The 56,131-nt window shown below is 64.1% G+C and carries 54 protein-coding genes (1 of these 54 running past the window's edge); 23 read left to right on the top strand and 31 right to left on the bottom strand.

The genetic code is table 11. The annotated features are described in order from the left end of the window. Positions 1 to 298, top strand: the 3' end of a protein-coding gene (locus RH950_RS09595) for a mobile mystery protein B (RefSeq protein ID WP_350056096.1). The gene continues 299 nt to the left of window position 1, outside the view; 298 of the gene's 597 nt are visible here — the last part of the coding sequence; the start codon falls outside the window, past its left edge; it ends in the stop codon at positions 296 to 298. Between the two features lie 46 nt (positions 299 to 344). On the opposite strand, the gene queF is transcribed toward RH950_RS09595, so the two are convergent. Both queF and RH950_RS09585 read right to left on the bottom strand, forming a co-directional pair. Then, on the bottom strand, positions 345 to 818 hold the full coding sequence (queF, locus tag RH950_RS09590; protein ID WP_350056094.1) for a preQ(1) synthase: 474 nt from the start codon (positions 816 to 818) through the stop codon (positions 345 to 347). 193 nt (positions 819 to 1,011) lie between these two features. Beyond that, positions 1,012 to 2,139 (bottom strand): TauD/TfdA family dioxygenase, encoded by a 1,128-nt coding sequence (locus RH950_RS09585; RefSeq protein WP_350056092.1) that lies wholly within the window; start codon positions 2,137 to 2,139, stop codon positions 1,012 to 1,014. 186 nt (positions 2,140 to 2,325) lie between these two features. On the opposite strand from RH950_RS09585, the gene RH950_RS09580 reads away from it, so the two are divergent. Then, the gene (locus tag RH950_RS09580; protein ID WP_350056090.1) at positions 2,326 to 3,228 is read left to right on the top strand and encodes a LysR substrate-binding domain-containing protein; all 903 of its coding nucleotides are present in this window, start codon (positions 2,326 to 2,328) and stop codon (positions 3,226 to 3,228) included. Between the two features lie 258 nt (positions 3,229 to 3,486). Further along, a complete protein-coding gene (locus RH950_RS09575; protein WP_350056088.1) occupies positions 3,487 to 4,251 on the top strand; it encodes a class II aldolase and adducin N-terminal domain-containing protein in 765 nt (254 codons plus the stop codon). Positions 4,252 to 4,328: 77 nt separating this feature from the next. Here RH950_RS09575 and asnB read toward each other — a convergent pair whose 3' ends face one another. Then, positions 4,329 to 5,852: an asparagine synthase (glutamine-hydrolyzing) gene (gene asnB, locus RH950_RS09570; protein ID WP_350056086.1), complete on the bottom strand. Its 1,524-nt coding sequence runs from the start codon at positions 5,850 to 5,852 to the stop codon at positions 4,329 to 4,331. Between the two features lie 275 nt (positions 5,853 to 6,127). On the opposite strand from asnB, the gene RH950_RS09565 reads away from it, so the two are divergent. Together RH950_RS09565 and RH950_RS09560 are read left to right on the top strand one after the other, a co-directional pair. Next, positions 6,128 to 6,682 carry a cytochrome b gene (locus RH950_RS09565; RefSeq protein ID WP_350056084.1) on the top strand — a complete coding sequence of 185 codons (555 nt, stop codon included), beginning with the start codon at positions 6,128 to 6,130 and terminating at the stop codon, positions 6,680 to 6,682. Positions 6,683 to 6,969: 287 nt separating this feature from the next. Continuing rightward, positions 6,970 to 7,317, top strand: a complete 348-nt coding sequence (locus RH950_RS09560) for a hypothetical protein (RefSeq protein ID WP_350056082.1) — start codon at positions 6,970 to 6,972, stop codon at positions 7,315 to 7,317. Positions 7,318 to 7,427: 110 nt separating this feature from the next. Here the strand turns inward: RH950_RS09560 and RH950_RS09555 are convergent, their stop codons facing one another. Genes RH950_RS09555 through RH950_RS09540 form a run of 4 tightly spaced genes read right to left on the bottom strand, consistent with a single transcriptional unit; the run spans position 7,428 to position 14,191 of the window. Beyond that, on the bottom strand, positions 7,428 to 9,527 hold the full coding sequence (locus RH950_RS09555; RefSeq protein WP_350056080.1) for a hypothetical protein: 2,100 nt from the start codon (positions 9,525 to 9,527) through the stop codon (positions 7,428 to 7,430). Then, entirely contained in the window at positions 9,524 to 12,298 is a 2,775-nt protein-coding gene (locus RH950_RS09550) for a DUF4159 domain-containing protein (RefSeq protein WP_350056078.1), read from the bottom strand. Before RH950_RS09550 ends, RH950_RS09555 begins: the two co-directional genes overlap by 4 nt. 10 nt (positions 12,299 to 12,308) lie before the next feature. Beyond that, on the bottom strand, positions 12,309 to 13,166 hold the full coding sequence (locus tag RH950_RS09545; RefSeq protein ID WP_350056076.1) for a DUF58 domain-containing protein: 858 nt from the start codon (positions 13,164 to 13,166) through the stop codon (positions 12,309 to 12,311). A gap of 14 nt (positions 13,167 to 13,180) precedes the next feature. Further along, complete coding sequence (locus RH950_RS09540) at positions 13,181 to 14,191, bottom strand: AAA family ATPase (protein ID WP_350056074.1); 1,011 nt, start codon at positions 14,189 to 14,191, stop codon at positions 13,181 to 13,183. 84 nt (positions 14,192 to 14,275) lie between these two features. On the opposite strand from RH950_RS09540, the gene RH950_RS09535 reads away from it, so the two are divergent. From RH950_RS09535 to RH950_RS09520, 4 genes are read left to right on the top strand one after another with little or no spacing between them, the layout of a single operon-like run. Then, positions 14,276 to 14,863 (top strand): DUF1285 domain-containing protein, encoded by a 588-nt coding sequence (locus tag RH950_RS09535; protein WP_350056072.1) that lies wholly within the window; start codon positions 14,276 to 14,278, stop codon positions 14,861 to 14,863. Beyond that, the gene (locus RH950_RS09530; RefSeq protein WP_350056070.1) at positions 14,863 to 15,483 is read left to right on the top strand and encodes a CoA pyrophosphatase; all 621 of its coding nucleotides are present in this window, start codon (positions 14,863 to 14,865) and stop codon (positions 15,481 to 15,483) included. Before RH950_RS09535 ends, RH950_RS09530 begins: the two co-directional genes overlap by 1 nt. Before the next feature lie 9 nt (positions 15,484 to 15,492). Then, entirely contained in the window at positions 15,493 to 16,698 is a 1,206-nt protein-coding gene (locus RH950_RS09525) for a CCA tRNA nucleotidyltransferase (RefSeq protein ID WP_350056068.1), read from the top strand. A 2-nt stretch (positions 16,699 to 16,700) separates the two neighbouring features. After that, entirely contained in the window at positions 16,701 to 17,471 is a 771-nt protein-coding gene (locus tag RH950_RS09520) for a 2-keto-4-pentenoate hydratase (RefSeq protein ID WP_350056067.1), read from the top strand. A gap of 15 nt (positions 17,472 to 17,486) precedes the next feature. Here the strand turns inward: RH950_RS09520 and RH950_RS09515 are convergent, their stop codons facing one another. The 7 genes from RH950_RS09515 to hemC all read right to left on the bottom strand — a co-directional run bounded on the left by RH950_RS09515 (position 17,487) and on the right by hemC (position 24,731). Further along, positions 17,487 to 18,062 (bottom strand): hypothetical protein, encoded by a 576-nt coding sequence (locus RH950_RS09515; RefSeq protein ID WP_350056066.1) that lies wholly within the window; start codon positions 18,060 to 18,062, stop codon positions 17,487 to 17,489. A 106-nt stretch (positions 18,063 to 18,168) separates the two neighbouring features. After that, positions 18,169 to 19,032, bottom strand: a complete 864-nt coding sequence (gene hemF, locus RH950_RS09510) for an oxygen-dependent coproporphyrinogen oxidase (RefSeq protein ID WP_350056065.1) — start codon at positions 19,030 to 19,032, stop codon at positions 18,169 to 18,171. A gap of 94 nt (positions 19,033 to 19,126) precedes the next feature. Continuing rightward, entirely contained in the window at positions 19,127 to 19,921 is a 795-nt protein-coding gene (locus RH950_RS09505; protein ID WP_350056064.1) for a hypothetical protein, read from the bottom strand. A 112-nt stretch (positions 19,922 to 20,033) separates the two neighbouring features. Further along, positions 20,034 to 21,518: a heme biosynthesis protein HemY gene (locus RH950_RS09500; RefSeq protein ID WP_350056063.1), complete on the bottom strand. Its 1,485-nt coding sequence runs from the start codon at positions 21,516 to 21,518 to the stop codon at positions 20,034 to 20,036. A 4-nt stretch (positions 21,519 to 21,522) separates the two neighbouring features. After that, positions 21,523 to 22,947 (bottom strand): COG4223 family protein, encoded by a 1,425-nt coding sequence (locus RH950_RS09495; RefSeq protein WP_350056061.1) that lies wholly within the window; start codon positions 22,945 to 22,947, stop codon positions 21,523 to 21,525. 100 nt (positions 22,948 to 23,047) lie between these two features. Beyond that, complete coding sequence (locus tag RH950_RS09490; protein ID WP_350056059.1) at positions 23,048 to 23,770, bottom strand: uroporphyrinogen-III synthase; 723 nt, start codon at positions 23,768 to 23,770, stop codon at positions 23,048 to 23,050. A gap of 4 nt (positions 23,771 to 23,774) precedes the next feature. Continuing rightward, on the bottom strand, positions 23,775 to 24,731 hold the full coding sequence (hemC, locus tag RH950_RS09485; RefSeq protein ID WP_350056057.1) for a hydroxymethylbilane synthase: 957 nt from the start codon (positions 24,729 to 24,731) through the stop codon (positions 23,775 to 23,777). A gap of 31 nt (positions 24,732 to 24,762) precedes the next feature. Between hemC and tsaD the strand changes: the two genes are divergently transcribed. The 3 genes from tsaD to RH950_RS09470 are packed head-to-tail and all read left to right on the top strand — an operon-like array spanning position 24,763 to position 27,298. After that, positions 24,763 to 25,845, top strand: coding sequence for a tRNA (adenosine(37)-N6)-threonylcarbamoyltransferase complex transferase subunit TsaD (gene tsaD / locus RH950_RS09480; RefSeq protein WP_350056055.1), 1,083 nt, complete (start codon positions 24,763 to 24,765; stop codon positions 25,843 to 25,845). Next, a complete protein-coding gene (locus RH950_RS09475; protein WP_350056053.1) occupies positions 25,842 to 26,864 on the top strand; it encodes an NAD(P)H-dependent glycerol-3-phosphate dehydrogenase in 1,023 nt (340 codons plus the stop codon). Before tsaD ends, RH950_RS09475 begins: the two co-directional genes overlap by 4 nt. 14 nt (positions 26,865 to 26,878) lie before the next feature. Beyond that, complete coding sequence (locus tag RH950_RS09470; protein WP_350056052.1) at positions 26,879 to 27,298, top strand: EVE domain-containing protein; 420 nt, start codon at positions 26,879 to 26,881, stop codon at positions 27,296 to 27,298. A gap of 18 nt (positions 27,299 to 27,316) precedes the next feature. On the opposite strand, the gene RH950_RS09465 is transcribed toward RH950_RS09470, so the two are convergent. From RH950_RS09465 to RH950_RS09450, 4 genes are all read right to left on the bottom strand, one after another. Beyond that, positions 27,317 to 28,036, bottom strand: coding sequence for a hypothetical protein (locus RH950_RS09465; RefSeq protein WP_350056050.1), 720 nt, complete (start codon positions 28,034 to 28,036; stop codon positions 27,317 to 27,319). Between the two features lie 39 nt (positions 28,037 to 28,075). Beyond that, on the bottom strand, positions 28,076 to 29,254 hold the full coding sequence (locus RH950_RS09460; protein ID WP_350056048.1) for an alpha-D-ribose 1-methylphosphonate 5-triphosphate diphosphatase: 1,179 nt from the start codon (positions 29,252 to 29,254) through the stop codon (positions 28,076 to 28,078). A 113-nt stretch (positions 29,255 to 29,367) separates the two neighbouring features. Next, the gene (locus tag RH950_RS09455) at positions 29,368 to 29,697 is read right to left on the bottom strand and encodes a lipid-A-disaccharide synthase N-terminal domain-containing protein (RefSeq protein WP_350056046.1); all 330 of its coding nucleotides are present in this window, start codon (positions 29,695 to 29,697) and stop codon (positions 29,368 to 29,370) included. After that, positions 29,694 to 30,464, bottom strand: a complete 771-nt coding sequence (locus tag RH950_RS09450) for a glycosyltransferase family 2 protein (RefSeq protein WP_350056044.1) — start codon at positions 30,462 to 30,464, stop codon at positions 29,694 to 29,696. The genes RH950_RS09455 and RH950_RS09450 overlap by 4 nt, the downstream gene beginning before the upstream one ends. A gap of 277 nt (positions 30,465 to 30,741) precedes the next feature. Here RH950_RS09450 and RH950_RS09445 point away from each other — a divergent pair, with 277 nt between their 5' ends. Beyond that, positions 30,742 to 32,004 (top strand): TIGR04372 family glycosyltransferase, encoded by a 1,263-nt coding sequence (locus RH950_RS09445; RefSeq protein ID WP_350056042.1) that lies wholly within the window; start codon positions 30,742 to 30,744, stop codon positions 32,002 to 32,004. A 110-nt stretch (positions 32,005 to 32,114) separates the two neighbouring features. Then, positions 32,115 to 32,603: a tetratricopeptide repeat protein gene (locus RH950_RS09440; RefSeq protein WP_350056040.1), complete on the top strand. Its 489-nt coding sequence runs from the start codon at positions 32,115 to 32,117 to the stop codon at positions 32,601 to 32,603. A 4-nt stretch (positions 32,604 to 32,607) separates the two neighbouring features. Here RH950_RS09440 and RH950_RS09435 read toward each other — a convergent pair whose 3' ends face one another. Then, complete coding sequence (locus tag RH950_RS09435; protein ID WP_350056038.1) at positions 32,608 to 33,528, bottom strand: LysR family transcriptional regulator; 921 nt, start codon at positions 33,526 to 33,528, stop codon at positions 32,608 to 32,610. A gap of 125 nt (positions 33,529 to 33,653) precedes the next feature. Here RH950_RS09435 and wrbA point away from each other — a divergent pair, with 125 nt between their 5' ends. Next, positions 33,654 to 34,253 (top strand): NAD(P)H:quinone oxidoreductase, encoded by a 600-nt coding sequence (gene wrbA / locus RH950_RS09430; RefSeq protein ID WP_350056037.1) that lies wholly within the window; start codon positions 33,654 to 33,656, stop codon positions 34,251 to 34,253. Between the two features lie 28 nt (positions 34,254 to 34,281). Then, a complete protein-coding gene (locus RH950_RS09425; RefSeq protein ID WP_350056036.1) occupies positions 34,282 to 34,983 on the top strand; it encodes a pirin family protein in 702 nt (233 codons plus the stop codon). 194 nt (positions 34,984 to 35,177) lie between these two features. Here the strand turns inward: RH950_RS09425 and RH950_RS09420 are convergent, their stop codons facing one another. Beyond that, positions 35,178 to 36,170, bottom strand: coding sequence for an NAD-dependent epimerase/dehydratase family protein (locus RH950_RS09420; RefSeq protein ID WP_350056034.1), 993 nt, complete (start codon positions 36,168 to 36,170; stop codon positions 35,178 to 35,180). A gap of 312 nt (positions 36,171 to 36,482) precedes the next feature. Here RH950_RS09420 and RH950_RS09415 point away from each other — a divergent pair, with 312 nt between their 5' ends. Both RH950_RS09415 and RH950_RS09410 read left to right on the top strand, forming a co-directional pair. Next, complete coding sequence (locus RH950_RS09415; RefSeq protein WP_350056032.1) at positions 36,483 to 39,971, top strand: indolepyruvate ferredoxin oxidoreductase family protein; 3,489 nt, start codon at positions 36,483 to 36,485, stop codon at positions 39,969 to 39,971. An 81-nt stretch (positions 39,972 to 40,052) separates the two neighbouring features. After that, entirely contained in the window at positions 40,053 to 40,823 is a 771-nt protein-coding gene (locus RH950_RS09410) for a DUF3750 domain-containing protein (RefSeq protein WP_350056030.1), read from the top strand. A 231-nt stretch (positions 40,824 to 41,054) separates the two neighbouring features. Here the strand turns inward: RH950_RS09410 and RH950_RS09405 are convergent, their stop codons facing one another. The 4 genes from RH950_RS09405 to RH950_RS09390 form a co-directional block, all read right to left on the bottom strand. Further along, the gene (locus RH950_RS09405) at positions 41,055 to 42,479 is read right to left on the bottom strand and encodes an aldehyde dehydrogenase family protein (RefSeq protein WP_350056028.1); all 1,425 of its coding nucleotides are present in this window, start codon (positions 42,477 to 42,479) and stop codon (positions 41,055 to 41,057) included. Positions 42,480 to 42,506: 27 nt separating this feature from the next. Beyond that, positions 42,507 to 43,466 (bottom strand): NAD(P)-dependent oxidoreductase, encoded by a 960-nt coding sequence (locus RH950_RS09400; protein ID WP_350056026.1) that lies wholly within the window; start codon positions 43,464 to 43,466, stop codon positions 42,507 to 42,509. A gap of 134 nt (positions 43,467 to 43,600) precedes the next feature. Next, on the bottom strand, positions 43,601 to 44,281 hold the full coding sequence (locus tag RH950_RS09395) for a DNA-3-methyladenine glycosylase I (RefSeq protein ID WP_350056024.1): 681 nt from the start codon (positions 44,279 to 44,281) through the stop codon (positions 43,601 to 43,603). After that, positions 44,274 to 45,227, bottom strand: a complete 954-nt coding sequence (locus tag RH950_RS09390) for a PLP-dependent cysteine synthase family protein (protein ID WP_350056022.1) — start codon at positions 45,225 to 45,227, stop codon at positions 44,274 to 44,276. The genes RH950_RS09395 and RH950_RS09390 overlap by 8 nt, the downstream gene beginning before the upstream one ends. Before the next feature lie 90 nt (positions 45,228 to 45,317). Between RH950_RS09390 and RH950_RS09385 the strand changes: the two genes are divergently transcribed. Then, complete coding sequence (locus RH950_RS09385; RefSeq protein WP_350056020.1) at positions 45,318 to 46,196, top strand: LysR family transcriptional regulator; 879 nt, start codon at positions 45,318 to 45,320, stop codon at positions 46,194 to 46,196. On the opposite strand, the gene RH950_RS09380 is transcribed toward RH950_RS09385, so the two are convergent. Next, complete coding sequence (locus tag RH950_RS09380; RefSeq protein WP_350056018.1) at positions 46,193 to 47,338, bottom strand: DSD1 family PLP-dependent enzyme; 1,146 nt, start codon at positions 47,336 to 47,338, stop codon at positions 46,193 to 46,195. The genes RH950_RS09385 and RH950_RS09380 overlap by 4 nt on opposite strands. Before the next feature lie 5 nt (positions 47,339 to 47,343). Then, on the bottom strand, positions 47,344 to 47,940 hold the full coding sequence (locus tag RH950_RS09375; protein WP_350056016.1) for a LysE family translocator: 597 nt from the start codon (positions 47,938 to 47,940) through the stop codon (positions 47,344 to 47,346). Positions 47,941 to 48,153: 213 nt separating this feature from the next. On the opposite strand from RH950_RS09375, the gene RH950_RS09370 reads away from it, so the two are divergent. Both RH950_RS09370 and RH950_RS09365 read left to right on the top strand, forming a co-directional pair. After that, a complete protein-coding gene (locus RH950_RS09370; protein ID WP_350056014.1) occupies positions 48,154 to 48,558 on the top strand; it encodes a hypothetical protein in 405 nt (134 codons plus the stop codon). 32 nt (positions 48,559 to 48,590) lie between these two features. Next, positions 48,591 to 50,156, top strand: coding sequence for a sensor histidine kinase (locus tag RH950_RS09365; protein ID WP_350056012.1), 1,566 nt, complete (start codon positions 48,591 to 48,593; stop codon positions 50,154 to 50,156). 12 nt (positions 50,157 to 50,168) lie between these two features. On the opposite strand, the gene RH950_RS09360 is transcribed toward RH950_RS09365, so the two are convergent. After that, positions 50,169 to 50,606 carry a type II 3-dehydroquinate dehydratase gene (locus tag RH950_RS09360; RefSeq protein WP_350056010.1) on the bottom strand — a complete coding sequence of 146 codons (438 nt, stop codon included), beginning with the start codon at positions 50,604 to 50,606 and terminating at the stop codon, positions 50,169 to 50,171. 151 nt (positions 50,607 to 50,757) lie between these two features. Here RH950_RS09360 and RH950_RS09355 point away from each other — a divergent pair, with 151 nt between their 5' ends. Beyond that, a complete protein-coding gene (locus RH950_RS09355; protein ID WP_350056008.1) occupies positions 50,758 to 51,642 on the top strand; it encodes a dienelactone hydrolase family protein in 885 nt (294 codons plus the stop codon). A gap of 23 nt (positions 51,643 to 51,665) precedes the next feature. Here RH950_RS09355 and RH950_RS09350 read toward each other — a convergent pair whose 3' ends face one another. The 4 genes from RH950_RS09350 to RH950_RS09335 are packed head-to-tail and all read right to left on the bottom strand — an operon-like array spanning position 51,666 to position 55,088. Continuing rightward, on the bottom strand, positions 51,666 to 52,766 hold the full coding sequence (locus RH950_RS09350) for a CaiB/BaiF CoA transferase family protein (protein ID WP_350056006.1): 1,101 nt from the start codon (positions 52,764 to 52,766) through the stop codon (positions 51,666 to 51,668). A gap of 10 nt (positions 52,767 to 52,776) precedes the next feature. Beyond that, complete coding sequence (locus RH950_RS09345; protein WP_350056004.1) at positions 52,777 to 53,931, bottom strand: acyl-CoA dehydrogenase family protein; 1,155 nt, start codon at positions 53,929 to 53,931, stop codon at positions 52,777 to 52,779. A gap of 36 nt (positions 53,932 to 53,967) precedes the next feature. After that, positions 53,968 to 54,549, bottom strand: coding sequence for a thiamine pyrophosphate-dependent enzyme (locus RH950_RS09340; RefSeq protein ID WP_350056002.1), 582 nt, complete (start codon positions 54,547 to 54,549; stop codon positions 53,968 to 53,970). Between the two features lie 2 nt (positions 54,550 to 54,551). Next, the gene (locus tag RH950_RS09335; protein ID WP_350056000.1) at positions 54,552 to 55,088 is read right to left on the bottom strand and encodes a phosphonopyruvate decarboxylase; all 537 of its coding nucleotides are present in this window, start codon (positions 55,086 to 55,088) and stop codon (positions 54,552 to 54,554) included. A 107-nt stretch (positions 55,089 to 55,195) separates the two neighbouring features. Between RH950_RS09335 and RH950_RS09330 the strand changes: the two genes are divergently transcribed. Further along, positions 55,196 to 56,122: a LysR family transcriptional regulator gene (locus tag RH950_RS09330; RefSeq protein ID WP_350055998.1), complete on the top strand. Its 927-nt coding sequence runs from the start codon at positions 55,196 to 55,198 to the stop codon at positions 56,120 to 56,122. Positions 56,123 to 56,131: the final 9 nt, after the last annotated feature.

Below are 56,131 nucleotides of genomic sequence, written 5' to 3'. Positions count from 1 at the left end.
TAATGATGCCCGCTATTGGGCCGCGCATCATGTCTATCCGCCGCTTGAGGCCGCCGCTCGCTTTCATCACCGCATGGTGCAAATTCATCCGTTTCCGAACGGCAATGGCCGCCATGCCCGGATCGCTGCCGATATCCTGCTCGAAGAGATCTACGGGCAGCCTCCCATTTCATGGGCAAGCGGATTTGACCTTCAGGCCGACAATGAACGCCGGGATGCATACATCAAGGCCCTCCGGGCTGCCGATGGGGGTGATATCGGCCCTCTGCTGGTGTTCGTCGGGGCAGTGAGCGCATGATCAGATCGACAGCAGCTTTCCCCATTACCGCAGGAAAGCGTCCTCACTAACCCCGGCCGCGATAGGGCGGCACGCCCTGGTCCGGCAGCCAGACGCCGTCCGGCACCGGGCCGGACTGGAAGAACACGTCGATCGGGATGCCGCCGCGCGGGTACCAGTAGCCGCCGATCCTGAGCCAACGCGGCTCCAGCGCCTCGATCAGCCGGCGGGCGATGCCGATTGTGCAATCCTCGTGAAACGCGCCGTGATTGCGGAACGCGCCGAGGAAAAGCTTCAGCGACTTGCTCTCCACCAGCCACTGGTCCGGCACGTAATCGATCATCAGATGGGCGAAATCGGGCTGGCCGGTCATCGGGCAGAGCGAGGTGAATTCCGGCGCCGTGAAGCGGACAAGGTAATTCACGTCCGCCATGGAGTTCGGCACCTTTTCCAACACCGCCTTCTCCGGACTCTCCGGCAGTTCGGTGGCGCCGCCGAGCTGGCTAAGGCTGGAAAAACGCTCTTCTGAATGCGAGGTCATGGGACGGCTCCGTGTCAAATCCTACCGGTCGGGCCGTTCATAGCGTTGCAACGCACCGGAAGCCAGCGCCCTGGAGGAGAAACCGTCATCCCTGCGCACGCAGGGACCCAGAGCCACGAGATCCATCACATGATCACCTAGGTCCCGGCTCTCTGGCCGGGATGACGATGTTTTGTAGAGAACGGGACCAGCCTTACTTAAACCGTCCCGCGCCCGAGAGCACACGGTACCTGCTGCGCAATTCGCCCCGGTCCGTGTAGCAACCGCGCAGGTGACGCTCGCCGCTGGTCGCCGTGTAGGCTTCACGGCCATGCACCACCCGGTGATTGTCGAAGCAAATGCACTCGCCGGCATTGAGCCGGAATCGCATGACATATTTCGGGTCCCGGAGCGCGCGGCCAAAGCGGTAGAAGGCGGGGTAATAGCGGTCGAGAACGGCTTGCGGCAGATCAAACACGTCCGCGATATGCTGGCTCATGGTGACACCCTCGACGGCGCCCTGCCGGTCGAGTTCGATCACCCTCTGACGCGCCCGCATATCGAAATCGTCATGCTCGCAATAGAACGGCACCTCCGTTTCCGCCAGCAGGGCGAAATCCTCCGGATAGGCTCGGCGGAAATCCTCCGCCACCGCCACCGCGTCGACAAAGATGCTGTTACCGCCCTCGACCGAATTGGCCCGGCAATGCAGATACTGGACGCCGGGCGCGAAATCCTCGGACGGCAGGTCCGTGTGCAGTTCCAGTGCCGCCGCCGTATAGGCCGTGTTGGTCGGATTGATATGGGTATAGACCTCGAACATCTTGCCGAAAAAACTCGGCCTGACGTGACCCGCGAGAGACGCTGTCTCCTCCAGCGCTTCGGGTGTATCCGGCAGGCCGCTGACCAGCGCCACGCCCTCCACCAGCAAGGCTTCCAGCCAGCTCTTGTGCTTCCCAGCGTCTGCTTTCAGCTCCTCGAAGGAGAAGCGCGGCATCAACCTGTAATGGTCCGCATACCAGGCGCGGCGGGTCAGCGCCGCCGGGTCCGGGCGCGGTACTCCCTCCCGGTAGCCGGCGAGGAAATCGAGTGGATAACGGCTGCTGTGCCCGGAGCGCCAGTGCACATCCAGCACCTCGTCGTCGACGAACACCTCTGACGGCAGCGGCGCCTCAGACTCGGCAAAGATGTCGAAGCATCGCTCCCGCGTCACGGCATCGAACGAGGTCGGGCAATTATCCCTCAGCCAGAAAAAATTGAAATAGGCCGCGGTTCCGTCGGGGAACCCGACCTCAAGCCCGCTGTCCCGCAAGGTGACACCACTTTCTTTTCGCGCCTGCATAGCAATGCTCCTTTCCGGAACCGGGCCGCGTCCATAAGAATGAAAACCAGGCCAGATGTCGGAATCACGCTAGTTAATGACCCGAACACGCCACATAACTCTCTGGTTTCAATGAAAAACTTGAACCTGCAGAGAGGCTGTGAGAAGCCTGAAAAATCGGATCCTTCGATAAGGTGACCTTATTTCATGTCGCGCCACCTGCCGCCGCTTCGCCTCTTCGGTGTCTTCGAGACAGTCTGCCGGACGAACAATCTGCGGGCCGCCGCCGCCGCCCTCAATGTCTCGCAGCCGGCCGTCAGCCAGTCGCTGCGACAGCTTGAGGATCATATCGGCGCCCGCCTGATCGACCGGAACACGCGACCGGCCTCGCTGACGGCCGAGGGCGAAATCCTGCTGCGGGCGACGGAAGACGGGCTCGGCCGGATATCCGGTGCCGTCGACGAGATCCGGCGCCATCTGGCGCAACGGGGCTCCAGCGTGACCGTGACCTGCTCCGTCGGCGTCGCCACCCTCTGGTTGATGCCGCATCTGGAAAGCTTTTACTGCGATCACCCGGACGTGCAGGTGAATGTCATCACCTCGGAAAGCGGCGCGCCGACAATCGCGGGCGATGTCGATATCGCCATTCGGTTCGGTGACGGGAACTGGTCCGACGGGACCGTCACCCCGTTGCTGGAAGAGCGGATCGAGCCTGTCTGCGCGCCGGAACTGGCCGAACGCCTGGCCCTGACGCCGGAGAGCTTGCACGCGGCGCCGCTGATCCATGTCGATGTGAAGGACCCGCGCTGGCTCGGCTGGACGGACTATCTCGCCGCCCTCGGCCTCGGCCGCCCCAGCCATCCGGTACAGCTCCGCTTCTCGAACTATGTCCAGGCCACCCAGGCCGCGCTTGCCGGCCGCGGTGTGGCGCTCGGCTGGCGCACCATCACCGGCGGCCACGTCAGCGAGGGCCGTCTGGTCCCGGCGGTCGACGCCCCGCTGACGCCGCCGAGCAGGTTCTATGCCGTCACCGCCTTCGACCGCGCCGAGGATGAAGCGGCCCGCAGCCTGCTGGAGTGGCTGGCGGGCCTCGGACAGGAGTTCGGCTGATCGCGCCGCCGCCTTCACCCCCAACACCCCAGATCGTCATCCCGGACCCCGATCCGGGACCTGGATGATCATAAGATTTGCGCCCGCCTTCCCCTGGGTCGCGTTTTTCAACGGGATAACAATTACGGGAAACGGAACAACGCAGCGAAGCGCTCCATAAGCAGCGCTAATCGCAGCTTCCGGATTTTTGCAGTAGCGAAGACACCGCCGGCACGGCAGTCTGCGCCGGAACAAGACCGCACCTCCCGGAGCCGCATCATGTCCGCACCCGTCGCCCTCACCCCGAAAAGCAATCTCGGCTACTGGCCGGAGCGCGTCGATCTTGCCGCCGCCTTCCGCTGGACCGCGCGGCTCGACATGCATGAGGCGGTGGCGAACCATTTCTCGCTGGCGACCAATGACGACGGCACCCGGTTCCTGATGAACCCGAACCAGATGCATTTCTCCCGCATCAGGGCCTCGGACCTGCTGGAGCTGGACGCGAACGACCCGGACGTGCTGAACCGCCCCGGCGCGCCGGATCCGACTGCCTGGGGCCTGCACGGCTCGGTGCACCGGCACTGCAGCCACGCCCGCTGTGTCATGCATGTGCATTCCATCCACGCCACCGTGCTGGCCAGCCTGAAGGACAGCCGTCTTCCCCCGATCGACCAGAACTGCGCCACCTTCTACAACCGGATGGTGATCGACAACGAGTATGGCGGGCTGGCTTTCGAGGAAGAGGGCGAGCGCTGCGCCCAGATGCTGACCGACCCGAAGGTCAAGGTCATGGTGATGGGCAATCACGGCATCCTGGTGATCGGCGACAGCGTCGCGGACACCTTCAACCGGCTGTACTATTTCGAGCGCGCGGCGGAGACCTATATCCGCGCCCTGCAGACCGGCATGGAGCTGCGGGTCATCCCGGACGATATCGCCGAGAAGACCGCCCAGGAGCTGGACGACTATCCGGGACAGGCGCAGCAGCATCTCGACGAGCTGAAAGCGATCCTCGACGAGGAAGGCTCGACCTACGCGGCATGAGCAGAAAGTAGACGCGCCTCAATCGGCTGAGACGACCAGAAGAGACTCTTGCATCAGCCTATCGAGCGCGGACGAATTCACACGGCGACCCGGTCCGACGACCAGGTTCCGGCATTCTCGATAATCCGGTCCGGGTTCTCGAACTGGCCGCGCAGGATTTTGTCGTATAGCAGTCCTTCCTCCGCCCGGGTGACGGCGCCCTGCTTGCCGATCAGGCCGCGCAGCGCTCCATCGAGGGCAGCGACCGTGCCTGAGCCTTCGTCGAACTGGGCCTTCTTGCGCCAGACAAGATCCGCCGGCAGCAGATCGTCACAGCTCTTGCGCAGGATCCATTTCTCCGCAGTCGGCCCGGTTGATTCAAGCGCATTCGGTTCCGTCCGGCAGAGCTTCAGGGAGGCCGGAATGGATTGCGCGAAGTCGATCAGATCCCGGTCGAGGAAGGGCGTGCGGGCCTCCAGACTCTCGGCCATGGTCACCCGGTCGACCCGCTGCAGGTTGATGTTGTGCATGGTGCCCAGGGCACGGGTCAGTTCGTCAGCCAGGGCCCGGGGATCATCCACATAGGCGTGATGATAGGTATAGCCGGCGAACAGCTCGTCGGCCCCCTCGCCGGTCAGCACCGCTTTCACCTCGCGCCGGGCCAGCCGGGCGGCGAACAGGGTCGGGATGGCGCTCCGGACCAGATCCACGTCAGCGCTTTCCAGATGATAGATCACGTGCGGCAAGGCCTCGGCCACCTCTTCCGCCGTGAAGACATACTCCCGGTGGTCGGAGCCTATGTGATCCGCGACGGCTCGGGCCGCCAGCAGATCGGGCGAGCCCGCCGTGCCGACGGCGAAGGTCTTCAGCGGCTTCTTCCCAGCTGTGCTGCGGATCTTCTGACCAATCGCGGCAATGATTGAGCTGTCCAACCCGCCTGACAGGAAAGAGCCAACCTCGACATCGGCGACCATCCATTTCGCCACGGCCTCTTCCAGCACCAGCCGGAGCTCCCGCGCCGTCCGGCCGACATCGAGATCCGGCTCCGCCTCGGCCGCGCCCTGGGGTGTGCGGTACCATTGCCGCCAGCCGTCCCGGCTGTCATAGAGCGTGCCCGGCGGGATCGCCTCGATATTCTCGACATCGACGCTATCGAAGGCCTTCAGCTCGGACGCGAAGGCATAACCGTCCCCCAGTTTGGCAACATAGAGCGGCTTGATGCCGAGCGGATCGCGCGCCGCGATGATCCGGTCCCTGGTGGCCAGCACGAAGGCGAACATGCCGTCCAGCCGGCTGATCCAGCGCGCCTCGCCGGAGCGGAACAGATGCAGGATGGTCTCGCTGTCGCTCGCCGTCTGGAAGGCACTCTCGCCAAGGATCGCGCGCAGGTCCCGGTGATTGTAGATCTCACCGTTCGCCACCAGCAGATCGTCTGTCTGGTGGATCGGCTGCCGTCCGTCCTCAGGTCCGATGATCGACAGCCGGCAATGCGCCATCACGGTCTGCGTCCCGGGCAGGCGCGCCACCTCGACGGCGTCGGGGCCCCGGTGGGCGATCTTGGCGATCATTCGGTTGGCGAGGGATTCGTCTCCGGCATTCCAGAGACAGACGAAACCACACATGGGAATTGCTCCTTCTCGTCGGGCCCGTATGCGTGCGGCAGATGCGGCGCATCACGCTGCAGACAAGCTTAGAGCAGTGGGCCGAGGATGGAAGAGGCGTTCTCAAACGCGCGGCAGCAAAGGAGATGACGGCTTTTTGAATACCGTTCCGTCTTTAATTTCCTTGATTTTCAAGGGCGTCATCTATGGAATCAGGATCCGTGAAGACAGCCAGGACGACGAGCGCCACGCCCCTATTTGCGTGCGGCTCGCCTCGACCCAGCAAGGAGCGCCTCATGCAGGAAGATCGCTACTCCCTCCCCCAAAGAGTGCTCCATTGGGGGATCGCCGGGCTGGTCGCTCTGGCACTTGTGGCCGGCATGCTCTTCTTCGCCTTCGGCTTCAGCGGATTGCAGGACACGTTTGGCGGGGCGGTCACGAATGCCCTCTATAAATATCACAAGACCGCCGGCGTTCTTGTTCTCGGCCTGATGATCCTCCGAGTCGTCCTGCGTTTGCGTCTCGGTGCTCCTGCTCCCGTGACGAGCTTGACCGATTTGGAACGACGACTTTCGGCAGGCGTGCAACTGCTGCTTTACGCCATGCTTCTGGTACTTCCGGCCCTGGGCTGGCTCGCCACCGCGGCCGGCGGCTTTCCCGTCGAGTTCTTCAACTGGACTCTCCCCGGCCTGATCGGCAAGGACAAGGCCCTGTCGGAACTGCTCTTCACCCTGCACGGGCTGGCGGCCCTGACCGTCATGCTGCTGCTCGGCCTGCATATCGCCGGCGCGCTGCGGCACTGGCTGATCAAGCGGGACGGGGTGATGCGGCGGATGAGCCTGCTGGGCTGAGCTTTCCCCTGCCACCGGTACTGCCGGCACAACCGTCCGCACAATAAATGCACGGTTTGGCCCATGCGATGCATGGGTAGAATATGGCACCTCAATCAATTATCTCGGTTGCATTATGCGTACCGTCCCTCTAGACACGAAATACATCCGGCTGACATCCGCCAACTTTAAGTTCTGTATATTTTCCTGAGGTGACGTCCCACATGAAGAAATTCCTGCTTGCGACCGTTTGCGCGGTCGCCCTGTCCGCATGCGCATCCAGTTCCGATGAGATCAAGGCAGCCTAAGTGTCTCCGATTCAGTTCGAAAAGCATACCTGCAGCCAGCTGGGCGGCGAACTTGACCGGGTCGGCGCGCGCCTGATGGAGGCGTCGCGGGCACAGGACGAGGAAGCGGCCGAGGACGTCCTGGTCACGGCGGCGGGCGCCATCGTCTTTCTGCCGATCCTTTTCTTCATCGATGGTGACGGCGCCGGCGCGGCGGAAGTCTCACGGCTGAAGGGCGAATTCGACGCCATCGAACAGACCGCGATCAAGAACGATTGCGACATCCAGGACAAGATCAAGGACATCCGCGAGGCGCAGCTGGAATATCAGAAACAGCGCTCCGGCCAGAGCACCAGCGACGCGAGCTGATCAGGCGGGCCTGCACCCGCAGCAGCGGTTCTGAAAGTGGGGCGATCCATGCGGTCGCCCCTTTTCTGTTCAGGCTCCGGATAGCCGTCTCCAGTGAAGGGCGATGGCCCTCACCCCGCCTCGCGCCGCCACGCCATGATGATCCCGCCGATCACCAGCAGCAGCACGAGCACGCCCGGCAGCAACGGCACGGTCTGCACCCCCGTCACGATGTAATCCTCGTTCCGCACCAGCCCGGCCCAGTCGCGGCCCGCTGTGGCGCGGCCGGCGGTGACGCGGCGCAGGCTGGGGATGTCTTCGGTGGCGCCCCAGGTGACGGAGCCGCCGGTCTGCTCGGCCAGCGGGCCGAGCCAGTCCTCCGTGGTCCGGACGTCGGAGAATTCGACCGGGTTGAGGGCGCCGACGGCGGCGAGCTTGGTCAGAGTGCCGTCGGTGAAGGCATGCAGGCCGACCTGGTCCGTGCTGAAGCTGGCCTGACCCCGGCCCGGGCCGGTGCGGCTCAGCGGCAGGGTGAGTTCGGTGCCGTCCGGCAGGGTCATGGTGACGTCCGGCAACGCCCCGTCCAGCGAACGGCGGGTGACGTCGATCTGGTCGCCCTTCACCCGGACCCGGAGATCGTTTTCTTCCAGATCGGGCTCGCGCATCAGCCAGTGGGCGGTCCGGCGCAGCAGTTCGGCCTGCGGGCCGCCGCCGTCGAACCCGCGGGTCCAGAGCCACATCTGGTCGGTCAAAAGGTGGGCGACACGGCCCTCGCCGAACCGGTCGAGAATGAGCAGCGGGCGGCCTTCCGCCCCCTCCATCAGCACCACGCCGCGCAGCACGTCCGCCTCGATCTGCCGGAACCAGCGGCCCCATGTCGGCGCGACTGTCCCGGTGCCGTCCGCATCCAGCGCCGGCCCGCCGGGCAGGTCCGCCGTCACCGGATGGCGGTGGCCGTCCGGCGTGGTGGCGGGGCGGAACGGCATCTCGACGATATCGCCGGTCGGCATCGCCGGAAGCACTTCGCCGAGCGGCGTGTTGGCCAGCGACAGCCGGGAGGCGAAAGGCGGGCCGCTGGCTTCCAGGAAGGCGCCGCCATTACGGACGAACTCGACGATGTTGCGCAGGTAGCTGCGCGGCAGCACGCCCCGGCGCTGATACTGGTCGAAGATGATCAGGTCGAACTCGTCCAGCTTCAGCTCGAACAGCTCGCGCACCGGGAAGGCGATCAGCGACAGCTCGCGCACCGGCGTGCCGTCCTGCTTCTCCGGCGGCCGCAGGATGGTGAAATGCACCAGGTCGACGGACGGGTCCGCCTTCAAGAGGTCGCGCCAGGTGCGCTCGCCCGCATGGGGCGCGCCGGAGACCAGCAAAACGCGCAGCCGGTCCCGCACGCCGTTGATGGCCAGCACCGCCCGATTGTTCTTCTCGGTCAGCTCGTCCGGCCCCGGCCCAGCCGTCATCTCGACAATGGTCTCGCCGCCATGCTCGATCGGGATCTCGATCTCCACCATCTGGTTGGCCCGGATCACGGAGTCCGGCAGGGGCACGCCGTCGACCGACATGCTGAAGGGCACCGCCGCCGTCCGGTCCGCGTCCTGGATCCGGATCTTGGCGGTCACGGTGCGTCCGACGACGCCGAAGGAGGGCACATACTCGATCACCAGGCGCCGGTCCCGCTCGCCCCTGCGGCCGGTCAGCAGGACATGCAGCGGCGCGTCGAGGGTGCGGCCGCCGAGCTCTTCCACCCGGTCATGGCTTTGCCCGTCCGTCACCGCGATGACACCGGCAAGCCGGCCCTGGGGCACATCGTCCAGCACGTCGCGCAGGGCGGAGAACAGCCGTGTGCCGTCGCGGCCGCCCGCCGCCCGTCCCGTGCCGCCGCCGACCGTCACCGTACGCAGTTCGAGATCCTCGAACCGCTCGAGCTGGCGCGTCAGGTCTTCCGAGATTTCCGCCGCCCGGTCTGCCCTTCCGTCGATCGACTGGCTGGTGCTCTGGTCGACCAGCAGCACGGCGATATCCTTGCGCGGGTCCCGGTCCTCGGCGATCAGATAGGGATTGGCCAGCGCCGCCAGCAGTACCAGCAGCGCCAGGCTGCGCCAGACCACGCCGCGGCCGCGCAGCGCCGCCGTGTAGATCACCAGGGCCAGACCGGCAATGCCGAGCGCGCCGATCACCCACCAGGGCACCAGGGGCGAGAAATCCAGGCCGACGGCGGCACCGATCATTGTCCCAGCCTTTCCAGGATGGCCGGGACATGCACCTGATCCGCCTTGTAGTTCCCGGTCAGCATGTACATCACCAGATTGACGCCGGAGCGGAAGGCCATCTCCCGCTGCAGCTCCCCGCCCGGCACCACCGGGAAGCGGTAGAAGCCGTCTTCGGAGCGGGCCCAGGCACCGGCCCAGTCATGGCTGCCGATGATCACCGGAGAGACCTCGCTGCCCGTGTTCCCCCGTCCCTGCTCGACATAGACCCGGCCGCCCTCATAGCGCCCCGGGAAACTGTCCAGCAGATAGAATGTCCGGGTCAGCACGTGGTTTTCCGGCACCGGCGCCAGAACCGGGATGTCGAGATTGCGGGTCAGCGAGCGGAGCCTCTGCAGACCGGGCCCGGCGCCGCCGGGGCTGGCATCGATCCGGTCCCGCGTGTCGAAGAAGATCGTGCCGCCATTGCGCATGTAGAGGTTGAGCCGGGCTTCGCCATTCGGCGTCAGGGCCGTCTGCGCGGCGGTGATCGGCCAGTACAGCAGCGGGAACAGGGACAGCTCGTCGACCTCGATATCCACCGCCATCGGCTCCAGCGGCTCCACCGCCGTGCGCCGGTTCAGAATTTCGCTCAGGCTGCTGAGCCCGGAGCGGCTGATCTCGTCCACCTCCCGGTCGCCGGTGATGACATAGGCCAACCTTGTGTCCAGCGCGGCCCGCATGACCCAGCGCTCCTGCTCGCTCATCGTGCTGTCGGTCTGGGCCGAGGCCTTGCCGGTCAGCCCGGGGGACAGCAGGACCGCCAGCATGACGGCCGCCGCCGTGGCCCCCCTCCGCGCATTGCCCACCCCCGGCACCAGGCCGCGCATGACCAGCGTGATGATGAAATCGACCAGCAGCAGCAGGGCCGCGGCAGTCAATCCCCAGGGCGCCAGGTCAAGCTCGTCCCCGCCGCCGTAGGATGCCGTCAGGCTGCCGTCAGGCAGCTGCGCCAGCGGCACCATGTCCGCCGCACCCGGGCCGAGATTGACCGCCGTCCGGGACAGCTCGCTGCCATAATAGCCCGGCGGATGATCCGGGCCGATCGCCGGCACTGCACCGGCACCGAGGGCCATCGGCCGGGCGCTGGCCGGCGGCGCGCCGATCTGGCCGAAGCCGTTCAGGGTTTCCAGCGCCGGCACCGTCCCGCCATGCGCCGCCTCGCCGACCCCGGCACTGACCGCGACGATGCGGCGGAGCATCTCGACAAAGGCGCCGGACAGGGAGAGATCGCTCCAGTCCGTATTGGCCGTGGTGTGGAACAGCACGATTCGCCCGTCGCCGCGCGCCATAGCGGTGACGATCGGCGTGCCATCCGCCAGACGGGCCCAGGTCCGGTCCGCGAGCGCGATCGAGGGCTCTGCCAGCACCTGCTTGTAGATCAGCACATTGTCGTAATCCGGCAGGTCCGCGAACGGGGTCTCGCCCTCGAAAGGGGCGAGCGCCGCCGGGGAGTTCCAGGACAGCACACCGCCGAGGGAGCGGTCGCCGCCGCGCAACAGCACCGGCAGGAGTTCGGATTCGCCAAGCCCGCGATTTTCCAGACTTGCTGCAGCCAGCCGCGGGCCGGCAAAGCGAATCAGCGTGCCGCCGGCAGCGACCCAGTCATTCAGCAGGCCCTTCTCGCTCGCGGGCATCAGACCGGTGTCGGGCAGGGCGATGACCGAGATATCCCGTTTCAGAAGATCCTCCAGCGGCCCCCGGCTGACCTCGCTGAACGGCGCCAGCGCCCGGTCCAGATAGAACATCTCCTCCAGCAACGGCTGGGAATCCTGGAATCCCGATCCGGCGACAAGCCCGACCGGACGGCGCCGGAAGCTCTCGTCAAGCAGGGCGACGGCGGCGGCACCGGGCCGGTCCTGAAGTTCCAGGCGGGCCAGCTCATTACGCAGTTCAAGCGGCAGCTCGACGACCGTTTCCGCAACCGGTTCGCCCTCGGCGAAGGTGGCGACCGCCCGGGTCAGGACCCGGCCGTCCGTCGCCACGGCGCGGACATTGACGATCTCTTCCGCGCCGGCATTGAGCCGGGTCAGGCGGGCCGTCAGCGCGTTGCGCTCGCCGATCCGCGCGGACAGGCTGAGCGGGCTCTCGCCGCCCTCATAGACAACAAGGCTTCCGAAACCGGCCAGCCGGGCTGACAGCACCGGATCGTCCGCATCCTGGACGCCATCCGCCAACCAGAATATCGAGGCGGCGTCCGGCGCGCCGAGCGGTGCCGCGGCGATCCGCTCCGCCGCGATGGCCGGTGCCGTCGGCCAGGGTTGCGGCGCCAATCCGTTGATGAAGGTCCGCGCATCATCGGGCGCCATCAGGCCGCCTCGCTCGATGGCGGCGGTGTCCGAGACGGCCGTCGGGAAGAGCGCCACCGGGCGCCCCGCACGTTCCGCCCGTTCGACCAGATCCAGTGCCGCCGCCTTGCGGTCCGACCAGCCAGGCGCTGCGGCCCAGCCATTGTCGACCACGATCACCACCGGGCCGGACCCGCCCAGCTCCTGCCGGGCACCGATCAGGGGTTTCGCCAGCGCCAGGATAACCAAAGCCGCGAACAGCAGACGCAGCAGCAGCAGCCACCAGGGCGTCCGGTCCGGGGTTTCCTCAGGCGACTGCAATCCGTAGAGCAGCCGGATAGCCGGGAATGTCACACTGCGCGGCGCCGGCGGCGTGATCCGGATCAGCAGCCAGATGACCGGCAGGGCGAGCAGCCCGGCCAGAAGCCAGGGGGCGGCAAAGGACAGAGCTCCGAATGTCAGCATCGGCGCGCCCTCACCCGTCCTGCCGCGTCATCGCGGTATAGAGCTTGAGCAACGCCGCTTCCGGCGGCTCCGACGTCACATGCCGGGCGAAGAACCAGCCGGCGGTGCGGCAGACATCCTGCAGCTGCGCCCGGTGCAGGGCCAGCTTCTCGATATAGGCGTCGCGCACCCGGTCCGCCCGCCGGAGCAGGTGCGAGGCCTCGGCTTCGGTGCCGTCGAAGCGGATCCGGCCCTGGAACGGAAAGGCCTCTTCCGCCGGGTCGGTCACCTGCAGCAGGAAGCCGGACACGCCCGCGGCGGCATAATGGCCGACGATCTCGGCATAATCCGCCGCCGGCTCCATGAAGTCGGAGACCAGAACCACGACGGCGTGGCGCGGCAGGCTTTCCAGCGCCGGAAGGCTGGCGGCACTGTCCCGGGCATTCTCCAGCGTGTTGGCGAACAGGTTCAGGCCGTTTCGCCCGCCGCGCGGCGGCACGCCCTCGCCGAGCAGGGCAATCCGTTCCCCGGCCTCGACCAGAAGCGCGCCGAGAGCGAGGACGAGAAGATCGGTGCGCACCGCCTTTTCCGGCAGGGCGCGCTCCGATGAGAACCGCATCGAGGGCGAGGAATCACGCCAGAGCCAGACACTCTGCGAAGCTTCCCATTCGGTTTCCCGGACATAGACCTCGTCGCTGCGGGCCGTGCGGCGCCAGTCGATGCGGCGCACCGAATCGGTCACCTGGTATGGTCGGAACTGCCAGAAAGCCTCTCCCATGCCGACGCGCCTGCGGCCGTGCAATCCCTGGGAAACGGTCGCGGCAACCCGCTCCGCCGCGACCAGCAGTGGCGGGAATTTCCCGGCGAGCTCCTCCGCATGATGACGCATCGGGGCGTCCCGGCTCAGCGATACGGGGCCAGCAGGCGCTGGATGATATCGTCGAGCGAGACACCTTCCGCACGTGCGGCGAAGTTCAACGCCATGCGGTGCCGGAGCACCGGCGGCGCCAGGTCGAGCACATCCTCGACCGAGGGAGACAGGCGGCCGTCCAGGATGGCCCGCGCCCGGACCGCCAGCATCAGCGCCTGGCTGGCGCGCGGGCCGGGGCCCCAGGCCACATGGCGCTTCACCTCGTCCACACCGGTGGTCTCCAGCCGGCCGGACCGGACGATTTCCAGAATGGCCTCGAGCACGGTTTCCCCGACCGGGATTTGCCGCAGCAATTTCTGCGCCTCGATCAGTTCCGCCGCGCTCAGTACCGGCACAACCTTGGCTTCCTCGTTACCGGTCGTGGCCAGCAGCATGCGGCGTTCCGCATCCCGGTCTGGATAGCCGACATCGATCTGCATCAGGAACCGGTCGAGCTGGGCCTCCGGCAGCGGATAGGTACCTTCCTGCTCCAGCGGGTTCTGGGTCGCCAGCACCATGAAAGGCGCCGGCAGATCGTAGGTATGGCCACCGACAGAGACCGTGCGCTCCTGCATGGACTGGAGCAGTGCCGACTGGGTCCGGGGGCTGGCCCGGTTGATTTCGTCCGCCATCAGGATCTGTGCGAAGACAGGCCCCTTCACGAAGCGGAAATGCCGCTTTCCGTCCTCGGCTTCCTCAAGAATTTCCGCGCCGACGATATCCGCCGGCATCAGGTCCGGGGTACACTGGATGCGCTTGTCGTCGAGGCCGAGAACGGTACCGAGGGTTTCAACGAGACGGGTCTTGGCCAGCCCAGGAACCCCGATCAGCAGGGCATGGCCGCCGGCAAGAACGGTGGTCAGGGTCTCGTCGATAACCGCACGCTGGCCGAAGATCACCGACTCGATTTGCGCCCGGGCTTTCGCCATGCGCGCGCCGAGCGCATCGATTTTTTCCACGGTGTCGGTTTCAAGCCGATGATCGAGAGTGGAGGAATTGGTCATGGACTCTATACTTCCTTCTAATCATGAGCCCCGCCGGCCAGCGGCGGTGCATAGCGAAGAACTCATAGAAGCAGCCAGCAACCGATGACCGCATCGAACGCACCTTCCAGTACCCCCCCCGCACCAGATCAGTTAGAGCGTATCGCAGCGGCAGCAACAGGCAAGCCCGAACAACGCAAACAGATCGATATGGGCCATTACGGCATCCGCATCGCCGCCGACGGCACATGGTATCATCAGGACGCACCCTTCACCCGCCAATCCCTGGTGAAGCTCTTCGCCACAGTCCTGCACCGCGACGAAGATGGCGGCTACTCCCTCAGAACGCCGGTGGAGCGCGGCAAGATCACGGTCGATGATGCTCCCTTCACAATAGTCGAGGCATGGTACGACGATACAGGGTCACCTGAAATGACATCTCGGAGACTCATGCTCCGGACTAATATTGACCGCATTGTGACCGCCGATGCAGAACACCGCATTCGTGTCGCGACCGATCCTGAAACCGGCGAGCCGCGCCCCTATATCGATACCGGGGACGGTTTGGATGCCCTTATCCTGCGTTCGGTGTTCTACGATCTGGTGGATAAGGCGGAAAGTCTTGAGCGGGATGGAAAAACCGTCCTCGGGCTTTGGAGCGGCGGGATGTTTCATGAACTCGGTACTCTGTAATGCATAATTTCGACAGCGCCCGGTTGCGGGCTGCTTTCAAGGGGCTTGCTCCACAGGACGCGGAAAGGGGCCGCGGCGATCACGATCTCAATCCCGGCATGGTTCCGCCGGTGCAGAACCGCCCGGCCGCCGTACTCATCCCGATTGTGGAAAGGGACGAAGGCCTGACAATGCTGCTGACCAAGCGCTCGGAGGACCTGCCGGTGCATCCGGGGCAGGTCAGCTTTCCCGGCGGCCGCGCCGAATCCCATGATGACGGACCGGTCGACACCGCCCTGCGCGAGACGGAAGAAGAGGTTGGCATCCACCGGCGCCATATCGATGTGGTCGGCCAGCTCGATCTGTATCGCACGCGCACCGGTTTCGAGATCACCCCGGTGGTCGGGCTCCTGACCCCGCCCTTCGACATGCGGGCCGAGCCGATGGAAGTGCAGGAAATTTTCGAAGTCCCGCTCGGCTTCTTCCTGGATCGCGGGAATCATGAGCGGCACAGCCGGGAATGGAACAACCAGATCCGCAGCTTTTATGCCATGCCCTATGGCGACTATTACATCTGGGGAGCAACGGCCGGCATGCTGGTCAACTTCGTCGATGTGCTGCTGCCCCGAGTCGATGCCTGAGATTTCCTGATGCATATTGCCCCGCTGCCCTGGATGACATGCCCCGAGACCCGGGCTGTCATGGATGTCCTGAACGAAGACGGTGACATGGCCCGCTTCGTCGGCGGCTGTGTGCGCAATACTGTGTTGAGCCTGCCGATCTCGGATATCGATATCGCCACCCGCCACACACCTGGGAAAGTGACGGAACGCCTGAAAGCGGCCGGAATACGGGTGGTACCGACCGGGCTGCAGCATGGCACCGTCACTGCCGTGGTCAATCACGAGCATTTCGAGATCACCACGCTTCGGCTCGATGTCGAAACCGACGGGCGGCGCGCCGTTGTCGCCTATACCGAGGACTGGCGGGAAGATGCGGCACGGCGGGATTTCACCATGAACGCCATGTTCCTGCGTCCGGACGGCACCCTCGACGATCCGTTCGGCGGGCATGCCGACGCGCTGAGCGGGCGAGTCCGGTTCGTCGGCGATCCTGCAACCCGGATCCGGGAAGACGTGCTGCGCATCCTGCGCTTCTTCCGCTTTCACACCCATTTCGGCAAGGACGGCATCGACCCTGTCGGCCTGAAGGCCTGTGCGGAGCATGCAGGTCTGATCGACACTCTCTCCGGCGAACGCATCCGGACCGAATTCCTGAAGCTTCTGGCAGCCCCCGCGCCGGCCGCCGTACTTGAGATCATGGAAACAGTCGACGTTTTGCAACGATTCCTGCCGGGCCCCTACGATCCAGCCGCCCTGACCCGGCTCATCGGGTTCCAGACAGGTGCTCCGGATCCGGTATTGCGGCTCGCGGCACTCGCGCCGGAGCGGCCGGAGCAGGCTTTTCGCGCCGCGGAGCGGATGCGGTTCTCGAACGCGGAAGCGGCCCGCTTCGCCAGCCTCTCGCGTACGGACATAACCAAGACAGACGATCCGGCCCTGCGCCGGCAGATCTATCGCCACGGCAACGCATTGTATGAAGATCTGGTCCGGCTGGCCATGGCAGGCGGCGAGATCGACAGCGAGGAAGCCGGGAGACTGATTGCCCGGTCCAGAGACTGGCCACGGCCGGACCTGCCGGTCCGCGGCGCCGATATCGTGGAAATGGGGATTGCCGCCGGGCCCGCAATCGGAGACCTTCTGCGGAAAGTTGAAACATGGTGGATCGAGCAGGATTTCGCGCCTGCCCGTGCACAATGCCTCGCGGAGATGCGACAAATGGCAGGCAAGGAGTGACAATGCCAGTGAAAGTGAACGCCGCAGCGCAGCGGCTGGTCAATGCCTTCGAGACCGGCACGCCGATCGCCGATTTGCCGGCGCCCGAGGCGCCGCGGACACGCGAGGATGCTTTTGCCATCCAGGACGCCGCATTCGATCTTCTCGGTCGCAGGGTCGGCGCCTGGAAAGTTGGCGGCAGCCCCGGCGCCGAGCCGACAGCATCGCCGATCGCCGAGTCCAAGATCTATACCTCGGGACAGGTGCTGGCGTCGGCCATGCACCGGACCTTCGGCGTGGAAGCAGAGATTGCCTTCCGGCTTGGCAATGACCTGCCGGAGCGCGATACGCCCTACCAGCCCGACGATATCCGGGCCGCGCTCTCGACCATGATCGTTGCCATCGAAATCGTCGAATCCCGGCTGCAGGACTGGCCGAAGACCGATCCGCTCTGGGCGCTGATGGATTTCCAGGCAAATGACTCACTCGTGCTCGGCACGGAAATGCCTGTGCCAGATACACTCGACTTTTCATCCCAGCCTGTCCGGCTGCTGTTCGATGATACCGTCGCCTTCGAGGATACCGGCACGTTTGGCGGCGGTGATCCGTTCGTGCTGATGGCCTGGCTCGCCAATCATGCCCCGGGACGGACCGGCTCCCTCAAGGGCCGCGGCCTGAAAGCCGGCGACGTGATCACAACCGGATCCTGGAACGGTGTCGATTTCGCAAAAGCCGGTGTCACGGCGCGGGTCGAGTTTCCCGGCCTCGGGAAGGCGGATATGCAGTTCGGGTAAAGTCAGGATTGTTTGCTAGACGACAATGCTCACGCCGGCTCCGGAAGAGCGCGGGGCCGGGCGGCTGTTCAAGAACTCCAGAACCTGAGTCGCCCGGCTGATGCGGTCGTTGAACACCTGAATGTCCCGCTCAATAGGATCAATATTGTAGTCGGGCACCGCGAGCGGTTCGCCCGTCAGCCGCTGGGATTCACTGACCAGTTCCCCCGCCTTCACCGCCTCGGGGCGGCCGTCCAGGGCGACAGTCTCCGTTGAATCCTCATCCGCTATCGGGATCAGGCGGGCAGAGATGTTCTCCGGACTTTCATCCTCGCTCGCAGCCACCGGTTCTTCAGCGGTTTCCTGCGCCAGCGAGAGATTCGCCGGATCGACCAGCGACTGTGGCGGTATGCCAGCGGAATTCCGTCCGCTCTCCGGAGAGTTTTCCGGCTCTGCGGGAAGCGCGTTCTGTCCGGCCGGCTCTCCACCGGTCGATGAATCCCGCACGGCGACAACCGGACTTGCCGGATCGGTCCGGCGAGTCCGGTTGTCGCCGCTTGAACTCTCAAACGGCACCGTCTGTGTCAGATTCAGAGCACCAGAAATAGACATTGTTTCAGTCACGCCCAACAACCCCGGCGCCCCCGCGCCGGTCCTTAACGAAAGGTTAATTCATCGGCGCGTCGAGTCCAACTGAAATAGGAGTATCATCTGGTGTCTAGTCGTCGCCGGGTGCAGGCCAGATAACCTTCGGCGGCATGCTCATCAGGATAGCGTCAACGTTTCCGCCGGTTTTCAGGCCGAAAAGCGTGCCCCTGTCGTGAATCAGGTTGAACTCGACATAGCGGCCGCGCCGAACCAGCTGGTGGTGGCGTTCCTCTTCGCTCCAGTCCTCGTTCATACGACGGCGGGCGATAGCGGGGTAGGTCTCGAGAAACGCCGTCCCGATGTCACGGGTGAAGGCAAAGTCCTTCTCGAAATCGCCGTCCACATAATCGTAGAAGATCCCGCCGACGCCGCGCGGCTCGTTCCGGTGTTTCAGGAAGAAATACTCGTCGCACCACTCCTTGAACTTCGGATAATAGGCCGGATCGTGCCTGTCGCAGGCGGCCTTGAGGCCGGCATGGAAGGCGTCGGTATCCACCTGCTCCGGCACCATCGGCGTCAGGTCGGCGCCGCCGCCGAACCAGGACTTCGTCGTGGTGATGTGCCGGGTGTTCATGTGCACGGCCGGAACCTTCGGCGATTGCATGTGCGCCACCAGCGAAATGCCCGCCGCCCAGAAGCGCGGATCCTCGTCGGCGCCGGGGATCGACTTGCGGAATTCCTCGGAGAAGGCGCCGTGCACGGTCGAGATATTGACACCGACCTTCTCGAAGACCCGGCCTTCCATGACCGACATGACACCGCCGCCTCCGCCGTCTCGCTCCCAGCTCTTGCGTCTGAAACGCCCGGCAGGCCGATCCCTCAACGGACCCTCATACTCGTCCTCCATGCGCTCGAAAGCCGCACAGATCTGGTTCCGCAGATTTTCGAACCAGGCGCGCGCCGCGCCTTTTTGCTCTTCGGTGGAAATATACATGGGCCTATCCGATGCTGAACCGACGGTGCCGCCCGTCGCGGGCCGCGCCCCGGTTTAGCCGGAAGCCGGAAGTCCTGTCGAGAGGCAGAGAGAATCAGACGTCGAGAATACCGCTGCCGGGGAAGACCGCACTCTGCGTCACGTCCTTGGCGCTGGACAATGCCCGGACACTTTCCGCATTCAGCGTACCGCCACGGAACAGGTTCTCGATGTTCTGCAGCGGGCCGAGATCGCCGCGCCGGAAGGCGGCGAGTGCATCGCTCACAAGTTTCAGCCGTTCCAGCGCCTGGTCGGCAGCCGCCGCCTGTGCCTTGTTCGACACCGCCGCCGGATCGTCGAGCACGAACCGTCCGGTAACAATACCGGTCTGTTTCTGCTCATCGGTCAGGGAAAGTTTCTTGCCTTCGAAGGACAGCAATTCGACATCCTCGGCGGCAACCTTGCCGTCACGGACCAGCCCGACCTCGATGGAGAGCTGGGAAATGCTGGAAAAGACATTGCCCGCGCCCTCATCGGTACGCAGTTGCTGGCTGACACTGGAGATCCGGATCTGAAAACCGGAGACAGACGGATCCTCGGCAGCTTTGGCAAGCAAATCCTTCAGGTTGTCGAGGGCTCGGGAAACGGAATCGTCCGGGTCATTCTTCCTGTCGATGGCGCCGAACAGTTTCTCGAGCTCGCCTCCGAGAAGATCCTGCAGGCCCGTCGTGGTGCGGTCGCTCTCGGAGATGGAGGCGGCGAAAAGATTGGCTCCTGACTCGGCCGTCCGGTATCCCGGCGAGGAAGACGTGCCTGTGCCCGTGCTCCTGGCACTCGCATCCTGACCGACGACACGCGGCTGGGCGACCTGCACATTGGTAAAGCTCGACAGACTGGAAATGCTTGTCATCGTACAGGCTCCATTCTGGGCCTCGGCGTCCAGGGCTTGCTGCCCCTCACGAGGTAAGTCGGATCAACCTACCCTGAAATCAACCACAAGATAACTCATTGTGCAGTAAGAGTCACGCGAGACGACGGACCACGTCTTCCGGGTTTGGCTGATCCTCCGCCGGCTTGTCGGGCGTCTCCGACGCCGCCGGTTTGCCTGTGACCGCCTCGGCCGGAGCGGGCGGTTCCACCGGCGCCGGTGTCGCGATCAGCGCAGGCGCCGGGGTTAGCGCCGCGTCCGCTTCCGGCAGGCTGACAAGCGCCGAGACCCGCGGCGGTTGCTTCCAGGTCAGGGTCGCGAAGTGACCGCAATTGCCGCATGACACCGTCCAGCTTCCGGAGGTCGCGCCGCAATCGGAACAGGTCCAGGCCGGATCGACCGGTGCATTGCCGGCCTGCTCCAGGAAACCGCGTGCCTGCGCGGCATCGCCGTTCTCCGCCTGCGCCATGTAGGCGAGCAGCCGGAAGGCTCCGGCACTGCGCTCCGTCTCCGGAATCCCTTCCAGTGCTGTACGCGCCACGCCCCAGAGCTCGGCCGCGACAGCCGCCTCGGCAACAGCCAGGCGTCCGGTCAGGCCGCCTGGCTTTTCGTCCGTCAGCTTCTGGATACGCTTCAGCCGCTGGGCCGGATCGTCGTCCGGCCAAAGACCGGCATAGAGTTTCGCAAGGGCCGGGTGCGGCGCGGCCGACCAGGCATCTTCCAACAGGCGCTGGGCCTTCTTGTCCCGTCCCTTGATCCGCTCCGCATCGACCACGATCTGCACGGCCGGCGGGAAAGCGGGCTCCACCGTCAGGGCGCGCGCCGCGAAATCCGCCGCACCGGCGAGATCGCCTGCTTCCTGCTTCAGCCGGGCGCGTTCCATATCGATGGCCATGCGGTAGCGCTTCGCCTCGTCTTCCGGGATCAGCTTCCGGCGAACCGCATCGAACAGGGTTTTCTGTGCGCCATCCCAGTCTTCCGCTTCGGTTTCGAGCGTGAACAGGGTGCGGGCGACAAAGCCGGAATCCGGACGCAGGTCCCGGGCCTGCAATGCGAGCGGCAAGGCGGCATCCCGATCACCCGCTTCGAGCGCCTGACGGAGCTTGCCGACCAAACCGACGAACCGGGTTTCCGGGCTTTCGGTCAGCGCATCGAAATATCGTCCGGCGGCCTCTCTGTCGCCGCCGAGGGCGGCGGCCTGAGCGGATAGCAGCTGGGTCTTCGACGGATCGTCGAGCAACCTTTCAGCACGCTTGGCCTGCTTGCGCGCTTCCTCGGAATCCCCGGCGGCGATCGCCGCCATGCCGAGACTGAGCGCGTTCACGCCATCCTCGCGGCGGCGGGCGGCACGCCAGCCGAAGAACCCGCCGGGCAGCCCGACGATCCCCCGGAACAGGCGAAACACGAAAAGCAGGGCCCAGAGGCCGGCCAGCAGCACCAGAAGGGCGACACCGAAATAGGTATCGATATGGTAGCCAAGCCAGTCGACCGAGATCCGGCCGGGATTTTCAGCGAGTTGAATGGCCGCGAATGTGACAACGCCAACCAGGATGAACAGGCCGAAGCAAAACCTCAACATAGCCCTACCCCGCTTCCGCAACAGAAGCGAGCGCGGCGCCCCGCAGGAATCGAACCGCCTGGTCGACCGAGAGACGCGCCTTGGCTGATTCAATCCAGGAGGCCGCGCGCTCTGCCGGCGCGCCTGACAGATCCTCAAGCGCCGTCACGGCCCCACTGATATCCCCGGATTCCACGGCAGTCTCTGCCCGGACCAGGATCGCGTCGACCCCCGGCCCCTCGGCCACGTCGGTCCGGCGAATGGTCACCAGAGAGGCCACCGTATTGAGCGTTTTTCCGATCAGGCCCTGATCGGTTCCAGCCAGCTTTGCCTGGCTCACCGCCTTGGCAAGATCATCGAACCGTTCCGCCAGAGACGCCCGTGTCTCGACCCCGCCTGCATGGGTTTCGAGCACCGACAGCGCGTCGGCAACCGCCGGATCGTCCCCTGCTGCCAGATCCTTCACCGATGCGAGCTGGGCCGCAAAACTGCCGGAGGTCACGGTGACCGCCTCGAGCTGGCCGACCGACAGCAGCAGCAGCCCCGCGCGTTCGCGCTGGGGGGCCCGCTTTTCGGCGAGCAGACGAACCTTCTCCAGCTCTGCCTGCAGAGCGGCGAGGCGCTCCTGCCCGGTATTTTCCGAGGTCTCTACCCGGCTCGTCACCGTTGCAAGATCAGACGGCCCAACCACCTCGCGCGATTCCAGGGAGACAATCCGTTCTCGAAGGGAGCCGATCAGATTGAGCAAGGCCTCGTTGACAGCCGCAGCCTGTGAGCCGCTTTCGGCAGCCGTGGCCACCGGTCTGGCCTCAAGCGCATCCAGCCGGTTTTCCAGACGCTGCAACTGAGCGGAAAGAGCCGCCACCGCCTCGGCGTCCGGCGCCGAAGCAGCTGCAATTCCGGCTTCGAGTGCGGATGCTTTCTCGGTGGCATTGTCGGCGGCGGACTGCGCGTCCCTGGCTGCTTGCGCGAGCCTGCCGATTTCCGTTTCCAGTCCGTCGAGACGCTCCGCCAACAGTGTCAGAGGATCGGCAACAGGCTCGGGCGCAGACACGACATCCGTCGGCGCTTCAACTTTATCCACCGGCGCCGGAGTCGGTTCCGGCGCGGCGCCCTTGAGGAAGGAAACGACATCGTCGACCGTCCCGTAGAACGCATTTTCGGGGACTTCCGGCATGCTCAGAGGAAGGCCGCTGGTCGCCACCAGAGCCTCCGCCCGATCCCGCCAAAGCGGATAGAGCGCGGCCGACACGCCGCCAGCGACCAGCACGACCAGGATCAGGCCCCCGATCAGCTTGGTGCGCAGGGACAGGCCCCGGCTCGCGGCGGCATGCTCGCCGGCATCTTCCGCGGTCCGCGTCGGCTCAACCTCAATGACAGTTACGTCCTCGGCACCATCAGATGCCTTTTTATCAACGGTCTCGCCGGTCTGGCTTTTCGGATCGGTCATACGTCAGATCTTCCAAACTCAGCGGCGCGCAACGCACCGCTTCACAATTCAGCCCCGCCGCCATCGAAGCACCAAGGCGCTGGATATTCAGCCTCTTTTTTCAGGCTTCTTCGTCACATGGGGCCGCGAACAGGGCGAGTAAATGCCCCTTGGTCGGCTTTGTCGCAACGCGGACGGCCTGCCACGGTATCTCACCCACCGCGTCCGCGACCGGATCACTGATGCAGTATGCCGTCAATTCCGTACAGAATGACGTCAAGCCCGCCTGTTCCACAAGGGAGACGAAAATACGCCCGGCGCGCGGCGAGAAAAACAGCACGCCCTGGATGTCCCCGGCTCTCATCTGCGCCTCGACGTCACGGTCCAGACTCCGTTCCGGAACGCCACGGTAGGCGATGACACGCTGGAGATCGAACCCCGCCGCGGACAGGGCGCCTTCGATATCGCCGGCCACGATTTCGGCACTGAGGAAGATCAGGGGCCCGTCGGCCGGATCAAGTCGGCGCTGGGCGAGTGCCGTGAGATCGGCGGCATCTCCATCGGCGCTTTCAACCGCCTCGAACCCGAGATCCGTCAGTCGCTCCGCCGTTGCAGCTCCCACAGCCAGAACCGGAATCGTGCGGCTTTCCGTATAACGCGCCAGTGCCTCCGCCCCGTTCCGGCTGGTCACCAGATAGGCCTGCACCGGATCATCAGGTTCCTCGACCGGATTGAAGAATTCGATGGAGAACATCGGGGCGAGCACAGAGCTGACATCGTGGCCCAGAAGCTCGGCCTGCAGTGCCAATCCGTCCTCAATCGCCCGTGTCACGAGGACGCGCATCGTCCTAGACCTTGTAGTCCGGCCCGGCCTGGGCGATCAGCGCCTCGCCGACCGCAAGCCCGAGCGCCGAAGGATCGTCCGCACTGCCGGTTTTATCGGCCGAGAACAGCGCGCTGCCGTCAAGCGCCGCAAGCTGGCCCCGCAGCCGCAATTTTCCACCGGGCAACAATTCGGCAAGGCCGGCAATCGGTGTCCGGCAGGAGCCGTCGAGCCGGGCCAGCATGGCCCGCTCCGCCGTCACCCGGATATCACTGTCCTTGTCATTGATGCCGCGCACCCAGTCCAGGATACGTTTGTCGCCGTTTTTCTTGCCTGAGCGGCACTGCACACCGATGGCGCCCTGCGCCACGGCCGGGAGCTGCTCTTCCGGCTCGAGCACGCGGGTCGCCTTGTCCGCCAGTCCGAGACGGCTGAGCCCGGCAATGGCCAGCATGGTGGCATCGCAAACGCCTTCGTCCAGCTTGCGCAGGCGGGTCTGAAGATTGCCGCGATAGAGGATGATGTTGAAATCCGGCCGCTTGTGCAGAAGCTGGGCCGCCCTCCGAACAGAGGCCGTGCCGATGACCGCGCCCTTGGGCAGATCCTCGATACTGCTGGCCACGCGGGAGATCAATGCATCGCGCGGATCCTCGCGAGGGAGAATCGCGGCCAGCTCCGTGCCTTCCGTCAGGAATGTCTCCACGTCCTTCATGGAATGCACGGCAATGTCGATCCGGCGCTCGATCAGGGCCGCCTCGATCTCTTTCATGAACAGGCCCTTGCCGCCGATTTCGGCCAGTGCGCGATCCTGTACCTTGTCCCCGGTGGTCTTGATGACCACGATCTCGACGGCATCCTCGGACGCCAGCTCCGCATGGGCCTCGCCGAGACGGCGCTTCGTCTCGTAGGCCTGTGCCAGAGCCAGCTTGGAGCCGCGGGTACCGAGACGGATCAGGGGGACTGCTTTCGACTGGTGTTCCATGGGCCGACTGTGTAGACCGGTGCGCATGGCTTTGGAAGAGCAAACAACCCCATCGGCAACCCCTTTCGTTCTCGGGATCGAGACCAGTTGCGACGAGACTGCCGCTGCCATCGTCGACGGCAGCGGGACCATTCACGCCAATGTCGTGTTCAGCCAGATCGAGGACCACGCGCCCTATGGCGGCGTCGTGCCGGAAATCGCCGCGCGGGCCCATCTCGACCATCTGCAACCGGTCATCGCCCGCACGCTGGAGGAAGCCGGCCTCTCTTTCGCGGATCTCGATGCGGTTGCCGCCACCGGTGGGCCGGGCCTGATCGGCGGGGTCATGGTCGGCACCATGACCGCCAAGGCCATCGCCATGGCCCGCGGCATTCCCTATCTCGCCATCAATCACCTGGAAGCCCACGCCTTGACCGCACGGCTGACCGACCGGGTCGCCTTTCCCTATCTGCTGCTGCTGGTCTCCGGCGGCCATTGCCAGCTCATCGCCGTCGAGGGCCTTGGCCGCTACCGGCGGCTCGGCACCACCATCGACGACGCGGTGGGCGAAGCCTTTGACAAGACCGCGAAACTGCTCGGCATGGGCTATCCGGGCGGGCCAGCGCTGGAGAGCGCGGCGGCAAACGGCGACCCGCAACGATTTGATCTGCCCCGCCCGATGGTCGGCAAGCCCGGCTGTGATTTCTCCTTCTCCGGGCTGAAGACGGCGGTGCGGCAAAAAATCGAAGCGCTCGGAAAGGCGACAGATCAGGATATCGCGGACATTGCCGCCTGCTTTCAGGAAGCGGTCGCAGGCAGTCTCGTCAACCGTTGCCGCAACGCGATCGCCCTCTTCAATGCGGATCACGGCACCGGCCACGCCCTCGTGGTCGCCGGCGGTGTCGCGGCGAACCAGCGGCTGTGCGGCGCTCTTTCGGACCTCGCGGACGCGTCGGGAATGAGCTTCACCGCGCCACCCATCGCGCTCTGCACGGACAATGCCGCAATGGTGGCCTGGGCCGGGGTCGAACGGCTGCAGGCGGGAGAGAGCGATCCGCTCAGCTTCGCGCCCCGGCCGCGCTGGCCCCTCGATCCCGATGCGCCCAAGGCCGCCGGCGCGGGAGTGAAGGCATGAGCATCGACAGGATCGGCGTGCTCGGCGCCGGCGCCTGGGGCACGGCCCTGGCCCTCGCCGCCCAGCGCGCGGGGCGGCAGACCGTCCTCTGGTCCCGTCGTCCGGATCAGGCCGAGGCCATGGCCCGGACACGCGAGAATGCGGACTATCTTCCCGGCGTCGCCCTGCCGCCCGACCTCACGATAACCAGCGATCCGATCGAGGCCATTGCCGGTGCCGACGCCCTGCTGCTGGTGATTCCGGCGCAGCATATGCGCGGCGCCCTCGCCGCCTTCGACATTCCGGCCGGTATCCCGCTGATCTCCGCCGCCAAGGGCATCGAGCTTTCCACCGACAAGACCATGAGCGAGGTTCTGCGGGACCTCTTCCCGGACAACCCTGCCGCGGTCCTTTCCGGCCCCAGCTTCGCCAACGAGACGGCCGCCGGGAAGCCGACCGCCGTCACTCTGGCGGCAGCGGACCGCGACCTCGCCCTGACACTCGTGGCAGCCCTCAACGCCGGGACCTTCCGGCCCTATGCCTCAACAGATGTCGCCGGCACGGAAGTCGGTGGTGCGGTGAAGAACGTGCTGGCCATCGCCGCCGGAATCATCAGCGGTATGGGAATGGGAGAGAATGCCCGCGCCGCCCTGATCACCCGCGGTCTGGCGGAAGCCACCCGGTTCGCCGTCGCCCTCGGCGGCAGGGCCGACACGCTGATGGGCCTGTCCGGCATCGGCGATCTGATGCTGTCCTGTTCCAGCACCAGCTCCCGCAATTTCTCGCTCGGCAAGCGGCTCGGCGCAGGGGAACAGTTGCAGGATATCCTCGGCTCCAGCCATTCCGTTGTGGAGGGCGTCTATACCGCTGCCGCGCTGATCCGGAGGGCGCGTGCCCTTTCCGTCGAGATGCCGATAGCCGAAGGCGTCGATGCGGTCTTGAACCACGGCACCGATCTCGGCACGGTAGTACAGGAACTTCTGTCCCGGCCGATCGGCTGGGAAGTGCCGGGCGTACCGGCACCCAAACCCTTTGCGTGAAGGAGACACCACCCATGGCCTACTGGTTGTTCAAATCCGAGCCGAATACCTGGTCCTGGGACGATCAGGTGAAAAAAGGCGCGGAAGGCGAAGGCTGGGACGGGGTGCGGAACTACCAGGCCTCGAACAACATGAAGGCCATGAAGATCGGCGATCTCGGCTTCTTCTACCACTCGGTCAACGAGAAGCAGATCGTCGGCATCGTGAAGGTGATCGAGGAATATCACCCTGACCCGACCGACGCGAAGGGCCGGTTCGGCATGGTCACGCTCGAAGCCGTGAAACCGGTGGTGAAGCCGGTCACTCTGGCGGACGTCAAGGCCGAGCCCCGGCTGGAAGATCTGGCTCTGGTGCGCCAGTCCCGCCTCTCCGTCGTGCCGGTCAGCGAAGAGCAGTGGAAGATCATCATGGAGATGGCGGAAACGCCGCTCTGAGGGCAGCTAGAGCACGTCTTACCCGTCTTCGTCAGGCAGCTCCCGCAGCCTGACCTCAGCGACTGTTTCCGGCGCAGCTCCGCCTGCGAATTTCCGTTTGTAATATGCCACCCAGATGGTGATCGCGGCGGTGCCGATGATCGTCGGCGCCAGCCAGCGGGCCAGCGGCGCCAACATGTCCGCGTTGGTGACGAGAAACGCCGTCACCGAGGCGATGGTGCCGCCGAGCATCCGGATCATGTGGGTGAAGAACCAGGCGCGCGGATCCGCCGGCGGCGTCCGGAAGCGTTTCAGATCGAAGAAAGCCATCAGGCTGCCTATGACCCCGAGCACGACCAGAACCGGCGCCAGAGGTTCGGTGAACCAGTACACCCCGCCATAGGTCGCCATCGCTGAACAGGCGATCAGCGTGAACTGCGCCGCCCCCTTGTCCAGCGCCCCGACCCGGTAGCGCAGGCCCACCGATGCGGCGGGTTGCTTCAGGTAAAGCGCACGGTAGCCGCTCAGCACCATGTAGAAGCTGAAGATCGCGACCGTCATCAGGAACAGATCGTTGGATGCGAGGCTGAGCGACATGGCCGTCGCGAATACGCCGGCCATCGCCAGAACATACACCCGTCCGGCAAGCCTGTGCAGGCGCCGCCCCTTGGGTGCGGCAATGGCGACTGCGGCAGCCGCGAGGGACAATGCCCCGGCGGCGATATGCAGCATCAGCAGGAACGAGGGTGCGGGATCCATCCTCTCAGTCTGGCACCGCAACCGCGCTTCGGGAAAGCATCAAACCGGGAACAGTTCCGGCAGTGCGGCAACCCGGTAAGGCTCGGATGCATAGGACAGGGCACCGTTCACCACCGCGAAATCCACCTTCGGCAGAGCCTTGTCGCTGTCATCCACCACGATCATGTCCGCGCGTTTGCCGACCGCGATCACACCGCGATCGTCCAGGCCGCCGACCTTGGCCGGACCGGCCGAGACCAGGGCCCAGGCGCTGCCCAGGGGCAGCACGCCATCGGCGGCGAGCTTGAAGGCGGCGTGAAACTGGGCCGGATAGTAATAGTCGGAGATCAGGTAATCGCAGAGCCCCTCCTCGATCACCGAAAGGGCAGAGACATTGCCCGAGGCGCTGCCGCCGCGCAGGGCATTGGGCGCGCCCATGCCGACCGGGTTGCCCATCGCCCGGGCCGCCCGCGCCGTTTCCAGATTGACCGGGAATTCCGCGATCCGGGCGCCCATCGCGTTGTAATGCTGACGCAGCTCTGGTGTGTCGTCATCGTGCGAGCCAGTCGGCACGCCAAGCTGGCGGGCGAGTTCGGCAATCCGGCGCACCGTCTCCTCCGCCTCGTCCTGTCGGGCGCGGCGGGCGCGCACCTCGGCCCGGAAATCATCGAAGGTCATGCCGAGCTGATGGGCCCAGCGCTGCATCCTGTCCGGTGTTTCCCGCAGGGACTGCTCGAACTGCGGCAGATGATCGTTGAACACCAGCATCGAGACCCGGCCATCCTCAAGCCAGCGCATCGCGGTTTCCCGCTCTTCGATGGCGAAGGTCTCAAACCGGAGATGAAACTGCAGGTCGGCGCCGAACCGCTTCCGGCCCCGTTCGATCGCGGACAGGATCTTTTCCGCCGTCGCCGAACCGCGGAGGCCGCCTTCCCAGCTCACCCCCTGCGCCAGAAATGCCGTGGTGATGCCGGAGGAGAGGATCGCGCGATCCGCATCGACCAAAGCGATGTCGATGGGGAAATGCGTGCCGGTGCGCGGCATCAGGCTTCGCTCGAACCCGTCACCATGCAGATCGATGATGCCCGGCAGCACCAGCCTGTCATCCAGATCGAAGGCCCGTCCAGTAACCGCGCCGGTGCCGATCGCCTGGATCACGCCGTCTTCGATCAGGATCTCGGTTTTCTCGACGGAGCCGTCCTCAAGCAGGACACGGGCATTTACCAGGGAAACGGACATGGGACCTCGAACAGGCTGGACTTCGGAAAAGAGGGAAGATGTCCCCCAATTTCATTGCAAAAGAATGACAGGCGGGAAGAAAGATCCCCGCCGCGATCCAAAGCCGGCCCGGTTCAGTCGTCGCCGCCTGCATCTTTCGCAGCCGTCATCTCCATCCGTTTTTCGCGGTGGATCAGGAAAAGGTTGCGGATGTAGACGACAAGACCGGTCGACTGACCAAGGATGAATACCGGGTCCTTACGCCAGATCGCATAGATCAGCATCATGATACCGCCGGCACAGCTGAAGTACCAGAAGGCGACGGGGATCACGCTCTTGCGGCCGATCTCGCTGGAAACCCATTGCACCAGAAAGCGCGCCGCGAACAGCGCCTGGGCAAAAAATCCGAATGTGAGCATGACCATCTCTTCAAGAGAAAGGTCGAAGAAGGCATCCAGGTTCACAGATCGATTTCTTTCGCTTTGAGGCCGCCCGGACTCCGGCGCAGCAGCCATGCCACGCCCAGCAGATCAGGGATGCCAACCAATGCACGGCCGAAATTCGAATATTTGGACTGACCGTGCTGACGGTGGCGATGGTTTACCGGAACCACATGCACCGCGCAATTCTCTCGTTTCGCCAGGGCCGGCAGGAAGCGGTGCATGTGATCGAAATAAGGGAAGCGCAGGAAGGTCTCGCGGGCATAGAGCTTGAGGGAGCAACCGGTATCCGGATTGTCGTCCTTCAGCAGCGCGCGGCGGAGCTTGTTGGCATATTTCGACGCCACCCGCTTGGACGCTGTGTCCTGCCTGTTGACCCGGTGACCGGTGATCATGACCGGCTTTTCCGCCGTCGCGGTCTCGCGGTATTTCTCCAGCAGCTTCGGGATATCGGCGGGATCGTTCTGCCCGTCTCCGTCCAGCGTCGCAATGATCTCGCCCCGCGCCGCGGCCACGCCGTTTCTGAGGCCCGCGCTCTGGCCGCAGGTCCGGTCATGCTGGATCACCCGGAGATGCGGACGCTCCGCCTTCAGGCGCCGCAGGATGTCCGGCGTCTCGTCGCTGCTGCAATCGTCGATATAGATGATCTCGAAGATGCAGACATCGGTCAGCGCCGCCTCGATCTCGCCGACCAGCGGCGCGATATTCTCGGCTTCGTTCAGGACCGGGACGATCACGGACAGCAAGGGCGATGCATTTGCCCCGGGACTGGAAACATTTGAATGCGGCACGTCGGCCCTTTCGAAAATGCCTGCCTCTGCGGTTCTTTAAGGTGTGGGAGCGCCCCGATCAACCACCAAGGGCGGGATGCTGCTTTGTCGCAGGCACCTGACGGCGCGCCGCACGGTAAAGCGTAACGGCAGACCAGCTTACAATTCTACTGTGCTGTGTAGGGCCATTTCATGGCGTTCCGGATGGCATTCCCAAAGCATCGGCATCTGCCCCTGTCATCGCCCGGTTTGCCGGGCTAGACTCCGCTCATGGGTATCTTGAATGAACGCCGGGCCGATGACTGACAGCAAACCCGAACTCGCATCGGTGGATCTCGCGGCAACGCAGGAGATCTTCTCGCAGGCCAATCTGCAAAGCCTGGTGGAGCTGGTCGGCCCGCTGATGCAAGGCGGCGACCGGACTCTCGCCTACATGCTGCCCGCGGCCTCGCGGATCGGGCACATGTGCCTGGAGCCATTCCTTCTGGCCAACCTGTATGGACAGAGCCACCAGACCATCGCCGCGATCATCCACGATCACCGGTTTCAGGGTCACAGCCGGGGCGTCAGGCGCCTGCACGAGCCGAGGATCGACTTTCTTGAAACCATGAACCGCAAGCTGGTCATGATGGGCCATTTCAATGCCCGCGTCCTGGATATCGGCCCTCTCACCTGGGCCGTGCTCTCTCCCAGTGCCCTGTTCCGCGATTTCGTCCTGCATCTGGAGGCGGGCAACCTGATCCGGCATCTGACGCCGCCAGAAGACCTGCTCGCGGAGGGCAAGCAGCTGCTTGCCAGGATGGGCTTCGACGATGACCGGCCGTCGGTCGTCCTGCATGTCCGGGACACGGGCTACCTGCCGGAGATGGCCTATCATCACTTCCGTACAAACAGGATCGAGAATTACCTGCCGGCGATCGAGCATCTTGTCGCGAAAGGCTACCGGGTGTTCCGGATCGGCGACCCGACGTCGGTTCGCCTGAACCACGAAAACCCGCTGGTGGTCGATCTGCCGCACCATCCGGACTACACGGATATTCTGGATGTCTGCTGCATGGCGCATGCGCGCTTTGCCATTACCTCTGCCTCCGGCCCGGAAGCGATTGCCCGCATCCTCAATACCCCAATGGTCTTGGTGAACGGATACATCCAGCCGGACCACTGGCTAAACGCGCGGGACTTGCTGCTCTTCAAGACATACAGGGACAAGGCGACCGGCGCGCCGGTCGGCTATGAGGAGATGCTTGCGCGCGATCTTTTCCTGCAGAACACGGTCGAGGGATTCGAACGGGTCGGTGTGGCGCTTGAGGAGAACAGCCCGGAGCAGATCCTGGCTGCGGTCATGGAAATGGAGCAAAGGCTGGACGGGTCCTTCAAGGCCGACGGAACACTCGATGCCCGATTTCACGACCTGTCCCGGACCCATCTGGAACGCTACCGCGCGGCCCTGCCGGCACGCGGCCCCGAGGAGCAGGACCGTTTCGAGACCTATGCCTATGCCCTGCCATGGACGCGTTACTGCCAGTCCTTCATGATGGATAATCCTTGGTTCCTCCGGTAGGAGATACCCTCAAGCGCCGCGCCACATTCTTGCCGGTTTGCGGAACGAGTATTAGGTCCAGGAGCTTCTCCCGCGCGTATCGCTGGAGAACATGTTGGGAGATGATGAGAATGGCCCGAGCCGGTCTGCCAATCCTGATTGCTTTGCTTGTTGCGCTCGGCGGGAACGCGGCCACTGCCGTGTTCCCTGAAAGCAGCAACAGCGAGATCGAACGCCCTCCGATCTTTCATGCCGGGGTCAAGGCCATCGAGAATGGCGATTACGCCAAGGGCCTCGAGATCATGCGGTCTTTCGTCGACGAGGATCCGCAAGACGCCGATGCCTGGACGCTGATCGGCTTCAGCCTGCGCAAGACCAAGCGCTATGTGGATTCCGAACTCGCCTATCAGAAGGCGCTGGAGATCGATCCGCAGAACCTCGCGGCGAATGCCTATGTGGCGAAGCTTTATCTGGAAACCGGCCGGGTACAGGAAGCGGAACAGAAGCTCGCGGTCCTTAGTGATCTCTGCATCGGCGGGAAAGGCTGTGACGAACGCCAGAAGCTGGCCGACATGATCGAGTCCTACAAGAAAACCGGAAAAGTCGGGTCGGACTGGTAGGATATCAGTCCAGCCCCAGGCCCTCGTCCCAGCCCGGACTTTCCCGGAAGCGCCTGCGCAGGAAATCGATGAAGACGCGCACCTTCAGCGGCAAATTCCGGGCATTTGGGTAGAGCGCATAGACACCCAGGGGCAGCCCGGCGAATTCCGTCAGGATCGGCTGCAGGCGGCCGGCGCGGATACTGTCACCGGCAATGAAGGTCGGCAGCTGTGCGATGCCGCCGCCCTGCTCCACCATGGTCAGGATAGCATCCCCGTTATTCGTCACCAGGCGTGGCGCAATCCGGTATTGCTGCGCCCGGCCGTCGATCCGGAAATCCCAGGCCGTTCCCTCATTCAGGTAACTGTAGGCAAGATGGTCATGCCCGGCGAGGTCGCCAGGGTGCCGGGGCTCACCGCGCTTGAACAGATAATCCGGTGATGCCACCGTGATCTGGTGCGCCTTGCAGAGCTTGCGGGCAATCAGCGTCGAATCCGCCAGCCGGCCGATCCGCAGCGCGACATCGTAGCCTTCCTCGACCAGATCCACCCGCCGGTCGTTCAGGACCAGTTCGATGGAGAGTTCGGGATACTCGAACAGGAAGTCTGGCAGCACCTTTGACAGATGCAGGCGACCGAAGGAGACCCCGGCGCTGATCCGCAGGCGCCCGCTCGGGTTCGATTGCAGGGAGCCCGCCTCGCGCTCTGCCGCATCGACCTCCGCCACGATACGCTGGCAGCGCTCATACAGCAGGGTTCCGGTCTCGGTCAGGCTGAAGCGGCGCGTCGTCCGGTTCAGCAGCCTCGTGCCGAGATGATCCTCCAACGCGCTCACTTGCTTCGAGACCGAGGATTTCGAGATACCGAGGCTGGCCGCAGCCTTCGAGAACCCGCCTTCCTCGACGACTTTCGCAAACACCACCAGCCCGGTCAGGTTATCCAGCATTTCAACCCACTCATCGTTTCCATGAAGAAACAAATTTGTTCAATTTACCCATATTGTTCGAAATTGCCAATATCCCCAACTTCCGTCTCGAAGCGACCATGCAACCCCGTCGCAGGAGACACATCATGACCAGGCTTCTCGTCCTTTACTATTCATCCTATGGCCATATTGAAACCATGGCCGGTGCAGTCGCCAAAGGCGCCGCCAGTGTCGACGGCGTCGAGGTGACGGTGAAACGCGTTCCGGAACTGATGCCGGACGATATCGCCAAGAATGCCGGCATCAAGCTGGATCAGGACGCCCCGGTGGCGACACCGTCGGAGCTTGCCGACTATGACGCGATCATCTTCGGCACCCCGACCCGGTTCGGCAACATGGCTTCGCAGATGCGCAACTTCCTCGACCAGACCGGCGGCCTCTGGGCCAAGGGGGCACTGGTCGGCAAGGTCGGCAGCGTCTTCACCTCCACCGGCACCGGCGGCGGCAACGAGTCGACCATTCTCACCACCATCCCGACGCTGATGCATCACGGCATGATCGTTGTCGGCGTGCCCTATGGTGCGGAAGGACTGACGAACATTACCGAAGTCCGCGGCGGCTCTCCGTACGGAGCCGGCACGATCGCGGGCCCGGACGGAAGCCGTCAGCCGAGCGACCTGGAGCTCTCGATCGCAGAATATCAGGGCAAACATGTCGCCGGCATCGCGAAGAAGCTCGCCGGCTGACAATCACACCCGACAAGGAGTGCGTAGCATGATTGACGTCAGACACTTCGACTCGCTTGGCGCGGTCCAATTCGGCTGGCTGAATGCCCATCACCATTTCAGTTTCGGCCAGTATCACGACCCGAAGCGCATGGGCCTCGGCCCGCTCCGGGTCTGGAACGACGATACGATCAAACCGAAAACCGGATTCGATCCGCATCCGCACAAGGACATGGAAATTATCACCTATGTCCGAAAAGGGGCGATCACCCACACGGACCGGCTCGGCAACGAGGGCCGGACCGTCGCGGGCGACGTGCAGGTGATGCATGCCGGGACCGGCATCGTGCATGCGGAATACAATCAGGAGGACGAGGACACCCAGATCTTCCAGATCTGGATCCATCCCGACCGGACGGGCCATGAGCCGGGCTGGGGTTCCATGAGCTTTCCGGATAAGTCGTCTGGCAGTTTCACCCCCCTGGCATCGGGCCGTCCGGAAGATGCGGCCGGCACTGCCCTCCCCATTCACCAGGATGCCGCCGTCCTCGGCGCCAAACTGAAGACCGGCGAGGAAGTGACCTATAGCTTCGGCGCCGGACGGCAGGGCTATCTCGTCTCGACCGACGCCCCGGTCGAGGTCAATGGTGCGTTCGCCGAAGCGCGGGACGGCATTGTCGTCACCGGCGAGGACAAGATCACCGTGCTCGCCCTCGGCGATACGGACATCGTCATGGTCGACGTCGCCTGAACTGAACCTTTTCTGCTCATCCCCGCGCTGGCAGGGATGAGTTTTTTTTGAAGTGTGAAAGCTTCCCCCATCACCGTCATTCCCGCGTACGCGGGAACCCAGGGATCCTAGAGTTTGTCCCGTCATCCCTGGGTCCCCATTTGCATGGGGATGACGATTTGGGTTTGGGGAACAAGAGGAGCGAAATCCGCCCCTCAGATCCCGTGATATGTACGGTACCAGTCGACGAAGGCGGGGATGCCTTCCTCGATTGGCGTGCTCGGCGCGTATCCGAAATCCTCTGATGCCGGGTCGATATTGGCGTAGGTGGCGTAGACGTCGCCCGGCTGCATCGGCTGCATGTCCATGATCGCCTCAGTGCCGCAGGCCTTCTCGATCACCCGGATATAATCCAGCAGCTTCACCGGCGTGTTGTTGCCGATGTTGTAGACCTTGTGCGGACATTCCTCGCCCTCACCCGACGGCGGGGTGTCGAGCGCACCGACCACACCCGCCGCGATATCCGCGATGTAGGTGAAGTCGCGCATCATGTCGCCATTGTTGAAGACCTTGATCGGCCGGCCTTCGAGGATGGCGCTGGTGAACAGCCAGGGCGACATGTCCGGCCGGCCCCACGGCCCGTACACCGTGAAGAAGCGCAGGCCGATGGACGGCACCCGGTAGAGATGGGCATAGGAATAGCTCAGCAGCTCGTTCGCCTTCTTGGTCGCGCCGTAGAAGGAAACCGGGCTGTCCGTCTTCTGCTCGGTGCTGAAGGGCATTTCCTTGTTCGCGCCATAGACCGACGAGGAGGAGGCATAGACGAAGCTCCTGCAGCCGCCCGGCCGCCCCATCAGGCCGCGCACGAATTCCAGCATGTTGGCATGGCCGACAAGGTTGCTGCGGACGTAGTCGCCCGGGTTTTCGATGGAATAGCGCACCCCGGCCTGCGCCGCGAGATGCACCACCCGGTCGATATCGGGATAGCGCGCCGTCAGTCCCATGACCGCGTCCCCGTCCGCAATGTCCAGCGCCTCGAAGGTGAAGCCGTTGCGGCCTTCGAGGTTTTTCAGACGGGCCTGCTTCAGGGCCGGATCGTAATAGCTGTTGAGATTGTCGATCCCGACGACGCGCTCGCCGCGTGCCAGCAGCAGCTCCGCCACATGCATGCCGATGAACCCTGCAGCGCCAGTCAGCAGTATCGTCATGAGCCTCTTCCGGATCGGTGGAGCAGTGGAATTTCCCGGGTCCCTTATGCCGGAAGGAATTCGGGGCGCCAAGCTCCCGAAACAGGAATTTCACATTCAACGGTGCGGGATCGGCGCAGGCTTTTCATTTCGCGCGGGACAGGATTAACGAAAAACTGCGTCGTTCTGTCGCGCCGGTTTGTCGATTTCTTGCGTTTTTGCGGGCCAGCCTCCGCACGGATTGCCGCCTCCCCTGTAGCGGCATACCTTAATGACAAATGAATCAAGTGGAGTGCCGGGACAATCGGCACCCAGAATTGCCGGGGAGATATCATGACGGCACTCAAGTCCGTCTCGCTCGACGACAAATACGCCCTCGACCGGGGGCGGGTTTACATGACCGGCATTCAGGCGCTCGTGCGCGTGCCCATGGCACAGCGACAGCGCGATGCAGCGAGAGATCTCAACACCGCCTGCTTCATCTCCGGCTATCGCGGCTCCCCGCTCGGCACCTACGACATGCAGCTCTGGCGTGCCCGGGAGTTCGTGAAGAAGAACCATATCCATTTCGAGCCCGGCCTGAACGAGGACCTCGCGGCCACCGCCGTCTGGGGCAGCCAGCAGACTGGACTCTATCCCGGCGCCAAATATGACGGCGTCTTCTCCATATGGTACGGCAAGGGCCCCGGCGTCGACCGCTCCGGCGATGCCTTCAAGCACGCGAACTTCGCCGGCTCGGCGGAACATGGCGGCGTGCTGGCGATCGCCGGCGACGACCATGTGGCCAAATCCTCCACCATCCCGCACCAGAGCGAATATGCCTTCATGGATGCCTGCATTCCGATGCTGCATCCGGCCGGCGTGCAGGATGTGCTGGATTACGGACTCTACGGGTTCGCCATGTCCCGGTTCAGTGGCTGCTGGGTCGGACTGAAGGCAACGGCGGAGAATATGGACAGCTCCGCCTCCATCGATATCGATCCGCTTCAGCTCGAGATCGTGACCCCCGATGATTTCGTGCTGCCGGAAGGCGGACTGAATATCCGCTGGCCGGACCCCTGGCTGGAGCAGGAGGAGCGGCTGCACAGCCACAAGCTGCCCGCCGTGCTCGCCTTCGCCCGGGCCAACCGCCTCGACAAGGTGATGCTGGACAGCCCAAAGCCCCGGATCGGCATCATCACCGTCGGCAAGTCCTATCTCGATGTCCGTCAGGCGCTCGACGATCTCGGCATATCCGACCAGGAAGCCGCCGATCTCGGCCTGAGGATCTACAAGGTCGCCATGCCCTGGCCGCTGGAGCCGGAGGGGCTGAAGGAATTCGCCGCCGGGCTCGAGGAAGTGCTGGTGATCGAGGAGAAGCGCCCGCTGATCGAGGAGCAGGTGAAGCAGATCCTGTTTGACCTCGCCGACCGGCCGCATGTCGTCGGCAAGAAGGACGAGACCGGCGCCACCGTCATGCCGACCAACGGTGAGCTGTCCGCCAGCAGCATCGCCCGGCTGCTTGCCCGGCGCATCCTGAAGCTGCGCGACCATACCCGTCTGCGCGACCGGCTGAGCTTCCTGGAAGACCATGCCAAGACCGCGCTGAAGCCGGTGACGGATTTCCAGCGCATCCCCTATTTCTGCTCCGGCTGCCCGCACAACACCTCGACGAAGGTGCCGGACGGCAGCATCTCCTTCGCCGGCATCGGCTGCCACTTCCTGGCCAGCTGGATGCCGCACAGGGAGACAAAGACCTTCACCCAGATGGGCGCCGAGGGCTCGCCATGGATTGGCATGGCGCCGTTCACCGAGCACAAGCACATGTTCGTCAATCTGGGCGACGGCACCTACACCCATTCCGGCGTCCTGGCGATTCGCGCCGCCGTCGCCGCGAATGTGAACATCACCTACAAGATCCTCTATAACGACGCCGTCGCCATGACCGGCGGCCAGCCGGCCGAAGGCGCCTTTTCGGTGCTGGAGATCGCCAACCAGGTCGCCGCCGAACGGGTCGCCGCCCTGCGCATCATCACCGACGAGCCGGATAAATACCCGCTCGGCACCCACTGGCCGGATTTCGCCACCCTGCATCACCGGGACGAGCTGGATACGGTGCAGAAGGAGCTGCGCGACACCGAAGGCGTGACCATCATCCTGTACGATCAGACCTGCGCCACCGAGAAGCGCCGGCGCCGCAAGCGCGGCCTGCTGCCGGAGCCGGAAAAGCGGCTCTTCATCAACCAGCAGGTCTGCGAAGGCTGCGGCGATTGCGGCGTGCAGTCCAACTGCGTCTCGCTCACCCCGGTCGAAACCGAGTTCGGCCGCAAGCGGGCCATCGACCAGAATTCCTGCAACAAGGATTATTCCTGCGCCAAGGGCTTCTGCCCGAGCTTCGTCAATGTGGTCGGCGGCGGACTTCGCAAGAAGACCGGCGCAAAGCCCGAAGCCTCGGCACGGGCGGATATCTTCCCGGTCCTGCCGGAGCCCGCGCTCCCGGCACTGGATCATCCGTACAACATCGTCGTCACCGGTATCGGCGGCACCGGCGTCGTTACCATCGGCGCCCTGCTCGGCATGGCCGCGCATCTGGAAGACAAGGGCGTCACCGTCCTCGACCAGATCGGCCTCGCCCAGAAAAACGGCTCCGTCGTCACCCATGTCCGGCTGGCGAAAAAGCCCGAAGACCTGCATGCGGTGCGGATCGCCGCCGGATCGGCCAACCTGCTACTGGCCTGCGACATGATCACGGCGGTCGGCGTCGACAGCCTGTCCAAGCTCAGCCTTGGCGACACCACCGCCATCGTGAACATCCAGCAGACCATGAACGGCGCCTTCACCCAGAACCCGGACCTGCAATTCCCGGCCGAAGCGGTGAAAGCGGCACTGAAGAGTTCCTGCGGCGAAAACTCCACCCACTTCCTGGATGCCAATCGGATCGCCACCGGCCTGCTCGGTGACAGCATCGCCTCCAACCTCTTCATGCTCGGCTATGCCTACCAGCTCGGCCAGGTGCCGCTGACGGGCGAGGCCATCCTCAAGGCGGTTGAGCTGAACGGGGTCGCGGTCGAGTTCAACAAGAAGGCGTTCCTCTGGGGCCGCCGGGCCGCGCATGACCTCGCCGCGGTCGAGAAAGCCGCCGCCCCGGTGGTGGAACAGCCGAAGCATCTCGGTCTGTCCGCCACTCTCGACGAGACCATCCAACGGCGCATCGCGGAGCTCACCGCCTATCAGAATGCCGGCTATGCCGCGCGCTATGCCGGGCTGGTCGAGACCGTTCGGGCAGCAGAGGAACGGGTCCTGCCCGGCTCGGAGAAACTGTCAGAAGCCGTGGCCCGCTATGCCTACAAGCTGATGGCCTACAAGGACGAGTACGAGGTCGCCCGGCTCTATACCGACCCGGCCTTCCGGCAGCAGCTTGACGAGCAGTTCGACGGAAAATTCAAGCTTGAAGTAAACCTTGCGCCGCCGCTGCTGGCCCAGCGCGACCCGGAGACCGGCGAGCTGAAAAAGCGTGCCTACGGGCCGTGGATCTTCACCGCGTTCGGCGTTCTGGCGAAGCTGAAGGGCTTGCGCGGGACCGCCTTCGATCCGTTCGGCCGGACAGAGGAACGGCGCACCGAACGCCGGCTGATCGAAGACTATTTCACCGACATGGAAGAGGTCGTGCGCGGTCTTTCCAGCGAGAACCATGCCGCCGCCGTGACCCTCGCAACCGTGCCGGAACATATCCGTGGCTATGGCCATGTGAAGGAACGGCATCTGACGAAGGCGGCCACCCGCCGGGAAGAGGCGCTCAACGCCTTCCGCAATCCCGAAGCGACCCGCGACGCCGCCGAATAAAATGGCCTGGCAAATGGCAAGACCGGTCCCTGTCTCCGGGGCCGGTCTTGCATACGCCCGCGCCCACCCCATTTCATCCTGATGGCACGCACCAGGACTCTCTTCAAACGCATCACCTTGTTCGGTCTGGTACTGGTCGGTCTGCTTGGCCTGCCACTCGCAGCCAGTGCCGTCGGAAAATGGGCGGAAGGCCCAACGCACTGGAGCCAGGCACGGCGGGATTCCGCCGAGATCGCGCCATCACCCGAAACGACCCCGGAAGCCGTGATTCATGTCTATGCCGCCCGCGCCTGGAGCTGGCGCGGCATCTTCGGTGTGCATACCTGGGTCGCCGTCAAGCAGCCCGATGCCGCGCACTACACCCGTTTCGAAGTGATGGGCTGGCAATTGCGGCATTCCAATACCGCCGTGCGGGCCACCAACGGTAACCCGGACGGCTACTGGTTCGGCTCAAAGCCCGATCTGCTGCGGGAGATTCGTGGCCCGGAAGCCGAAACCCTGATCCCCCGCATCGTCGCTGCCGCAAAGTCCTATCCGCATCCCGGCAGCTACCGGGTCTGGCCCGGCCCGAACAGCAATACCTTCACCGCCCATATCGCCCGCCAGGTGCCCGAGCTCCGGCTCGACCTGCCGCCGACCGCCGTCGGCAAGGACTTCCTGCCGGAAGGCGGTATCTTCGCGGAGGCGCCGAGCGGCACCGGCTACCAGCTCTCCCTCTTTGGTCTCGCCGGAGTCATGCTGGCACTGGAGGAAGGTGTGGAAGTCAATGTGCTCGGACTGACGCTGGGCATCGACCTGAAGAACCCAGCGCTGAAACTGCCCGGTGTCGGACGGATCGGCTTTCAGGACTGAGGAAAACCGTCCCACATGTTCATCATCCGGGGCTGACCCGGGATTCTCCGGCCGCGTCCCTGCTCTGCGATCATAGAGATCCCCGCTCTTCGGCGGGGAAGCCGCTATCCCACCAAATTCCGTCATCCCTGCGGACGCAGGGGCCCAGTGATGACGGGCACAGCCCTACGATCCCCGGGTCCTCACTCTCGCGGGGGTCACGACTGGGGGTAAGGGTCGGGATACGCTCCCCTACCCCGTGATCGCCTTGGTCTCCAGGAAGTCCTCCAGTCCCATCGGGCCGTTCTCGCGGCCGATGCCGGATTGCTTGAACCCGCCGAAGGGCACGTCGGTATCGGCGAAATTGCCGTTGATATAGACATTGCCCGCCCGCAGCCGCCGGGCGACGCGTTGGGCCTTTTCCGGGTCGCCGGTCTGGATATAGGCGGCGAGGCCGTAGGGCGTGTCGTTGCCGATCCGGACCGCCTCGTCCTCGCCATCGAACGGGATCATCACCAACACCGGGCCGAAGATCTCGTTTTGGGCGATATGCATGTCGTTGCTGACATCGGCGAACAGGGTCGGCTTGACGAAGAAGCCGGTCTGGAAGCCTTCCGGCTTGCCGAGCCCGCCGGTGACGACGCGGGCGCCCTCCTCGATCCCCTTGCGGATATGGCCCTGCACCCGCTCGAACTGGATGCGGTTCACCAGCGGGCCAATATGGTTGCCCGGCTGTTGCGGGTCGCCGACCTTGATGTCCGCCGCAAAGCGGCCGGCCATCGTGACGGCTTCGTCATAGACGCTCTTCTCCACCAGCAGGCGGGTCGGCGCGTCGCAGGACTGGCCGCTGTTGGAGAAACAGTTCTCGACGCTGAACTTTACGGCCGCCGGCAGGTCCGCGTCGGCGAACAGGATGTTCGGCGACTTGCCGCCAAGCTCCAGTGCCACCCGGCGGATGCCGTCGGCGGCGGCGGTCATCACCAGCTGCCCCGCCCGGGTGGAGCCGGTGAAGGACAGCAGGTCGATTTCCGGATGGGCGGAGAGCGCGGCGCCGGTGACGGGGCCATCCCCATGCACCATGTTGAACACGCCGGGCGGGCAGCCGGCCTCGGCAAGCACCTCGGCGACGATCCCGGCGGAGAGTGGGGCGTACTCGCTCGGTTTCAGAACCATGGTGCACCCGGCGGCAAGGGCCGAAGCGACCTTGGCCATGACCTGATTGACCGGCCAGTTCCATGGCGTGATCAGCCCGGCGACGCCCGCCGCCTCGTCCCTCAATGTGCTGCCGCCACGCAGGCTCGGCCGCTCGAAGTGATGCGCCTCGAGCGCTTCGATCGCCGCCGCCAGAAGAGCATCGCCGCAGGGCGCCTGGCTGTCCCGGGAGAAGTCGCGCGGCGCACCCATTTCAAGCGTGATCGTCTCGGCGATCTCGTCCTGGCGGCGGAGATAAATCTCCAGCGCCCGGCGCAACAACGCCGCGCGTTCGGAAACCGCCGTCTCGCTCCACATCTCGAACGCTTCCCGTGCGGCCTGCACCGCCCGGTCCACATCCGCATCGCAAGCCAGGGAGATTACCGCCACCGGCTCTTCCGTCGCCGGGTTTAGCACCTCGAAATCGCGGGCTTCGGATGGGGCAGCCCAGGTGCCGTCGATATAGAATGCGCGCCTGTCCAGCATGGCTTTCTCCCGGTTATGAAGGCCTGATTATGCACGGCCTTGAGGGACAATTTCATAACCCGGCTCTTCCGGCTCGTCATCTTCCATCTCCGTCGGGAAACCGGGGGCGGTGATGTCGAGACCGGTTGCCTCTTCCAGGCGCTTGATGATGTTCGGCGACAGCTCACGCGGGCCAAACCGCTCGATCCCGTCAGCAAAGATCCTGTTGATCAGCGGCGAGACCTCGAGCGGCACGCCGTGGGTTTCGGCAATTTCCTGGAACAGCCCGATATCCTTCAGCACCAGATCCATGGTGAAGCTGATATCGCGCGAGCCGTTCAGGATGACCTGGCTTTCCGTCTCGTGCACGAAGGAATTTCCCGACGAGATCTTGATCGCCTCGAAGGTGGTGTTGAGATCCATGCCGGCCGCCTTGGAGGTGACCAAGGCTTCGCAAACGGAGATGAGATTGACGGTCGCAAGGTAGTTGGTCATCACCTTCAGCACCGAGGCGGTGCCGAGGTCGCCCGTGTGCAGGATGCGCCTGCCCATCATGGTGAGGACCGGCAGGATCTTCTCGAAGGTCGGACGGGGGCAGCCGGCAAGAATGGCGATATTGCCCGTCGCCGCCCGGTGACAGCCGCCTGAGACGGGGCAATCGACGGCTTCCCCGCCCTTTGCCGTCACGAGAGCACCGAGCCGCTTCACCTCCTCGGCATGGGTGGTCGACATCTCAGCCCAGATGGTGCCCGGCGTCAGGCCCGCGAGAATGCCGTCCTCGCCTTCCATCACGGCGGCGGAAATCGCCGGGCTGGGCAGGCAGGTGATGATCACGTCGCAGGCCGCGGCCATGGCTTTCGGGCTCTCGCCGAACGCCGCGCCCTTGTCGAGGAAGGGCTGCACATGCGCCGGGTCGAGATCCCGGACGGTCAGATCCGCGCCATTCCGGATCAGGCACCCGGCCAGTTTCGCCCCGACATTGCCGAGCCCGATAAACCCAATTTTCATTGCCATTCCCCGCTGTCTGGCGCTTCGAAACCGGGAGATTGGCGAGATGGGACGCAAAAGGAAATCAATAAATAATTATCGGCAAATCAAGCTGAGCTTATGAAAGCCGCAACGGCGCCAGTAACCGGGCCTCTTCACATCTTCGGTCCGACCGACAGCGCCAGAGTCCGGCTGATCGCGGTCTGTGACTGGCCGCTTTCCTCGCCCCACCGGTTGAAGGCGGCCTGGATCTTGGTCAGCGCGGATCGGGACGTGGCAGGCCCGTCAATCACGCCTGCCGTCTTCAGTGCCGCGGTGACATCCTTCGACAGAACAAACCCGTCACGCCCGACAAAGCGCAGGAAATACTGTCCGGTCAGACCGCCAAGCCTGTTGCCGTGCTTCTTCAGATAATCGAGCAGACCGATCTGGTCGCCGGCATCCCAGTTGGCGATGAAACGGCCGGCGCTGCCGTCGATTGCGGCCATCTGCTCAACCAGCCGGGCATTGTCGCGCACAGCCAGGATCTTGGGCTTGTTGCGGATGATTCCGGTATCGGCGAGGAGCACCGACAATCGCTCCTCGCTCATCTCGCTGTTCACCGCGACATCAAAGCCGTCGAAGGCTTCTTCGAAGCCCGGCCATTTGCTTTCGATGATTTTCCAGACAAACCCGGCCTGGAAGACCCGTTTGGCCATCTCGGCGAGGACCCGGTCGTCAGGCAGAGCAGCCGGGTCCCGTGCTTCGGCAAGATCGGCGAGGCGCGCGTCGACCTCCTGTGCGCCGCCGTGATGCGCCTCGGCGCGGGCGCGGATTTCCCGATAAGACTCACTCATCAGCCTGGTCCGTGCGGTTGTAGAGTTCCGTGCTGAGATATTTGACCCCGCTGTCACACATTATGGTGACGACGCAATGGTTCGGGCCCAGATCCCCAGCAACCCGCAGCGCCACGATCAGGTTTGCGCCAGTTGAGGTGCCGGCGAAGATGCCCTCTTCCCGGGCGAGCCGCCGCGCCATGGCCATGGCATCGCCGGTCGAGACGGTTGCAACTTCGTCAATCGGCGACGGGTCCCAGAGCGGCACGACGAAACCCGCGCCCACACCCTCGATCCGGTGCGCCCCGGTCTCGCCACCGGAATGAACCGCCGACTCGGTCGGCTCGATCGCGACCGTCCGGATGGAGCGGCGCCTCGCTTTCAGGAATTCCGACACACCGCGCGCCGACGCCGCCGTTCCGGTCGCCTGCACGAACGCATCCACCGCGCCGTCCGTCTGCTCCCAGATCTCCGCGCCCATCGCGTGATAGGCGGCAAGCTGGTCCGCATTCTTCAGCTGATCGGTCCAGAAGGCGCCGGTCTCACGCCTGATTCTGTCCGCCTCGGCAATCATGGCCCGGGTCAGGGCCGCATCCATCCGGCCTCTGTCACTTGCCACAACGGTCAGATCCGCGCCCAGCGCCTGCATGTGACGCCGTTTCTCGATGCTGAACGCATCAGACGAAACGATGTGCAGCGAATAGCCCTTCACGGCGCAGACCATGGCCAGGGAAACGCCCGTGCTGCCGCCGGTATATTCCACCACCGGCGCGCCGGGCCGCAGACGACCATCTCTTTCAGCCGCCTCGATCATGGCCAGCGCCATGCGGTCCTTCATGCTGCCGGTCGGGTTCTCGCTTTCGATCTTCAGGAACACCCGTGCGGAGCCTTCGGGCGCCAGCGTCTTCAACGCGATCAGCGGCGTGTTGCCGATCCGGTTCAGTATGGAATTTTCGGCATCAGTCACAACCACCTCCGGGAAACTTGGTGAAGCGGACCGTAGGCGTATATTTTAAAAACGCTAAGACCGAGTTATTCGAACAAACCGGATATTATTTTGAACACAGACTGGGATGATCTCCGCTTCTTCCTCGCCCTCCACAGGCAAGGTTCCCTGCGCAAGGCCGCAGATATGCTCGGGGTCAATCACGGCACCGTCCTGCAACGGCTTAAGCGGCTGGAGGCGACGCTGGGCGCCCGTCTGTTCGACCGCTCCCGCAATGGTCTGGTGGTGACGGAGGCTGGACTTGAGCTGACACTCCATGCGGAACAGATGGAGGAGTCCTTCCGCAATGTCCGGGCCGCAGTTGGCGGCAGGGACGAGGCACTGGCCGGGACGATCCGGATCAGCCTGCCCTTTGCCCTGTTCGAGGCCGGTCTTTCAGGAATGCTTCCGGATTTCGCGGATCGCTATCCGGGGATCGATCTTGATCTCGATGTCGGGGACCGTTTTTCCCGCCTTGCCGATCTTGAAGCGGAAATCTCTGTGCGCATGGCCTTCGCCGTCGAGGATGAGGCCGTCGGCCAGCGTATCCTGCAATACAACAAGACCGCCTTCGCCACCCCGGCGACCTGCGCCCGGCTTGCGGCAGGCGATCCGTCCGTCGCCTGGTTGGGCTGGAAAGAGCCCCACGACGAACGGCCATGGACCGATAATACCGGCTATCCGGATCTGCCGCTCCGGCACAATGCGCAGGAGCACCGCACGCAGATCGGCGTCGCCCGGAGCGGCCCCTATCTGACCCTGCTGCCCTGTTTTCTCGGTGACAGCGTCGAGGATCTGCAGAGAGTCCCCGGCGCCGTTTTGCTGCCCGACCGCAGCATCTGGTTGCTGTACCGGTCAGACCTGCGCCGGACCGCCCGGGTCCGGCTGTTCCGGGATGCGCTGGTGGCGCATTTCGAGGAGTGGAAGGCGTTCTATGTCGGGGCGGGCTAGTAAGCTTTGCCGCGTGCCGTCACCGGCCAGAGACATTCGACCGCACCGCCGCGCACGCCGACATACCAGTCATGGATATTGCAGGTCGGATCGCAATGGCCCGGCACCAGCTTCAGCTTTTCGTTGATCCGCAGCACGTCGCCCGGATCGCGGATGGTGCCGTGCTCGTCGGAGCAGGCGACATATTCGACATCGTCCCGCCCGAAGATCACCGGCAGGCCGGAATCGACGCTCTGCACCTTGAGACCCGCATCGCAGACCGCCTGCCCCGGCTTGGCAGTGCTCATCACGCTCGTGAGCAGGAAAAACGCGTTCCTGAATTCGGAGATCGGCGCGCCCCCCTCGTCCCGGACCTGCTGGTAATCGGCGTCCATGAAGGCGTAGGAACCGCACTGTATTTCCGTGTAAACGCCGGAATTGCCCTCGAACGGATAGGAGCCGGTGCCCGCCCCGGTCACGCTCGGGCAGCCGATGCCCGCGTCCACCAGCCGGTCACGCGTATCGCGTGCGTGACCGATCGCCGCCTCGATCTGGGCCCTGCGCTCGGCAAAGTCCCGCACATGCTGCGCGCCGCCGTGATAGGCCTGAATACCGCGAAAGGACAGTCCCGGCGCGGCAATGATGGCTTTCGCCAGATCCACGGCAGCAGCGCCCGGTGCGACACCGCAGCGCCCGGCGCCGCAATCGATCTCCACCAGAACCTCGATCTCGCTGCCCGCGCGGACCGCGGCCTCGGACAGTTCGGCCACATTATCGATATCGTCGATACAGACGCCGACACGGATCTTCTTCGCCAGTTGCGCCAGCCGCTCGACCATCAGCGGGCTGCGCACCTGGTTGGTGATCAGGATGTCGGCAATGCCACCGCGCGCGAAGGCCTCGGCCTCCGACACCTTCTGGCAGCAAACCCCGACGGCGCCGCCCTTTTCGATCTGGTAGCGGGCAATGTCGGCCGATTTGTGCATCTTGCCGTGCACGCGCAGATCGACCCCCATATCCGCCGCAAAACCGCGCATGGCGGCGACATTGTGCTCAAAGGCGTCAAGGTCGATGACAAGGCACGGCGTCTGAATATCCGCTTCCTTCATGCCCTCCACCGCGGGCGCATCAAACCCGACTTCCGGCATTCCCGTTCCGTCCATGATCTTTATCCTCCCTCGCGAGGCCACGCGGCCAGAACGACCACGATCAGCATCGACAACGCCATGCCCTTGTTGATCAGAGATTGTGTGCGGTCGGAGAGGTCCAGCCTTTTCAGCGAAACCCCTGCCCACAGCCAGGTCAGATGCACCGGTATCCAGATCGCGTTGATGATCAGGAATTTCAGTGCAATCTCCATGCTCAGGTTCTCTGGCATGAAATGGAACCCGGAAAACAGGGTCGTATTCACCGCATAGGCCTTCGGGTTGATCAGCTGCAGCCCGAACCCGCCGAGCGCCCCTGGCGCGCTCTGCCTTTCGACGAAAGCGATCTTCGAGCCAGCCCAGCCGATCCGGAAGGCCAGATAGAGCAGATAGGCCGCCGAGCCGTAGAGCAGGATCGGGCCCAGCACCGGATTTGCCAGGACCACTGCGGCGATGCCGCTGATCACAAAGATTGCGACCGCGTTGGTCCCGATAAACAGACCGACCAAGAAACGCGCCCCGGCGGCAGCGCCGAACCCGGCACCGATACCCGCGGTTGTCAGCACGCCAATTCCCGGCGTGATGATCAAAAAGAAAATGGCCGTGGCGAATGTCAGCATGAGGTCTCTGAAGACTGGAGAAAAATCCAACGTGACGGGGAGACTATCCGCATCACTCCCGCTGTCAAATGCTTCGGATTCCTGTTGCTGAACAGACGCTATTCTCGACCGAACGAGTCGGGGAAAATCCAAACTTATGCGGTTAACGGCTTATTTAACTTCCGATGATAAAAATGACTGATCATTCCAGACTGAAAGATGCTGAGAGATATCATGACCCGGTTGCACATTTTCATCTTCAGCCTTGTCGCGCTGGCAACGGTCCTTGCGTCCCCCCTGCCGGCCTCGGCCCTTAGCCTGGCTGAAAAGGCATCGATTCAGGCATCCATGCAGCGGCATGTGGACGGAACTCTCGTCAATGGCATGATGCTTTATCTCGATCCGAAAGACGGAGACGTGCATCGTCTGCACCCGGTGACGGCACACCCCATGATCCTGACCATGGGCACGCATTATGTGCTCTGCTTCGACTTCCGCGATGACGACGGGAAGAACGTGCCTGTCGACTACTACATGGCGGACGGAGAATCCGGCTATGTGGTGTTCCACACGGCCGTAGCCGACCGGAAACTGCTGAAACAGCTGATGTCCGATGGAAAGGTCGCAAGGTTGCGCTGAAACGCACGACCGCGCACATCCGAGCAATGAACATGAACAGCACGCCGGCTTTTACAAAACGCCTCAAGGTGAAGCTTCTGGCAATTGTCGGCATGGCTTTCCTTGCCCTTACTGCACCCGGCGTCTGGCTGCTTCTGCAAACAACCTCACTCGCCGACGAAGAACTGCTGGCGACACGCATCGGCAACCTGGCGGCCCGTACCGCCCTCGCACTTGATCGCCACCATGCGAATGAAGATCCTTCCCTGGCCCGCGACCTGCTCTCACCACTGGCAGCGGATCGGGCATTCCTGTGCGCGGAACTGACCAAGATTGGCGACCGGTCCGTTGCCGCGCTGCCCTCCGCACAGGGCTGTCCGCCAGGGATGGAGGGCCTCGAGATCAGGGTCCCGGTATCCGTCAACCGGAAATGGGAGCTGCGTGTCCTGTTCACGGATGCCGAACTGCAAGCAACCCGGAAATTCGAATACGCGCTGGGCCTTTCCGTCATCGCCGTCGCCTTCATGGCAACCTTGATTGCCGTTGCCATGGGGTTTGCGTTCCTGGTGGAGCGACCTCTGTCACGGCTGCTCGACGCCATCCGGAACTCGTCCGAAAGCGGCGAACTGCAGACTGCGGACTGGAAGGGCCGGGACGAGATTGGAATGGTGGTCAGATCCTACAATGCCATGGTCGAGCGCGAACGACAGCGCGAGCAGGCCCTGGTCAGCGCGAATGAGGAATTGCGCCGCTCCGAAGCCGATCTGAGCGACCTGAACCGCCAGTTGGAAGACCGCGTCTCAGACCGCACGCGTGCTCTGGAACTCGCAAAGAAATCAGCTGAATTCGCCAATTTCTCCAAAACCCGATTCCTGCGCGCCATGAGCCACGAGTTGCGGACGCCCCTCAACGCGATCATCGGTTTCTCCGACATCATGGTACAGGGCACGCTTGGCAAACTGGAGAATGACCGGTACCGGGAGTTCTCCGAGGATATCCGGGATAGTGGCCGCCACCTGCTGAAGATCATCAACGAATTGCTCGATATCGCCCGGATCGAGGCCGGTCAGGACACTCTTGAAGAGGGAATCGTCAGCGTCGAGGTTCTGCTGGCGGAATGCACGCGCCTGGTCATGCCGCTGGCTCAGGAACGCAGCATCAGCCTGCACCGCTCCGCGATCGATCCAGAGCTGGTGCTTGATGTGGATGCAACGAAGATCAAGCAGGTCTTCCTCAACCTGCTCGGCAATGCCGTGAAATACACGCCAAACGGCGGCAGTGTTCATATCACCGCGACGCTGCACCCGCGCCACGGGGATCCCCGCAAAGGCGGAATCGAGTTCTATATCCGGGATACCGGGAAAGGCATGTCCGCGGACCAGATCCCCCGGGCGCTCGCAACGTTCGAGCGTCTGGACAACGAGATTACCGCATCGCAGAGCGGTACCGGCCTCGGCCTGCCACTCGCCCAGATGATGGTCGAACTCCATGGCGGCTCGCTCACCCTGGAGAGCGAGGTCGGCGTCGGCACGACGGTCTCCGTCTGGCTACCGGGCGCGCGGGTAGGGTATATGCGCTCCGCAATCAACGATCTTCCGCCGGTCCAGAAGGCCGGCTGACCTTCCAAGCCCTCAACCCCGCGCATCCAGCATCTCGTACATCGCCCCCATCGCGGTCAGATAACCGCGCGGGCCAAGGCCGCAGATCACCGCGGTCACTGCCGCCGACAGCAGGGAATGCTGGTGCAGCGCGTCGCGGGCATGAATGTTCGAGATGTGCAGCTCGATCACCGGCCCCTCGACAATCTTCAGGGCATCGAACACTCCGACCGAGGTGAAGCTGTAGCCAGCCGGATTGATGATCAGCCCGTCGGCCTCGTCCTCCGCCTGGTGGATCATCTCGATCAGCGCGCCTTCATGGTTGGTCTGCTTGAATTCAAGCGGGCCCCGCGCCGCCTTGCTGCACCACTGCTCGATTTCGCCAAGAGTCGTGTAGCCATAGATCTCAGGTTCGCGCTTGCCGAGCTTGTTCAGATTCGGCCCGTTCAGGATATGGATCTTGTGCGTCACGGCATTTCGCCTCCCTCTTGATTTAGTGCCTCAAGTAACGCGCCTTTGATCTTGTTCAGCAAGGGGAGCTGCCTCACGGTCTCTCGGTTTACCGCATTTTGGATTAATCTCATCTAACGAAATGATGAGAAAACGCTCATGGAGGGGTGAGATGGACACGCCGAAAATCGATCCGAAGATCTACGCGCTCTACGATGAATATTGCCACAGCAGCATGAAGCGCCGCGAGTTCCTGAAGCGGGCCTCGACCATCGCTGTGATCGGCGGCTCCGGCCTCGCCATGGCCGAAGCCCTGCTGCCGAATTACGCGGCCGCACAGACCGTTTCCTTCACCGATCCCCGGATCAAGGCGACCTACGAGACCTATGATTCACCGGGCGGCAACAGCGGCGAGATGCGGGGCTATCTGGTGCAGCCGACAGGCGACGGGCCGTTTCCCGCCGTCCTGGTGATCCACGAAAACCGCGGTCTCAACCCCTATATCGAGGATGTCGCCCGGCGGGCCGCAATTGCCGGGTTTCTAGCCTTTGCGCCCGACGGGCTCTGGCCGGCCGGCGGGTATCCCGGCAATGACGATGACGGCAAGGTCCTGCAGGCCGGTCTCGACCGGAGCAAGATCCATGTCGACATGCTGAACGGCGCGAAATTCCTGAAATCCCATCCGCTGTCGAACGGCAAGCTCGGCGCCACGGGCTTCTGCTTCGGCGGCGGTGTTGTGGGCTATCTCGCCGTGGAAATGGGGGCCGAACTCGATGCCGGTGTTCCGTTCTACGGGCGCCAGCCGGCGGACGCGGATGTGGCCCGGATCAAGGCACCGCTCTTGGCCCATTACGCGGAACAGGATCCCCGGGTAAATGCCGGGATCGAGAATTTCAAGGCCGCGCTCACGGCGAACGGTGTCGATCATGAGATCCACATCTATCCCGGCACCAATCACGGCTTCCACAACAACTCGACCCCCCGCTATGACGAGGCCGCTGCAAAACTCGCCTGGGACCGGACCACGGCCTTCTTTGCCTCCACGCTGAAGGGGTAGGCGGCGGCGCGGGGCCTGCGGGATTACCGGTCCGGCCGCTCGCCCAGTCCCGGAACAGGGCGGTAATCCCGAGGCGCGCCCACAAAGATCGCCGCCGGGGCCGGATAGGAGACCGGCCCCTCGGGTGTCGCGACGGTGATCCGCCGCAGATGCGGATGCGACGACAGGGCCGCCGTATCATTCACCCTGGCAAAGGCAATGGCCGCACCGTCCAGCACCGCCTCAAGCGCCGCAGCCTCCCTTGCCAGGAAGGCCCGCCCGACCAGGGCATCGGTCTCCGCCCGGTGGCGCACCCGGACGACATTGGTGGCGAACCGCTCATCCGTGATAACGCTCTCATCGTCAAGGACATGGCGGCACAGGCTGGCCCATTCCCGGTCGCTCTGGATCGAGATCAACAGGGGTACGCCATCCATGGTCTCGAACACGCCATAGGGCGCGATGGAGGGATGCCGGAGTCCCATCCGCGCAGGCGTCTTGCCGCCCTCGTGGTTGAGCAGCGGCACGGTCATCCAGTCGGCCATGACATCGAACATCGAGATCCGGATATCCACGCCCTCGCCGCTGATCGAGCGGGCGATCAGTGCTTCCAGCACGGCCGCATGGGCCGTCTGGCCCGTGGCGATATCGACGATGGAGACACCGACACGCGCCGGCTCTTCCGGCCCGCCGGTGATGGAGCACAATCCGGATTCAGCCTGGATCAGCAGATCATAGGCCTTGCGGGCGGCAAGCGGTCCTTCGTCGCCATAGCCGCTGATGGACAACGTAATCAGACGCGGATAACTCTGGCGCAGTTCCTCGATCGGGAAGCCGAGACGCTCCACGGCACCGGGCTTCAGGTTCTGGACCAGAATGTCCGCGCTCTCGATAAGTTCCCTCAACTCCGCCTTGCCCTCGGAAGACGCGAGATCGAGAATTACGGATTCCTTGCCGCGGTTGAGCCAGACGAAATAGCTGCTCTGGCCTTTGGCAACGTCGTCATAGCCCCGGGCGAAATCGCCCTCGGGCCGCTCGATCTTGATCACCCGGGCACCGGCATCGGCGAGACGCGCGGTACAGAAAGGCGCCGCCACGGCCTGCTCCAGGGCGAGGACCGTCAGGCCTTCGAGGGGAAGTCGCATGTGATGAACCTCAGAAAGAACGGGGCATGCCGAGCACATGCTCGGCGACATAGCTCAGGATCAGGTTGGTCGAGATCGGCGCCACCTGGTACAGCCGGGTCTCGCGGAACTTGCGCTCGACGTCATATTCGCAGGCGAAGCCGAAGCCGCCATGGAACTGGATGCAGGCATTGGCCGCTTCCCAGGAGGCTTTCGCCGCGAGGTATTTCGCCATGTTGGCCTGCGCACCGCAGGGTTCATGCGCGTCGAACAGGCGGCAGGCCTCGTAGCGCATCAGGTTGGCGGCCTCGATCTCGATATGGGCCTCGGCAATCGGGAACTGCACACCCTGGTTCTGGCCGATGGGGCGGCCGAAGACGATCCGCTCCTTCACGTACTCGGTTACCTTGTCGATGAACCAGTAGCCGTCGCCGATACATTCCGCCGCGATCAGCGTGCGCTCGGCATTGAGGCCGTCAAGAATGTATTTGAACCCCTTTCCCTCTTCGCCGATCAGGTTCTCGACCGGGATTTCCAGATTGTCGAAGAACAGCTCGTTGGTCTCGTGGTTCACCATGTTCAGGATCGGCTGCACCGTCATGCCGTTGCCGATGGCATCGCGCAGATCGACGATGAAGATCGACATGCCTTCGGACTTCTTCTTCACATCCTCCAGCGGCGTGGTCCGGGCCAAGAGGATCATCAGGTCCGAATGCTGGATGCGGGAGATCCAGACTTTCTGGCCGTTGATGACATAGCGGTCGCCCTTGCGCTCCGCCTTGGTCTTGATCTTGGTTGTGTCGGTGCCGGTCGTCGGCTCGGTCACGCCCATGGACTGCAGACGCAGCTCGCCGCTGGCGATCTTCGGCAGATAGAGCTGCTTCTGGGCGTCGGAGCCGTGCCGCAGCAGGGTGCCCATATTATACATCTGGCCGTGGCAGGCGCCGGAATTGCCGCCGGACCGGTTGATCTCCTCCATGATGACGGAGGCTTCGGTCAGGCCAAGGCCGGAGCCGCCGAATTCTTCGGGGATCAGCGCGGCCATCCAGCCGGCCTTGGTCAGGGCATCGACAAACTCTTCGGGATAGCCGCGCTTCTCATCGATCCCGCGATGATATTCCGGCGGGAAGTCGGCACAGAGCGCCTGCACTGCTTCACGGATATCGTTGTAGTCGTTGGCAGACATAATTCTCTCCAGTGGGGCGTTCTGTTGCCCGGCAGATCAGATGGTCGAGAGGCCGAGGGCAGCCCGGAAGCGGTTCTTCACATGCACGCCATCGCGCGGCGGCAGGGCGCGCGGAAGGTTCTCGGCGGCGATCTTGATCGCGGCGAAGGACGTGCCGCTCTGCGACTGCATGCGGGCACGCAAATCGGCCACGCCGTCCATGTCCGTCACCACCCGGGTCCAGGGGAAGTTGGCCGCCTCGGCGAAGCGGGCAAGTTCGATATCCCGTCCGGTGTGGCTGGTCTGCATGCCGGTCTCGCCGTAATGCCCGTTATCGAGCACGGCGATGGTCAGGTTCGGCGGCAGCTTCTGGCCGATGGAGGCAAGCGCCCCAAGTCCCATCAGCATCTCGCCATCACCGGTCAGCACCAGAACCGGCTTCTCACGCTGGGTCATGGCCAGGCCAAAACCGACCGTCGCGGCACTGCCCATGGCGGCCCAGAGGTAATAGTTAAGATCGTGGTCGCCAGCGGCCATGACATCGTAGCTGGGTGAGCCGAGCCCGGTGACAACCAGAAGATCGCCACGGTCTTCGAGAAGTTTCGCCGTGACGGCGCGGCGGTCGAGAGATCCGGTCATGGTCATTTCACCCACTTCTTTTCACCGATCAGGCTTTGTCCAAGCAGCACCGCGCAGGCTTCGTCACCGTTGAACGCCATTGTGGCCGCGCCATGCACCAGATGCGCGACCTCTTCCGGCTGGTCGGCCCGCCAGGTCCGGACCCCCATCAGCTTCAGGGCAGCCTCGGTCGCCTGCCCCATCGGGTTCTGCCACGGATTGAACTCTGCCCAGTCGCCGCGCATGGTCACCAGCATCAGCAAGGGAAAGCGGCTCATGGTCTGCAACGCCAGGGTATTGAGGCAATTGCCGACGCCGCTGGACTGCATCAGCAAAGCCCCGCGCTCACCGCCGAGCCAGGCACCGGAGAGATAGCCGATGCCCTCTTCCTCCGTGGTCAGCGCGAGGGACGTGATGCCGTTATCCTTCTCCGCCTCCCGAATCGCCGAGGCGTGTCCCGCATCGGGCACATAGACCAGATGACGGACATCGAAACTTTTCAGGATCGGCAGAATCTCATCCTGCCAGGATGGGGCCTCTTCGGCGGGCACTGCGGTCATTGCGACTCCAGACCTTGATGAACGGCGGAAAATACTGGCGTAGCGTTCACGGAAGCAAAATACGAGAAGCATATTTCTCATTCAGCTATGCCGTGATTTAATAGCTTATGGATCTGAGACAGCTACGAACCTTCCTGCATGTCGCCGAGCTTGGCAGCCTGAGCCACGCGGCGGAGCGGCTGCATATCGCCCAGCCCGCGCTCGGCCGGCAGATCAGGCTGCTGGAAGAAGACCTCGGCGTCGCCCTGTTCACCCGGCACGGGCGCGGCATGGCCCTGACCTCCGCCGGCCGGATCCTGACGGACCGCGCCACCGCCATCCTGCGGCTGGTCGAGGACACACGGGCGCAGGTCTCGGCCGAGTTGGACACGGTCAGGGGAACGGTCTGCCTCGGGGTGCCGCCGACCGTCGGCGAAGTGATCGCCGGTCGGCTGGCCGAACGTTTCCTGCGGGATTATCCGGAAGTGGCCCTGCGCATCGTTCCGTCCTTCAGCGGCTACCTTCTGGACATGATCCAGAGCGGCGAGGCCGACCTTGCCGTGATGTACGAAACCGGCGCGACCGTGCATGTCCGGACGGAGCCGCTGATCGAAGAGACACTGTATCTGGTCGGGCCGCCGGCCGCGGCGCTGAATATCGGCGCGCCACTGGCGTTTCGCTCCCTGGCCGACCTGCCGATGATCTTGCCGGGGCCGCGGCACGGTCTGCGCAAGCTGCTTGAGGCCGAGGCCCGGAGCCGGGATATCGCGCTCCGGGTCCTGGTCGAGGCGGATGCCCTGCAGACCCTGAAGGAGCTGGTTGCGCGCGGGCTGGGATACACCGTGCTGCCGCTCGCGGTCGTGCATGCGGACGTGCAGGCGGGCACGCTGTGCGCCGGTCCGATCATGGGGCCGGCCCTGACCCGGAAAATGGTCCTGACCAGATCGCTTGCCCGGCCCGAGACCAATGCCGCCCGGATCTTTGCCAGCACGCTTAAGGCCGAGACAGCGGACATGGTCCGCGAAGGCATCTGGCAGGGCCAACTGCTGTTTTGATCCGGCCAG

Origin of the sequence: Nisaea sp. (assembly GCF_040217065.1) — a bacterium.
Taxonomy (GTDB): domain Bacteria; phylum Pseudomonadota; class Alphaproteobacteria; order Thalassobaculales; family Thalassobaculaceae; genus Nisaea.
This window is presented reverse-complemented; position numbering and strand designations above follow the sequence as displayed.

Excerpts from the sequence above, each read along its gene's own strand:
- hemC (WP_350056057.1), bottom strand. The coding sequence starts at position 24,731 with ATGGAACACCAGTCGAAAGCAGTCCCCCTGATCCGTCTCGGTACCCGC.
- RH950_RS09470 (WP_350056052.1), top strand. The coding sequence starts at position 26,879 with ATGGCCTACTGGTTGTTCAAATCCGAGCCGAATACCTGGTCCTGGGAC.
- RH950_RS09500 (WP_350056063.1), bottom strand. The coding sequence starts at position 21,518 with ATGTTGAGGTTTTGCTTCGGCCTGTTCATCCTGGTTGGCGTTGTCACA.
- RH950_RS09405 (WP_350056028.1), bottom strand. The coding sequence starts at position 42,479 with ATGCTGGACAGGCGCGCATTCTATATCGACGGCACCTGGGCTGCCCCA.
- hemF (WP_350056065.1), bottom strand. The coding sequence starts at position 19,032 with ATGTATATTTCCACCGAAGAGCAAAAAGGCGCGGCGCGCGCCTGGTTC.
- RH950_RS09460 (WP_350056048.1), bottom strand. The coding sequence starts at position 29,254 with ATGTCCGTTTCCCTGGTAAATGCCCGTGTCCTGCTTGAGGACGGCTCC.
- RH950_RS09580 (WP_350056090.1), top strand. The coding sequence starts at position 2,326 with ATGTCGCGCCACCTGCCGCCGCTTCGCCTCTTCGGTGTCTTCGAGACA.
- RH950_RS09445 (WP_350056042.1), top strand. The coding sequence starts at position 30,742 with ATGACTGACAGCAAACCCGAACTCGCATCGGTGGATCTCGCGGCAACG.
- RH950_RS09420 (WP_350056034.1), bottom strand. The coding sequence starts at position 36,170 with ATGACGATACTGCTGACTGGCGCTGCAGGGTTCATCGGCATGCATGTG.
- RH950_RS09540 (WP_350056074.1), bottom strand. The coding sequence starts at position 14,191 with ATGACCAATTCCTCCACTCTCGATCATCGGCTTGAAACCGACACCGTG.
- RH950_RS09345 (WP_350056004.1), bottom strand. The coding sequence starts at position 53,931 with ATGTCTGCCAACGACTACAACGATATCCGTGAAGCAGTGCAGGCGCTC.
- RH950_RS09530 (WP_350056070.1), top strand. The coding sequence starts at position 14,863 with ATGCATAATTTCGACAGCGCCCGGTTGCGGGCTGCTTTCAAGGGGCTT.
- RH950_RS09365 (WP_350056012.1), top strand. The coding sequence starts at position 48,591 with ATGAACAGCACGCCGGCTTTTACAAAACGCCTCAAGGTGAAGCTTCTG.
- RH950_RS09400 (WP_350056026.1), bottom strand. The coding sequence starts at position 43,466 with ATGAAAATTGGGTTTATCGGGCTCGGCAATGTCGGGGCGAAACTGGCC.
- asnB (WP_350056086.1), bottom strand. The coding sequence starts at position 5,852 with ATGTGTGGTTTCGTCTGTCTCTGGAATGCCGGAGACGAATCCCTCGCC.
- RH950_RS09520 (WP_350056067.1), top strand. The coding sequence starts at position 16,701 with ATGCCAGTGAAAGTGAACGCCGCAGCGCAGCGGCTGGTCAATGCCTTC.
- queF (WP_350056094.1), bottom strand. The coding sequence starts at position 818 with ATGACCTCGCATTCAGAAGAGCGTTTTTCCAGCCTTAGCCAGCTCGGC.
- RH950_RS09495 (WP_350056061.1), bottom strand. The coding sequence starts at position 22,947 with ATGACCGATCCGAAAAGCCAGACCGGCGAGACCGTTGATAAAAAGGCA.
- RH950_RS09350 (WP_350056006.1), bottom strand. The coding sequence starts at position 52,766 with ATGCGACTTCCCCTCGAAGGCCTGACGGTCCTCGCCCTGGAGCAGGCC.
- RH950_RS09545 (WP_350056076.1), bottom strand. The coding sequence starts at position 13,166 with ATGCGTCATCATGCGGAGGAGCTCGCCGGGAAATTCCCGCCACTGCTG.
- RH950_RS09410 (WP_350056030.1), top strand. The coding sequence starts at position 40,053 with ATGGCACGCACCAGGACTCTCTTCAAACGCATCACCTTGTTCGGTCTG.
- RH950_RS09340 (WP_350056002.1), bottom strand. The coding sequence starts at position 54,549 with ATGACCGGATCTCTCGACCGCCGCGCCGTCACGGCGAAACTTCTCGAA.
- RH950_RS09465 (WP_350056050.1), bottom strand. The coding sequence starts at position 28,036 with ATGGATCCCGCACCCTCGTTCCTGCTGATGCTGCATATCGCCGCCGGG.
- RH950_RS09375 (WP_350056016.1), bottom strand. The coding sequence starts at position 47,940 with ATGCTGACATTCGCCACGGCCATTTTCTTTTTGATCATCACGCCGGGA.
- RH950_RS09535 (WP_350056072.1), top strand. The coding sequence starts at position 14,276 with ATGACCGCATCGAACGCACCTTCCAGTACCCCCCCCGCACCAGATCAG.
- RH950_RS09505 (WP_350056064.1), bottom strand. The coding sequence starts at position 19,921 with ATGACAAGCATTTCCAGTCTGTCGAGCTTTACCAATGTGCAGGTCGCC.
- RH950_RS09355 (WP_350056008.1), top strand. The coding sequence starts at position 50,758 with ATGGACACGCCGAAAATCGATCCGAAGATCTACGCGCTCTACGATGAA.
- RH950_RS09515 (WP_350056066.1), bottom strand. The coding sequence starts at position 18,062 with ATGTCTATTTCTGGTGCTCTGAATCTGACACAGACGGTGCCGTTTGAG.
- RH950_RS09550 (WP_350056078.1), bottom strand. The coding sequence starts at position 12,298 with ATGCTGACATTCGGAGCTCTGTCCTTTGCCGCCCCCTGGCTTCTGGCC.
- RH950_RS09425 (WP_350056036.1), top strand. The coding sequence starts at position 34,282 with ATGATTGACGTCAGACACTTCGACTCGCTTGGCGCGGTCCAATTCGGC.
- RH950_RS09490 (WP_350056059.1), bottom strand. The coding sequence starts at position 23,770 with ATGCGCGTCCTCGTGACACGGGCGATTGAGGACGGATTGGCACTGCAG.
- RH950_RS09565 (WP_350056084.1), top strand. The coding sequence starts at position 6,128 with ATGCAGGAAGATCGCTACTCCCTCCCCCAAAGAGTGCTCCATTGGGGG.
- RH950_RS09435 (WP_350056038.1), bottom strand. The coding sequence starts at position 33,528 with ATGCTGGATAACCTGACCGGGCTGGTGGTGTTTGCGAAAGTCGTCGAG.
- RH950_RS09525 (WP_350056068.1), top strand. The coding sequence starts at position 15,493 with ATGCATATTGCCCCGCTGCCCTGGATGACATGCCCCGAGACCCGGGCT.
- RH950_RS09575 (WP_350056088.1), top strand. The coding sequence starts at position 3,487 with ATGTCCGCACCCGTCGCCCTCACCCCGAAAAGCAATCTCGGCTACTGG.
- RH950_RS09380 (WP_350056018.1), bottom strand. The coding sequence starts at position 47,338 with ATGGACGGAACGGGAATGCCGGAAGTCGGGTTTGATGCGCCCGCGGTG.
- RH950_RS09330 (WP_350055998.1), top strand. The coding sequence starts at position 55,196 with ATGGATCTGAGACAGCTACGAACCTTCCTGCATGTCGCCGAGCTTGGC.
- wrbA (WP_350056037.1), top strand. The coding sequence starts at position 33,654 with ATGACCAGGCTTCTCGTCCTTTACTATTCATCCTATGGCCATATTGAA.
- RH950_RS09585 (WP_350056092.1), bottom strand. The coding sequence starts at position 2,139 with ATGCAGGCGCGAAAAGAAAGTGGTGTCACCTTGCGGGACAGCGGGCTT.
- RH950_RS09440 (WP_350056040.1), top strand. The coding sequence starts at position 32,115 with ATGGCCCGAGCCGGTCTGCCAATCCTGATTGCTTTGCTTGTTGCGCTC.
- RH950_RS09395 (WP_350056024.1), bottom strand. The coding sequence starts at position 44,281 with ATGAGTGAGTCTTATCGGGAAATCCGCGCCCGCGCCGAGGCGCATCAC.
- RH950_RS09335 (WP_350056000.1), bottom strand. The coding sequence starts at position 55,088 with ATGACCGCAGTGCCCGCCGAAGAGGCCCCATCCTGGCAGGATGAGATT.
- RH950_RS09415 (WP_350056032.1), top strand. The coding sequence starts at position 36,483 with ATGACGGCACTCAAGTCCGTCTCGCTCGACGACAAATACGCCCTCGAC.
- RH950_RS09475 (WP_350056053.1), top strand. The coding sequence starts at position 25,842 with ATGAGCATCGACAGGATCGGCGTGCTCGGCGCCGGCGCCTGGGGCACG.
- RH950_RS09370 (WP_350056014.1), top strand. The coding sequence starts at position 48,154 with ATGACCCGGTTGCACATTTTCATCTTCAGCCTTGTCGCGCTGGCAACG.
- RH950_RS09555 (WP_350056080.1), bottom strand. The coding sequence starts at position 9,527 with ATGATCGGTGCCGCCGTCGGCCTGGATTTCTCGCCCCTGGTGCCCTGG.